Source organism: Achromobacter sp. UBA5777, from assembly GCF_002418565.1.
In the GTDB taxonomy this organism is placed as follows: Bacteria; Pseudomonadota; Gammaproteobacteria; order Burkholderiales; family Burkholderiaceae_B; genus Achromobacter; species Achromobacter animicus.
In genome coordinates, this window is record NZ_DIEJ01000255.1 from 1 (window position 1) to 53309 (window position 53309).

The window sequence follows — 53309 nt, forward strand, 5'->3', positions numbered from 1 at the left end:
GCGCCCTGGGCGCCACCGACGTGGTCGACATGCCAGCCGCCGTGCAGGCGCGCTCTGCCGCCTTCATCATCACCGCGGCGGAAGGCGGCGCGCTGCACCGCCGCCGGCTCGTCACGCATTACGACTACTACGAACCGCACTCGCGCGACCGCCTGGTCGCCGGCAGCCTCGTCCCCGCGGCCTGGGTGCAGCAGGCGCAGCGCGTTCGCCACCGCGCCTACCTCGAGGCGCTGGCCCTTTTCGACCAATACGACGTGCTGATCGCCCCCGCCACGCCCGTCAGCGCCACGCCCATCGGCGCGGACTGGCTGACACTCGCGGGCAAGCAACTGCCCGCCCGCGCCAGCATGGGGCTATTGACGCAACCCATTTCCGCCATCGGTCTGCCGGTTTGCACGGCGCCCACGTGGCCGGAACTGGACGAAGACGGCCACCTGCCGCTGGGCGTGCAGCTGATCGCCGCGCCCTGGCGCGAAGCCGATTGCCTGCGTGCGGCCCACACGCTGGAGCAGGCTGGCGCGGCACGCACACGGCCGGTCTGACGTTCCCTACACCGCAACGCCTGGAGCTTCGACATGGAATCCGCATTCGCCGCCATCGACATGCCGCGCACGCTGGCCGACTCCGCTTACACCACGCTCAAGCGTGACATCCTGGAGTTCCGGCTGGCGCCGGGCGACCGCTTTACCGAAACGGAGATCGCGGACCGGCTTCAGGTCAGCCGGACGCCGGTCCGTGAGGCGCTGTTCCGGCTAGAGCGCGAAGGCTATCTGGAGGTGCGGCAACGCAATGGATGGCTGGTCAAGCCGCTGGATTTTGAAACGCTGGATCATTTTTATGAGCTGCGCAGCGTGCTGGAAGCAGCAGCGGTTCATGCGCTGTGCACGCCCGGGCAATCGCCCGATCCGTTGCTGGCGCTGCGCCCGCTCGTGGAGACGTGGCTGGTGGATGAGAGCGAGCGATCCAGCGATTGCGAATGGCTGGCCGACCTGGACGAGCGCTTTCATATCGAATTGGTGGCGGCCGCCGGCAACCCGGAGATCGCGCGGGTGCATCGGGCTGCGACCGAGCGGATCCGCATCGTGCGCCGGCTAGACTTCACCCAGCCCGATCGCATCGGCACCACGTACCGGGAACATGCGGCGATCCTGTCCGCCGTACTGGCGCGCGATGGCGCGACCGCGGCGGCGCTGCTGCGCGCGCATATCAAGGACAGTCAGGAGGCCGTGCGCAAGATCACGTTGCACCGGCTCTACGCCACACGCCGCGCGAAGGCGGCGTGAAGGCGGGCGGCAGGGGGTCCCGCGAGGGGTTGCCAACATTCGGGCTTGGGGGCGCTCAGGCGTGCTGGCTTTCGGGCTTTCGCGCTTTTGGCGCTTCTGGGTTTTCGGGCCGCTCGTCGGGCGGCCCCCACCCCGGCCCGGTTCAGCTGGCGCGCAACCAGCGGTGCAACACGCGCGTGATGACTGGAATGCAGACGAACACCATGATGGGCGTCAATATCACGCTCGTGATCAACACGCGCCAGAACACCGGCAGGATGCTCAAGTGCTCGCTCACCAGCACCGAGAACACCAGCAGCACGGGAAAGTAGGCCAGCCAGATGCTGACCGCCTGCTTCCAGCGCGGCGGCGTGCTGGCCTTCGGCGCAAACCAACCGGCCGTGCCGCTCACCCGATGCTCGTGACTCGCCCGCACCAGCGTTGCGCCGCGCTCCAGCCACATACGGCGTGGCAACGATTTTTCCCACCGGTTCAAACTGGCCTCGTCGGTAAAGCGCAGCACGATCTGATACTCATCGCCGCCTTCGGGCGGCTGCAGCACGCCAGATCCAAGGAACCCCGGAAAACCCGCCGCCAGGATTTCGCCCTGACGCATCCAGGACAGGAAATCGCTATAGCGCTCGGGCGCGATGTGGCGCGTCACCAGCATGGTGACCGGACCGGAAACGGCAGAATGAGACATGGCGGAACTCCTGGGCAGCGTGCAGCGTGTTATGCACGTTAACCCTAGCAATCCGTGTGCCAGCCTTGCGGCGCAGCATTTGCCCCTTGGCGGTGTCATTTAGCCAGATGGCCCGAGTAATTGCGCACCGCAACACACCCCATATTGGTGATAACCCCTACACGACGCACCAGTTCGGTGCGTATCGGAGATAAGCAGCAATGGACATCAACCTGCCCGACGTCTTGGCCGAAGTCACGGCCGCCGTTGAACGCTACGAAGCCGCACTGGTTTCCAACGACGTGCAAGTGCTCGACACCCTGTTCTGGAACAGCCCTCACACCCTGCGTTATGGCGCCGGCGAAAACCTCTATGGCTATAACGAGATCCGCGCCTTCCGCGCACAGCGTTCCCCGCAAGGCCTTGCCAGAGAAGTGCTGCGCACCGCCATCACCACTTATGGCCAGGACTTCGCCACCGCCAACCTGGAATTCCAACGTGAAGGCAGCTCGCGCATCGGGCGCCAAAGCCAGACCTGGATGCGCACGCCGCAGGGCTGGCGCGTAGTGGCGGCGCATGTCAGCTTGATGACCTGACGCGGTCGCGCGCCTTGGCGTGGCTCATCTCCAATCGCGCCATATGAATATGCGCAATCGGCATTGAGCCTGGCCCCGTGCAGGTCTACACTGGCTGTTCCTTTTTCCCTCGTTGGAGCACACGCTCATGAGCACATACAAGATTGCAGTCTTTGTCGGAAGCCTGCGTGCCGCCTCGATCAATCTGCGCCTGGCGCGTGCGCTGGAAAAGCTGGTTCCGGCCGACTTCAAGTTCGAGTATGTGAGCCTGGGCGACATCCCGCTCTATAACCAGGACAACGAAAACAACCTGCCCGCGCCCGCCGCCAAGCTCAAGCAGCAGATCGCCGACGCGCAAGGCATCCTCTTCGTCTCGCCCGAGCACAACCGCTCGGTGCCGGCCGCCATCAAGAACGGCATCGACTGGGGCTCGCGCCCGTGGGGCCAGAACTCCTGGCCCGGCAAGGCCGTGGGCATCGTGGGCGCGTCGCCCAGCGCCGCAGGCACCGCCATGATGCAGCAACACCTGCGCAACATCCTGGCCGCCGAAGGCGCCAACGCCCTCACCACGCCGGAAGTCTTCCTGCAGTATTCCGAAGGCCTGATCGACGACCAGTTCAACATTACCAACGAAGGCACCCGCAAATTCCTGCAGGGCTGGGTGGACCGCTACGTCGACTGGGTCAAGAAATTCAACACCTGATCTGCCGCCGACGCCGACCACGCGCAAAGCGTACCGGCGCCGATCGCCCGACCTACCTCCGGGCGATCAAGCCCCTCGATTCGTCGAGGGGTTTTTTTTGCTTTGGTATTCGGCACACGTTTGGTACCGCCGTCAGACTGTTCGATCTGGCCACGGCAACGTATGACTTTGAAAACGCTGAACAGCTGGTAGCGGGGCAGACTCCGCTGAGCGCCAATTTGGTTTCGCACAAAAGGGCGTCTGGTCTGCTCGAAGATCGGAGTGTCAAACGCAGCCGTCAAGAATGCCGACTCGAATCGGGACTTTCAGATCCCGTGACATGCATCGGTGGCGGCATTCCTTGGACCTTCATCACTCGGCACACCACGTACCAACACAGTGCGCAGAACATGTTGTAGGGGAAAAACACGAGCCACAGAGGCAAGAGCCAATTGCTCTTTCCTTGCATCTCATTGGGCTCCCCCGTGCGCCAAGGCAAGTAATGGCACAACGCTTCGGCGGGAGTCAGGCAGATGCGAACGTTCGGACTGTTCCACCAGCTAGATTTACCAGGTTCAGGCAGTTCATCTGGACCTTTATCCATGAAAATTCGAACGAACTCCCATACTTGTGCGACATATATCTCGAACGGCTCGGTCGGCTCATTGCTTTCGATCGAAACGAACAGTGAAACCGGCTTCGTTACAGCATTGCCAATACTGGTTGATTCGGCCTGCATTCTGATTATCAAAGAATGTACTACGACTACTGCCCTGCCGGTAAATTCCACCTCTGACTGATGACCGGCTGTCGCTGAACTCCAGTCGCCAGAAATTACCTGCCCGCGTTGTCTATAGTAGACCTTTTTACTAGACCGGTCAAATACGAAGTCGGATGAATTTTTTATCATCCGAACCCTCATCACCAGCACCAGAAGCATAAAGATCCAGACAGAGGCAACAGTAATCAGAAGACCGTAACTAAACCAGGCATATCCAAGCGCCGCCGCCATGAAATAGCACGCCGCCGCTACCCCGCACCCAATAACGGCCGACGCGTGCAGCTTTCCCATCATCGCGGAATCTGCTATCCATGGGTTGCGTATCCGCAAGAAGCCGCGGTCCATACTTACCAATTGGTCCCCAATTGCGGGAAGTTCACCCGCGCTATCCTTACTCAACCAAATCCAATCTATCGCCATAAGTAGTCCTCAATCCGTTAGCGGAAAGTTGGCTTCAGCAACTGCGGCTTCATCCAGCCCTTGGTTAGGTCGGTATTCAACTGCCAACGACATGTTGGCAAAACCCCCGCTTGTAATTTTGTAGTTCAACACCAATCCGGCGGAAGTCGCGAAGCACTCCGGATCCACACCAAAGACAGTAAGCAAAGGAAGTTCGAAAATTGCTCTTTGTGCGTTGCGGCTAGGGGACTCGACACTTCCAACCGAGCCTTCCCAAGTACTGAGCCCGAGGATAAACCCTGGTAGAAGTACGACGAACTCAATCTCATCTTCGGAAAACCAATTGTCTCGCCATCCGCTTCCCATGCCATTCAAACCTAGAGACTTGGCCTGATCCGAATCTAGCGCCACGGGCGCAAAAAATGCTTGATACCATGCCTTCATTTCGCTTTCCAGATCTACGTACCTGGGAAGCTTGCGATCTTTATCAAGCTCAAGATCATCCCGCTGCTCACCATCATTTTTCCGATTTCCAAACTGGCATCGCGCAGCCCAAAGTTCCATAGGTGAATGCAGTTCTGCAGCAGCTTTCGAATGAAGCCACATACCTCCTATCACAAAGGCCGTACCAGCAAGAATCACGGCGACCCCAATCCAGCCAGCAACCGGGACCGTCGCCGAAACTCCTGCGACCGGCAACGCTCTTAACAACGCCACTGCGAGTGCCTTCCGTCCCAGAATCGTCCCAGAGCCGAGTGCAATACTGCCCCCGCCAGCGTAAGTGAAGTATTCTGCTGTCTCGTTTCCGCCTTGGCCCAGACGAGCGCCCTTTAGTATGTCTGCTAGCAAACCTATAAAAATGGCAGGGCCACCGGCAACCCTCGAGTAGAGTTTGGACTGCACGATGTTCTTTATTGCCACCGAATATGCGAGGCCAGGAATTCTATATCCGAATCTTGCCATCACAGCGGAGTAAGCGGTTCGCGTGCTCATCGCTGCCGCACCTATGGAACTTATGACCCCCAGAAGCGCCGAAGCGAAATTCACAGCAGCTTCGTGCGAATATTTACTTTCCAGCGTCTTTAGCGCATATCCCATATTTATAACGTTGAAATAAACCATTCCATAGTTGAAGCCAGCTCCAAATGCGGTGGCGCTCAAGGACTTGAGCTTCGGTTTGACCGTGGAAGTCTGGGTTTGCTCGAGCAGTACCGTTCTATTTCCTTTAACTTTGACAGGACTGCTTGTACGTTCCACCTCGGCCATACCTTTATCCACCAATTCCTGCAATTCCTTGGAAAGCTCGTGTTTCTTAATCAGCTCATCCAGACTGCTATAGCGCCCCCCCATCAACCCAACCAATTTCTCTAGATTTGCCTCACGTGCAGCCGCGAGAACTTGCTGGCGCAGATTGCGGCTTGCGTCCCAGCGAGTTTTCCCCTTGAGCCGCTTTAGTACTACAGTGGTAACGGTCTGGGATGTCAAATCGGTGACGCCGTCGATGGCGGGAAATTTGAAGCCGAGCTCGGAGATGATGGAATCCGCGGCACCAAGTATGGATCCCACCGCATCCGCTTTATCTTTAAACGGATTAAATGCGGCCAATGAAACATAAACGGCGCTTTCAGGATCATCACACCACTTCTCGAGCCGGTCATATCGAGAGTCTCCATCCTCTTTAATGGCGAGCGATTGCGTCATGCTCTGCAGCATCAACGCGATAGACAACTCCAATGCTGCCGCAGACTGACGATTATTCCTGTCAAATGCTTGGAACGCTGCAGCCAAACTCTTCGGGTCGACCTTATGCTTCGATTCCGCGGTGGATATCCAGTAGTCATGATCTGAACTCGCCTGTTCCAATTCATGCATCATCACGCGCAGTTGCGCGTCTGCTTCTTTGCGTTGCCGTAAAAAGTTGAAATACCGCTCTTTATCTATTCTTTTAGCCAGGCGCGCCCCCGACGAAGACATTCTTTCTTCGGTTAAAACTTCGTATTCAAGCTCTTCTTGCGACGGTATCGACCGATTCGTCGGCTGATTCCGATGCCACTCGCCTCTTCTTGACGCAATGTTCGCTGGGTCGCCGCGGTCAGCGGGAAACATTGACTTCAAGGTACGAGTCAGCAGCAAGGCGGTCAGATTCTTGTGATGAAACTCTGAACTGGCCAGGTGGATTTGTTCGACGTCCAAGGTGAGACAGTCGGGTAGGTGATGCGGACTGGCGCCGTCTGCCCGCTGGCCAGGCCTGCGCTTTAGATCCGTGATCTGATGCTGATACGCAGCGGCGATCAAACCCAAATCAAGGCTGATCCCCTCGGCGTCATTGAGCGCGACCACCGCAGGGACGCGCGGTCGCGTGAAGCGGTAATGGTTGCCCTGAGCGACAAAGGTCGCGACCGACAGGTCATCCTCGCTGGCGTGGCAACTCCATTCAAGCGGCATGCGCTGCTCAAGGGGCTTGAAGTCTTCCACCCAATCCGTCAAAGCATCGGCCGGCAGTATGTGGGCTTGACCAGACGGTGATTTGACGCCGGAGGTCAGTTCGACCATGTCCAAGGATCGCATGTGAAGCTGGCGCGCTTCAGAGTCTTTGGCAATCCTGGCAGTCATGGCATTCGTCCAAAGATGTGTGCTGTAGCCGATCCACACCTCTTTGGCGGTGTCCGGGCTGGTGTCTGCCCACACCCAGCCCATGCGCGCTCCCGTCCTGTACTTGTTTTTCTTGTCGTAGTCCTCCAGATCTGTGTACGTCAGTTCCTGATAATGGCCCTCACCGTCGTACTCATGGATAACGAGCTTTTCGCCCTTCGGACCCTTCATGAACACGTAGACGTATCCCGGACGAAGCGCGCGCAAGGTATAGGAGGAAAGCTGCAGACGCTGGAAACCGGCTTCCAGATTGAAGCCGGACTTGGCGTACCGATACACGGCAGATCCATCCGCATTCGGGACGACCGCATATCGAATAGGGAGAATGGGGATGCGCGGGCAGCAGGCCGGCGCCGACGTTGCGCCGCCGGCCGTTGTCTTGGACATAGGTGGATTCCTTTGCGTGCCGACCTATCTCCACCGTCGGGGAGGATCAAGGCCGCCAATAGGAACGCGTCCACCGCAAATAGTCGGGAGGGACGCGCGTGGAGTGCGCTTGCATTACCCCATACCTACCCACTATCGGACATCAAACAAAATCTATTTTTCGTGGCGAACAGTCTGAATGTTCGGAAGCTCGCGAGACCGCAAGCCGTGATGACATTTCGTCAACCCCAAACGAGCTAGAACCGGCGTTGCACCACACCGCCCCGGTAGTTCCGGACCGAGCCTCCGCAGGTTCTTCCGGTCGGCCGCACTTATCCCCTTCAACTGTGGAGAAAGGTGAGGACAGCCTTGGGGCAGGTGCAAAATTCCCTGTCGCACCAAGCACTTGCAGAGTGCGATCAATAAATGCGCAATCATCCTTATGGGCGATTTCCGGCGGAGTTATCCCCGTTTTTGGGCGCGAGGCGCGGCGGAAATCTCGATCACGCACCCCAATGTGGATTTGTCCCCGCCTTCTGTGGAAAAGCATGAGGACAGTATGCGCACAGGTTGAAAATCCTCTTGCATATCAACGCCCTGCAGGGCGTGGTCACGAAAGGCCCAAACGCAGTTTGTTTGGGCCTGTGTTGTCCCCGCCAAATGTGGATAAGCCTGAGGACAGCCTAGGGGGAGTCTGCAAAAAGCCTTGCAGGTCAGGGACTTGCAGGTCGCGAGCAAGAAAAGCTCACTAGGCAACCGAGATGCGGGCCGCATCGTGAATGACAGGCCTCTTGCAAAAAGCAGACAGGCTTGTCCCCATGGAATGTGGACAAGCCTCTGAACAGTCGCACAACAAGTACAGAAAGCCGTTATGTGACAGTCACTTGCAAGGTGCGGTCAAAGAATGACCAACACCGGGATCAGGAATCGCCTTCAAGGCGCATGCCAATCTTCAATCCCACCTGCCAATGCGCCACCTTGCCGTCCTTGATGTGACCGCGCACTTCAGTCACTTCAAACCAATCCAGGTTGCGCAAGGTTTCGGACGCGCGCTCAATGGCTTTCGCGATCGCATCGTCGGAGGAAATGGTGGATGAGCCCACCAACTCGATCTGCTTATACACATGATTCGACATAGCTCGTCTCCGCTGTGAGGTGAGTCGTGAATCGTCGGTGCTTGGGCCGTGTTCCGGCGCTTACGACCGGCAATCCATTCGAACACACAGGATACCTGCGCAGCGATAGAGTGGTGTTACGAGTTCCGTCGCGCGGTCTCGACCGGCGACCGAATCGCTTTTGCAACGCGAAGCAAAGGAGATCACCATGCCTGAACGAAAGACCATCGAACGCGCCAAGCGCGACAAGCGCGAAGGCAAGTCCGCATCGACGCAGGCCGGCGAATTTGTGCGCGAGGAAATCGACAACGTGCGCGAAGGCAAGCATGGCGTGCGGTCCAGCAAGCAGGCCATCGCGATCGGACTGTCCAAGGCGCGCCGCGCAGGTGTGAAGCTGGGCACGCCCAAAAAGGCCAGCGCCGAAACCAAACGCAAGGCAGAGCAGGACACGCGCGCGGCACACGACGGCCATGCGAAGTCGAGTACGCGCTCCAAGGCGGCGACCAAAGCTCTGAAGAAGGAAAGCACCAAGCCCGCGTCGAAATCGGCGCTGTCACGCAATGCGACCAAGACGGCGAGCAAGCGCACGGCTGCGGACCGCTCGGCCGCGGCGCGCAAGGCAGCGGCGACCAAGGGTGCGGCTGGCCGCTCGGCCGCGGCCAAGAAGGCGGCGCGCACGCGTGCGGCGAACAAGCAGGCAGCGGGCGGGCATCACGCGGCACATTGATTTGGTTAACTGCTGCGGCGTATCCCTGCCGCAGCGCCCCATCAACGCGCAGCTAACCGGCCTCGAACGCCTTGAAGCGCTCCTGCAAGAACTCCCGCAGCCGCCGCACTGCAGGGGATAGGAGCATGCGGTGCACGCACAGCAGGTACAGCGGCGACGGTTCGCTGACGTAGCCGGCCAGCAGCTCGACAAGCCGGCCCTCACGCAGATCCGTCAGCACGTCGTAGCGTGATTTGTACGCCACGCCGTGCCCGGCCAGCGCCCAACGCCGCACGAGATCGCCGTCGTCGCCGACGCGGTCACCCTTGACAGGAATAGTGAGACTGGTGCCGTCGTGCTCGAACGTCCAGCGGTCATGCAGGGTTTCGCCGAGCACGAACGACAAGCAGTTGTGCCGCCGCAGATCCGCCGGCGTTTGCGGCACGCCATGCCGCGCCAGATAGGCGGGCGCGGCGCACACCACGCGCCGGTTGTGTTCGGCAAGCGGCAGCGCGACAAGGCTTGAGTCGTTCGGCGTGCCGTAACGCACGGCGATGTCGACTGGCTGCCGGTACAGGTCCGCCAGCCGGTCGCTGATACGCAACTGGAAATTGACACGGGGATGCTGACGCTGAAACTCGTCCAGCCACGGCAGCAGTACGTGGCGACCAAGGTCGGAAGGAATCGACACCGACAAGGTGCCGGCGATGTCCGTCTTGTCGCGCGCCATGGCGTTCTTGCCGGCCTCGAGCGTGGAAATCGCCGACCGCGCGTACTCCAGATAGCGCTCGCCGTCGCTGGTCAGGCGCAGGCTGCGCGTGGACCGCACAAAGAGCCGCGTTTCAAGTTCCTGCTCCAGCCGCTTGAGCGCGGCACTGGCCACCGCCGGCGTCAGGTCGAGCTCGCGCGCGGCGGCGGAAAAGCTGCCCAGATCTGTCGCGGCGACAAAAATCTTCAAATCCTCGAATCGGACCAAAGCCGCCTCATTTTCAAAAATTTATTGAAACTGCCTGCGATGCTAGCCGGTTTTTCATCGCTGCGGTGTGGGTAATCATGCATTCATTCCCCGACACGCAAGGAGTCACTGCATGAAAATCGAACTGAAGGGCAAGAAGGCATTGGTCACCGGATCGTCCGGTGGCATCGGCCTGGCCATCGCCACCGGATTGGCGCAGGCCGGCGCGCAGGTCGTCCTGCATGGTCGCAATGCGAGCAAGCTGGCGCAGGCCGCGCAGACCATTTCACAGCAGGTGGCAGGCGCGCAGGTCACCACCGTGCAGGCGGACCTGGCCACCGCAGACGGCGCGGCGTCGGTCAGCGCCGCGCATCCCGACGTCGACATCCTGGTCAACAACGCCGGCACATTCACACCCAAATCCTTCACCGAAATCACCGACGACGACTGGCAGGCCATGATGGACACCAACGTCATGAGCGGCATCCGCCTGTCGCGCTACTACCTGCCGCGGATGCTGGCAGCCAACTGGGGCCGAATCGTCTTCATTTCCAGCGAATCCGCCGTGCAGATTCCCGCCGAGATGATCCATTACGGCGTCAGCAAGACGGCCCAGCTGGCCGTGTCGCGCGGCCTGGCCGAGCTGACTGCGGGCACCAATGTCACCGTCAACGCCGTGCTGCCGGGCCCGACGCGTTCCGAAGGCGTCTCCGACTTCTTCGCGGAAATGGCCAAGGAGCAAGGCGTTTCGCAGGAACAGATGGAGCAGGACTTCATCGCCCAGCACCGCCCGACATCGCTGCTGCGCCGCCTTGCCACGGTGGAAGAAGTGGCGAACATGGTCGTCTACACCTGCTCGACGCAGGCGTCAGCCACCAACGGCGCGGCCCTGCGCGTGGACGGCGGCGTCGTCCGCTCCATCATTTGATCCCTTGAATCACCAGAATCCCATCATGAAAGCCATTGCCTACTTCAAGAACCTGCCCGCCGACAACGCCGACGCGCTGCAAGACATCACCGTCCCCGAACCCGTGCCGGGCGACTACGACCTGCTGGTGGACGTGCACGCCATCTCGGTCAACCCCGTCGACGTGAAGATCCGCGCCAACCGCAAGCCGCAGGAAGGAAAGCCGGAAATTATCGGCTGGGACGCCGCAGGCGTGGTGCGCGCGGTCGGCGCCCGGACCAGCCTCTTCAAGCCCGGCGACCGCGTCTGGTATGCGGGCGCCCTGACCCGCCCGGGCGCCAACAGCGAACGCCACATCGTGGACGAGCGCATCGTCGGCCACATGCCCAAGAGCCTGGACTTTGCACAGGCCGCCGCCCTGCCCCTGACCACCATCACCGCGTGGGAATTGCTGTTCGACCGCCTGCGCGTGCTGGACAACGCCGCGCCCAGCCAGCGCAGCCTGCTCGTCATCGGAGCTGCTGGTGGAGTTGGCTCGATCCTCGTGCAGTTGGCGCGTCAGCTCACTGGCGTGACGGTAATCGGCACCGCGTCCCGTCCAGAAACCCAAGCCTGGGTGCGCGAACTGGGCGCGCATCACGTCATCGATCACACGCGGCCGCTGACCGAGGAGCTCAAGCGCATCGGCTTTGAAAACGTCAGCTATATCGCGGGCCTGACGCATACGGACAAACACTTCGCGCAGATGGCCGAGGCGATTGCGCCGCAGGGCAAGATCGCGCTGATCGACGACCCGGCCGCCGTGGACGTCCGGCTGCTCAAGGGCAAATCGGCCTCGCTGCATTGGGAATTCATGTTTGCGCGGCCGCTGCACAACACGCCCGATCTCATCGCCCAGCACGAGCTGCTGAACCAGGCCGCCCGTCTGATCGACAATGGCACGCTGCGCACGACACTGGGCGAGCACTACGGCAAGATCAACGCCGAAAACCTGCGGCGCGCGCATGCCTTCATCGAAAGCGGCAAGGCGCGCGGCAAGATCGTGCTGGAGGGGTTCTAGATACGCGGCGATCCCGTGCGGGATCGCGTGCGCAAGGGCGCGGGGCGCGACCAGGCCTGTCAGGCCCGGCCTTCGCGCTTGGCGCGTGCGTGGGGGTCGTTGATTTCGGCTTCCAGCTCGGCAATCAGCCACTGGAACCAGCCGTTTTCCGTGCGGGCGTAGACGGCGGCCGCCGGCGTCTTGCCTTCGCGCCAACCCGTCTGATGCGCGTCCATCCAGGCGGACAGGCTCTTGTGCGGCGCCAGCAGGCCGGACAGCCACGACCACACGTAATCGGGCACGTTGCGACGAAAGCCCTTGGCGCTGGCGTAGATGGTCGGCTCCAGCGGCAGGTTGCCCGCACGAGCCAGCTTGGCCTGCGTCCGGCGCAGCGTCTCGACAGCGGCCTGCAATTGTTCGGTGCTGAGCTTTTTCACGTAACGACTCCTGATTCTTGATTTGAGCGGATTATCGCCGCTGGGTGCGGCGGTTACCAAGCTGCCATTTACTTTTTGCGAGCCGGCGCAAGGCCTAGCAGCAGCGTGGCGGCAAACCGCTCGCCCGGTTCCAGCACCTGCATGCCGGTGCGGGTCTCGCCCGCCGCCGCAAGGTTGAACGCGTCGGCCACATTGGTGACCGGTTCCACACAAAGGAAATCCGCGCCCGGGGCCGTGTACACCACCAGATGCGCGAATGCCGGGTCGGCATGCAGCGCCAGTTCGTGACCCTCGGGCCAGTGCAGCGTCGCCCGGCCCTGCCACTGCGACAGGTACGTGTCGCAGCCCTCGGCGGACTGGCGCAATTCGCGCACCGTCGTCGTCTTGCTGCCGGTGGGCAGCCCATTCTCATCCGACGGCCAGATGCGTCGGGCGTGCAGCGCCACGCGCTCGGCTGTGAAATACGGATGGATGCCCATGCCGCATGGCATTGGGGTGTCGCCCTGATTGGTGATGGACAGCTCCAGGCTGAGCCCGCGGCTGTCCAGCCGCCAGCGCTGCACGCACTCGAAAGGCCACGGCCAGCCCAGTACACCGGCTGGTTGGTCGAGCACGAGGTCGACGCTGTCGGGAGTCAGATTGCGAACTTGCCAGGATTCGAACAACCCGGCGCCGTGAATCGCCTGCGGCCGGTTCGGCACGGACTGGAGTGCGTATCGGGCGCCATTGAACGTGAAGACGCCCTCGCGGATGCGGTTGGAATATGGTGCGAGCGGATAGGATCCTGCACGCGGCCATTTGCCGGCGGGCCATTCGGTGGCGGTCAGGGGCACGATCCAGTCATGAGCGCCGGTGGATAGACGCGTCAGCCGCCCGCCCCCGCCTGGTGCGAATTCGGCTTGATGGTCGCCACTGGAAATGGAAACGCGCTCGGTGGCGTCCAGGACGGCGGGAACGGCAATGTCGGGCATGGGGGTGAAACTCCTGCGGCGTCCACGTGCGCCGCGAGGGGGGATTGTGCATGGCGGAGAGATGCGGGTGCAAGTTGGCGGGGTCGTGACGCCGGCCGCTAGTCTCTGGCGGACCACCACAGCCATGCCGCCGCGGCAAAGGCTGCCCAGGCCGCAACGATCAATATCGCGCCGAGGACGCTCCGGGGCTTTGCACCCCTTTTTCGCATCCATTCATCAGCTTGCTGGCGGCAATCCGAAATGACATCCGAAGGAAGGAGTTTGATGGTCAGCCAGATCAGGACGGGGAGCAGCAGGACGTCGTCAACGTATCCCAGCACCGGGATGAAATCCGGAAGCAGGTCGATCGGGCTCAAGGCGTAAGCCACGACCAGCACGCCAAGCGCCTTCGCGTACCAGGGCGTTCGCGGGTCCTTGCCGGCAAACCATAGCGTGACGCCGTCACGCTTGATTCGTTTGGCCCAGGTCTTCAACTTTTCGCTTGTGGTCACGGATGGGCAGACCGTCTAGATAAGGCGCCAATTGTATTAGTCGGCATGCGGATCGGCGGGGCTTGCCAACGGTAAGGGGCGCTGCAGATCACGGCGCGGCCGCTGGCTCGTCTAACGCTTGAATGTGTCTGACACTGGACGGAAATGTTTAAAAAGTCGCTTGTCAGATGCTGAGCCAAGTCGCCAGCGGCGACAACGACAGCAGCACACCAGCCCACGCTACCTTGCTGCCATCTCGGTGTATGGCATAGACGCCGGAAGCCACGCCGGGAAGCCCGGGGATCAATTCGAAGATGATGTACGGCCAGAGTCCCTCGTGCATCACCACCCACCAGTGCAACCAGGCAGTAGCAATACCGCAAATCAGCGCAAGGATGCTGTAGAAGGACCAACCCAAATCGCGCAGCATGCTGATTCCCTTCTGCTGGTTAATGCTGTTGCCTCGCTTGGTTAGCGAGCAATCGTACCCGAACAGCGCAAACGCATCCGCGAAGGTGATCGCATCTGCAAGCGTATCGGCTAGATCGCCCGGCATGGTTGTGAACGTACGCTCGATCTCAATCTGGCCCCTCATTGCCCGATGGAGTTCGACGGTGTCAAAAATCGAGGGATTTCTGTTCCATCCACCGTGCACACGAACCGCCCGCCCATCCGAAAAATCGCAACCCGCCGCCAAATCGTCCCGCCCCAGCTCAGCAGCACCTTCCCCGCCCCGATACAATCACGGGCATGAATTCTGCACTGCAAAACACCGCCGCCGACGCCCACGCGGGCCATACTCCCATGATGCATCGGGGTGTCCCATAGCCACTTTTCCATCCATCGGTGAAAAACTACGCCAAAACCTACGCTCCACTGTTACGGACCGGCCTCACTCGTACCCTGTCGGCACGAGCATCACCCAAAAAACAACGGTTTTTCTCCTCCTTTTGGACGACTAAGAACGCCCCTAAAGATGGCTTTCGTATGGTAAATTTACGTACAACATCTTCCTTCCTAGGAGCTTTACATGTCCACTACGGAAAAAATGAAGATCACGGTCAGCCTTCCTAGCACGACCGTCGACGAAATCAAAAAATTGGCGAGCAAGCTGGGCATAAGCGGCAGCGAAGTCCTTCGCCGCGCCGTAAGCACAGAGCTATTTTTCGACGACATCGAGGAGAAGCATGGAAAGGTCCTCGTTGAGCTTCCAGATCAGCCCACCCGGCAAATTGTGAGACGGTGACAAAGGAACAAAATTGGGTTCTCCAGACACTGTCGTAGGCGCCCTAGGCGGCAAGCCCAACGTAACCAATCTTGATCTCGACGCTGAACTGCCCGGTACTGATGACCCCCACGCTTCGACGCTCGTATCGAAACCATACGATCCTCTTCCGCACGAGGACGAGGCTCGCCGGACTATTGCCTATCTTCTAATCTGGCTGCTCATCGGCATCTGCATCGCGACGTTCGCGACCCTTTGGGCCAAGGCTTTGCCAGTCGCCGATCTGGTTAGGATCTTGGAGATCCTACTAGGCCCCATCGTTGCACTCGTCTCGGCTGCCACTGGTTTTTACTATGGCACGAAAGCAACCAATCGCCATCCCAAATGATGAACATAGACGAAGAACAAGCCCGCCGCTCCCGGTACTTCGAAGTGAGCAAAGTTTTCACGCCGACAGCGCCTGTTGACGAGCGGGACCTATTCGCCGGCCGCTTGGAACAGTTGGGCAAGGTGATCGATGCCGTGCACCAAAAAGGGCAGCACGCGATAATTTATGGTGAAAGAGGGGTCGGTAAGACGTCGCTCGTAAACGTCCTTGCCGACTTTCTGCCAGAATCGGGTGAGAGAATCGTCGTGACACCCCGGGTGAATTGTGACGGTGCCGACACCTTTCAGTCACTCTTTGAAAAGGCGCTTCGAGAGATAAAGCTGGCCGAGTTGGTCAACCAAGCAGGGTTCACGGCAGATCCACGTAAAAGAGAAATTGATGGTCTCAGTTTTGTTGATGGCCCGATATCTCCGGACAATGTTCGACGCGCCCTTGCCGAACTTGGCAAACAGGTTCAGACAATCATCATTTTCGATGAGTTTGATAGGCTGAACGAACGCACTAAGCGCGCTGTCGCAGACGCAATAAAGGCGCTGTCAGACCATGGGGTCGATACGACTCTCATCCTAGTCGGCGTAGCCGATACCGTTGGGGACCTAATCAAAGAGCACGCATCTATTGAACGGGCGATGGCTCAAATCCCAATGCCGCGCATGTCTGAAGACGAAATCGTCGAACTGATTAAACGGGGAATGAAACGCCTCCACATCAGGACGACCGACGCCGGGATCAATGCGATCAAAAACCTGTCTCAGGGGCTTCCTCACTATGCGCATCTGCTATGTTTGCATGCAGCTCGCACAGCCATTCAACGAGAGACTGACTGTGTGGATTCGAGCGAGGTGACGGAGGCGGTCGATGAGGCTATAAGCGGTGCTCAGCAGTCTATCCTAAGCGCTTATCACGTCTCGACGATGAGCCCGAGAAAAGACAACTTGTTTGCTGATGTGCTCCTAGCATGCGCAATGTCGCCGACTGATCCGTTGGGATACTTCGCTGCTCAGGACGTCCGCGCACCGATGCAAGAGATAACGGGCAAAGCGTATCAGATTCCGAGCTTCTCTCAACATCTCAACGAATTCTGCGAAGAGAAGCGTGGTCCGATCTTGAAGAAGATTGGCACATCGCGCCGTTTTCGCTTCCGTTTTATTAATCCCCTGATGCAACCGTACGTCATCATGAACGGAGTGAAAGCAGGAAAAATCCCTTTGACTGGAATGCCTATCGCAGGACGAACCTGAGCGCGCTGGCGCCGTTCGGACCAGCTCATGTGCAGCCATTATCAGACCCTGAAAGACGCCGAGCTGCTGCTGAAAAAGTTCGGAGTGACCCGGCCCGGCGTCCTCGGCAAGTACGACATGTGGCCGCGGTATCAAGGCATCTTCGTCCGCCGGCCACCGGAGCATGACGCTGGCGACGAGGCGGTGCCGAGCCTGGAGGCCGTCACCGGCCGCTGGGGCCTGATCTCGGGATCCACCCGGCCGGATGTGCTGGCCGGCGCGGAGAAGCTGTCCACCTTCAACGCCCGCGACGACCGGGTTGCCAACGCTTTCACCTTCCGGAACGCCTGGCGCCGGGCGCAGCACTGCATCATCCCTGCCGATGCCATCTTCGAACCTGACTGGCGATCCGGCAAAGCAGTGGCCACGCGCTTCACGCGGGCCGACGGCGCGCCGCTGGGCGTTGCCGGCCTCTGGGATCGCTACCGCGACGCGGCGGGCCAGTGGCGGGAGAGCTATACGATGCTCACTATCAACGCGGATCAGGATCCCCTCTTCCGCGACTATCACCAACCGAACAAAGAGAAGCGCATGGTGGTGATCCTTCCCGAGGGCGCATATGATGAATGGCTGACCGCCAGCGCCGATCAAAGCCGCGACTTCCTCGTACCCTTCCCCTCCGACAAGCTGGTCGCCACGCCTCTGACCTGACCCCAATTCTGCTGCAATATACTGTATATCCATACAGCTCTATCGCAGCAGAACCATGCTTTGCTCCGTCGTCCGAACCCACTATCTCGGCCAGAAGCGGCGGGACAACGACCCCGCCCCAGCCGTCATCGGCACCGTGCGGATGTACTCCATCACACGCGAGGACATGCGCCGCCAAGTCCGGGTGATGACCATGGACGGCTTGGCGAAGTTCGGCGCGACCGCCAAAGGCCCCATTCCCGATCTGCTCGAGCCCGAGCTACTGACGTTCTGTTCTGAACGCGGCATGATGGTCTGCGGCTTCGAAGAGGTCGACGGCCGCCGCTACTACCAAGGGTGGTGGATGCAATGGGTGTCATCGTAATAAGCCATGCGACTAACGATGCCCCACGAAATTCGGCTGCGATCCTTTACCTATATGGGATGCCCTACACTTTGCCGATCCGTTAAACAGGACAGTAAATATGCAGCCAGACAAAAAGGAAATCACGCAAGCGCTGAGCCTCGAAGACGCACGGGACATTGTTACCACTTGGGCAGTTGAACACTCGGTGCGGCCAGCGCACGCTGCTGGGGTTATAGAAGCGTGGTACGCCGGCGGGGCGCGGTATCGCGACCAGAAGTCGCTTATTGAGGCGACGTCCGCATTTCACAACAACGCGCGCAACGTTAATTCGGTATTTCAGGACCTCTCTAAGCGGGAACGCGAGCGGCACTCAGCTTGGAGCCTAGAAGGCGTCAAACACATCGCCATCGCCAGCGTGACCGGCATAGCGGGTAGCGCCACCCTCATAGCCAGCAACTTCAAAAACCATTGGACTATTGCGGCGATGATTTGCTTCTCATTGGGCCTAGCGCTGACGATTTTGGGGCTGTTCATCATTGCGGCCAACTTCCAGGATAGTTCCAAAGCACACGACGAAATGGCCAGCGATGCAGAGAGGGCTCGCACTTATGACGAACTAATTGCGCGGCTGGGCGAACATAAGGCCAGACCTCAGCGCCCACATCCGAACCTAGGCGCTGCGTTGCTCATGCTCGCGTTGTTCGCCCTCCCCGCAGGCCTCTACTGCATTTACAAGGGAGTGTGATGGCGGCAGAGACTTTGCCAACTGGACCGATTCGCCCGTTGTGCAACTGCACACTATTCGATCAGCGGCTCGTGTCCCCTTTACAGAGATGGTAGTCCCGCTTGACGACCTCATCGAAACCTTGCTTGGCAGGCCTCCAACTGCGCGGTCACTTGCTGAATTCCAGCCCGGAGGGTGAAATAATCCGATCGAGCAGCAGGATCAAGTTCGGGGCGGGTTCCATGACCCACGCCGGCGGCGCCTCGGGCCTCGGACACTCGCCCGCTGGTGGCAGGGCAGGTGGCATTGACTTGCAGCCGCCGGCGGCCAGCATCAACGTCAGCCCGCAGGCCTTCATCTTCAGTTTTTGCACTGCGTAGCCCTCCATAGGCGGCCCATTCGGCCTTTGCGTTCCGTTCGTTGATCTCGCTGACTTCGGCATACCGCCGCTGCAGTATTTCCCGCGCGTAGCGCTGGGATTCGGCCCCACGGTCGGCCTGGTCGGCGCGAATGCCGGCAATCTGTGCGCCGTAGCGCCAGCCCTGCGCCGTCCAAGCCGCGCCGCCAGCCAGCACCGCGCCGGTCAGCGCCGCCGCGGTGTAGCCCTTCCACCCCATCATTGCTGCAAGCAAACCCACGTGTCGGCCTCCCTTCGCGTAACCAGGCCCGGCAACGTGACCAAGGCGCCGTCCTGGCGGCCCTTGACCCAGCGGGTCAGCTCCGCGCACCCACCGACGTAATCGCGCGCGTTGAACTTGCGCCGCATGGTCGAGGAGGCGAGGTTGCCGGCGCCCAAGTTGTAGGTGAAGTCGATCAACGCAGCGCGCTGCCAGTCGTTCAGCGGCACCGTGATTAGGCGGCGCACCGCGGCGTCCGCCTTGGCCAGGTCAGCATCGCGCCAGGCGTCGCACTCGGCATTCGAATAGATCCGCTTCGGGTCGATGTCGGATCCCGTATGACCATCGCAGACGGTCAGCACGCCGACGGGGTCGATGTAGGGTTTGCCGCGCACCGTGCCCGGCTCGAAATGCGCGACCAGCACGCCCGCGATGGCGATCGCGCCGGCGCTGCTCGCCGCCAGCAGCTTCCGTTTCAGACTGCCCAAAATCATTTAATTCCCCTCCATGCCGAATAGGCGGTGATGATTGCCGTGCCCAAGCCCACGATGTAGGCCAAGGGCTTTGCCACTCTGCCGAGTCCCTGCAGCACCTTGAACCCACCAGACAGCGCCTGGAACGTGTCAACGATGTCCTGTGTGTTCTGCCGGATCGTCTCGATCGAGGATGTGTTCCGGGCGGTTGCTTCTGCATTGCTTGCCATGTCCTGCTCCATCTGCACGACGCGAGCGTGCAGCGACTTTATGAAGGCGTCCGACAGATGTTCGTCAGCCATGGGACTTCCTTTGAAGCGACAACATCACGTCTCCTTGAGACGAAAAAATGCCCGCACATGACGGGCTGAATATGAATACGATGGGTGGCGGCTATTGCCACCCTGTCACGTCAATCACGGCAATGTCGTTCTCCTCCGCATCACTCACGAAGCGCGTGTTGAAGAGCGGGGCCCATCCGTAGAATGCGCCCACCTGATCCTGCATCTTGGAATAGACGCCGGTGCTGCGCGCTGCGTAGTTCTCACCCCAAAGTACAGAACTCCAGCCGCCCCCAGGCACGGGATAGCACTGATACCCGCGCCGGTTGAAAGACGGACAGTAGGCCCATTTGCGCGCTGGCAGGCCGCCGACCTCCATGCCGTCGATGTAGCCGCTCCCCGTGCCGTCCGAGTTCCAATATCGGGGGATGCGCAGGTTGCCGTAAACGTTCATCGGCCTGGCCGTACTCATGAAGATGTGCCGGCCGTCCTGCGCCCATATGTCCATCGGGCCGCCTGTGACCCATGGCCAATCGAATATGTAGTATTCGACGGCCACCCCCACAAACGTTACGGTGAACGTGCCGTTCCCGTTGTTCAGCAGGCTCCGCATTGTTGCGAAGCCGCCCCCGGTGGGCACGAAGAAAACCACAGGCCGTACAGCAGCGAACGAAAACGCACCGCTGGCAGTGCCCATGTACCGCAGGAACATGTTGACGTTGCGACTATCGCAAAGCAGGTTTCCGGCTTGATCCCACAACTCGAATGCAGCATCCGCCATCACTTCACCCCCCACAGCACCAGCATGTTTGCCCGCTGCGTGTTGGGCTCCGTGATAAACGACCAGGAGATAACCGCGCCGCTTCGCTTGATCGTCGGATAGTTGGTCCCACCGCTTGCCGCGGTAGCCAGAAACCACGAGTTTGCAGTGTCAGCGAGCTGCGGAATGCTCACGCTCCCGCTGCTCGTGCCCGTGTAAAACTCGCCAAGCTGGCGGGCAATCCGCATCCCTGCGCTGAACAGCAGGACCCCAGAGGGGGACCACAATTCAAGGGGCATGACTGCCATGTCTACGACCCTCCAAACCGCGCGCCGAGGACGCCATTGGGGTAGTAGTACCGCATGCCCCGGTTGTTGATCTCCGTCCGCGATCCGTCCGCCTCGGTGCCGTTGAACGACATAAGGCCAGAGCGCATGTTCAGGTTAAACACCGGCACACCGCTGGGATTGAGAGCATCGGAGCTGAGGTTGTCCTTGAGGTTGAGGGCCCCAATAGTGGCGCGGCCGATGATCGCCTCGTTCATAAACACCTGCCCGCCCTGCACCACAAAAGGCGCTTTCACGGATCCGGTGGATTCGTCCAGGATGGCCACGCGCGCCGCAGCCAGCAGAATCTGCGACGTGATGACGCCCTGGTTGTTCTCGACGCCCACGCCGATGCCGGCGAGGTACGGCACACCGCCCACCGTGAGCTGGGTTTTGATGGTGTACATGGCCGCCAGGGAATTTACGATGGCGTCGATCTGAACCTGAGCATCGCCGGCTTCGTCAATCCGATCCAGCAGCGCCTGGGCGAGCTGGGTTTCGGTGATCTGGCCGGTGAGATATTCCAGGATCTCGTCCGCGCTGTTGCTGGACGTGCCAATGACGCCCGGGTTGCCCACGGGGAAAAAATCCCCTGGGATGCCGGTGCGATCCACCAGCCTGGCCCAAAAATACAGGCGCTTGCCGGCGGACAGGCCCATCAGGTCATGGGTGTTTTGCGGGAACGCGAACTCGCCCATCTTGATCGCGCTGCCCTGGTTCTGCGATTCGGAATACCAGATTTCCGTCCGCTCGATGATGTAGTTGCCGGCCGGAAAGCCCCAATTGAGCCGGATGCCGAACACCATCCCTTGAGCGGTCAGGTGCGTCACCTGCGGCGGCGGCAGGACGTTGCCCTCCAAGTCGGTGGACGCGGACATTCCCCATGCCGAAGGGATGTTCGCTGCGTTGATGGCGCGCACCCGAGCGAGGTATCGGCCGGTGCTGATGCCCCGGATCTCAACGGACGCGGACGCCGTGCGCCCCGCCTCAATCCAGTCCGAACTGTTACGCCGCCACTGGACTTGATACTCCACCGCGTCCTGCACCTTGTCCCAGGTGATGAGGGCATTGTGGGTTGCTATCGTCTGATCCAGCGTCGAATAGGATGACAACGCCACGTTTTGCGGCGCCGGCATGACCATGGGCGGTATGACCGTGATCGGCGGATTCTCCAGACGCGTGCCATAGTCCACGGCTTCGTACTTGCCCGGGACGTGTTGCACGGCCGTGATCGTGGCATTGAGGACGTTTTCCCGCGTGATGCTCACGACTCGGAAAAGCTGGGTTGAAAGCTCCTCGGACTCGATGGTCCACACTGCCTCAGCCTCCGGGACCTCGGTAAAGGGCTGGGTGACTGTGATTTCCAGGGTTGCGCCCTGGATCCCGATCATGTCTGCGGTGATCTCGGTACTATCGGCAGTCCATATCGTCTGGTCTGCCGTAATCATCGTGCCCACCGCGCCCTGGATGATCCTGGTTTGCGTGAGCCCGTTGGGCATGTTCAGGATCAGGCGATCTCCGGACCGCACGCCCACGGCCAGATCCACCACAATAGTTGTGGCAGTTGCAGAATGAATCCGACCGCCGATACGGCGCCCGGCGCGGTTCTTGTCCGCGATGCGGATGACAGAGCCAGGTTTCACGACGGCCTGCTCCAGCCCCACGCCGAACGTCACGCCCTGCGTCTCGCGCTGCGACGAGACGAGAGCCCACTTTCCGGCGCGCACGGCTTGGCCGCGGGACGTGCAGCCGAACGCCGTCATCTGGTACATGCGAACGCCATAGCGGGAAATTGCATCCCGGTCTTCTACCGCCTCCATCTTGGCGATGCCCTGATTGCTGCTGTCGTTCCAGGACACCTGCACCACCGTATACCGGGTTCGGCGCGGGCTGCCGGCGTAGCCGAACCGACCATCCAGCACATTCGCATTGGTGAAGTTGTAGACGGGGTCCGAAGGAATGTCGGCGGACGCGGCAATGGAGCCATTCATCTCGTAGACGATTCCGCGGAACACGCTGGCCAGATCCGACATTACGCGGTAGGCGTCCGCCGCCTGCTGGATGTAGACGTTGCAGGTAAACCGAGGCTCCATGCCGCCGAAGCCGTCGGGCACCTGTTCATCGCAATATTGGGAGACAGGGTAGAGCTGCCATTTGGCCATGGACAGCCGCGCTGGATCCAAGAACGCCCCGGCGCCATAGCGCTGATTCGTCACCATGTCATACCAGATCCACACGGGGTTATTGGTCCACGCCTGCTTAAACGTCCCATCCCACACGCCGGTATAGGTCCGCGTCTCCGGATCGTAGTTGCTGGGCACTGCGATGATGCGGCCGCGGAATCGGTACGCGCGTGTCGGAATCGCCGAAAACTGGCTGGCATCAATTTGGATGCCAACCGCGGCGGACATCGGCATGCGCAACTTCGCATCCAGCACGTTGGTGATGGATTGGATCCAGGTAGCGTTTGTTAGCGTATCCGTGGCGGAGTCGATGGAGAGCCGGCGCACGCGAACAACCCACCCCGTCTGCGCGCCCTGCGGCAAGTCAATGCGGTGGGTCCTCGCGTAGGTCTGCGTCGTCTTCCCATCGAATGCCGAAACGACAACCTCCTGGAACGGCCCGCCATCGGTCTGCAGGTCAATGGCGTAATCCACGCGCGCTCCCCCGCGGTCCCCATTGCCGGTATCCACCTGGAGGAGCCCCCTCACTTCCAGCGTGATGCGGATGGCCGACAGCGTTCGATCCGTAACCGTCTGGACCCAGGGGACGCCATACTTGAGTTCGACGCCCAGGCCGGTAGTGCTCTCTGCGGCCGGGAAACCCTGGATGTAGTCCTGCGCCTGCATGCCGTTTCGAAAATCCACGCGGACGCCCTGGAAGTTGAGCGAACCGTCTTCGTTCTCTATGGGCGTTCCATCCAGGTAGATACTGCGCAGGATGGAGTTCAGACCCGTCACAGGGCCCACGATGGGCCCTTCGCTGATCAGGTCCAGGACCTTGGCGTAAGAGATGCTGTGCAGGCTGTCAGGAGCCTCCACGGGAGAGCGAGCGCCGCCCCCGCCCTTGCCGCCCTTGCGGCCGACAATCGTGATCCCGCCTTGGCGCGCAATGTGGCGCATGGGCCCATCAATAGAAAACCCGCCGGCTTCGGCGGGTGAAAGTAGACGTTGCATTGTTGCCTCTACGCTTGGTCTTCGGCATAGATGCCGGCGGAAACTACCGCGCTCCCTGCCCAGCATTCACCGTAATGGAGAGGTACGCAGTTCCCTTGCGCGGTGGTGTTGACCGCGCCATTGAAGTTGTAGGACGCGCCGTTGTTGGGACTATCCTTGGTCGAAAGCCCGGTCTGCGTGGGGCTCAGCATCTGGATAGCCCCACCCAACCCAATGACGGCGCCCATTTTCATAAGCGAAGTCCCGAACGCGGCCATCGTGCCCGAACTGAGTACGTTAATCACTGCGCCAACTGCCACCATGGCCGCGCCTAAGATGGTCTGAAACACGCCCCCGCGCTTCGCCCCCTGAATGACAGGCGCGAATCGGATTTCTTCACCGTCAGCGGGCGCGTGCTGCAGATCCTGCTCCGCGATGTTGCGTCGCCCCAGAAACACCGCATATCGAACGCCACGGCTGCCGGAGGAGATCATCTCCGTTTCGAATCCCGGAAGGATCGCGCAGAGAGCCTGGACAGCCTCAGCCGCACTTCGCACGGCAAGGCGGTGGACCCGACCGAATCGCGTGCCCAGCAGGCCGTACAGCCGAATGGTGCGGAGCTGGTTATCCATTCGACGCCTCCCGATGTCGCAACACCAGGCGCGTGATCTCCTGCCAGTAGCCGCCATACACCTCGCGAGTGGACAGCCGGCCGTAAAGGTGATGGAGCATGGTCCCCTGCATAGGGAACAGGTCCGGACGCTCGGAAAGCCGGCCGTCACCCAGGTAGACGGCGCCGTGGTTGGTGCGCTTGGCCAAGTGGTTCATCAGGATCACGTCCCCACGTTGCACGGTTTCTCCAGCGGCCAACGGTCGGAAGCCTGCTGCGGCGAAGTTGTCCAGGTAGACCTCCTCATCGCCCTCCCACCAGCCGTCAGCGCGGTGGAAATCAGGAATGGATATCCCCATCTCCCGCGCGTGAAAGTCGCGGATCACGCTGTAGCAGTCCAAAACGCCGTGATGGAATGTGCGTCCCAGCAGCGGCGCTTGATAGCCCGTAGGGGAAAACGCCTCGATGGCAAGCGCTTGGGGCGCGTCCTGACCAATGTCCTTGCGCACCTCGACGATGTACCAGGGCATCGCCCCTACCCGCTCGGCCATGGCCTCGCAGGCCACCAGATCCGCCTCCGATGGCGAGGCCGTGTTATCCGGGTGCGAATGGACAAAGGCCACTACTGCGCCCATATCCTCGGCCGCGGCCCAATCCTCGGGGCGCGTTACGAAGCCGGCCTCCGGCGCATCGGCCACGTTCCGGCCGCGTGCATAGATTTCGCGGCCGTCGGAATCGGACACGACGAAGCCAACACATTCCGCGGGATACGCCTCCTCGGCGTGGCGGCGCATGGCTGCGAAAGTTGCTTTCTTCATGCTATCGAACCCGATCAGCAGCGGGGAACCCGCCAAAGTTGATGACAGCCGCCACCGGCTCCACGCCCTGCTCTGCCCCGAAACGAAGCTGACACGAGCGCACCAGACCGGCGCAGTTGTCCTGGTCTGGGCTGGATACGGGCCGGTCTTGGCCGTCGAAATATGCGGACCCCGTGTACTGGCAGTACGGGCCGCGATAGCCACCTATCCATTTCCACGGGCAGATGGTCGCCACGATCTGGCGCCCTGGTAGCTGGCGCCCATCGAACGCCAGGCCCGTCGCAAGCTCGAACTCAACCACCTCGGGCGTTTCGTTCAGCTTCTGTTCGACCAGCCAAACCTCAAGCGGCAACTCCTCGCCGGGGTCATAGTTAGGGTTGCCGTCCGGAAAGTTCGCGGGGTCAAGATACTTGGCGAGCGTCTCGCGCACGGTCAACACGCAGCCCACAAGATCGTCCATGGCGATACACAGCGAGGAGATCACGCCGGCGATCGGCTCGCCGTTCTCATCCTCACCGATGTTGCCGACGGAGAGGGTTGGCGACGGCTGGGACGCTTCGCCCGTACGCTGAAAATCGCGGGCTTCCAACGCCCAGGGCGTGTACTCCTGTCCCTTCCAAAAGATCGGGCCGCTTTGGTTGTAGTTGTGAAAGCGAAGGACCGGCCCGCCCTGGTTGCTGGTGTCCAGCTCAAACAGGCGCACCGCATCCCCCGGCTCCAGTTTCTGGATGTCGGTGATGATGCTCACGAGGGGATTTCCTACAGATGGTTGCCCGGTCAGGCTTTGATGCTGCCGGCGAGAATGAACAGCGCGTCCAGGTCCGCCGACGTGAGGCGGAGACTGTCCGCCACCGCCTGGAGCATTTCGCTGTCGCGGTGGAACTCTTGAAGATCGTCCCAGGCGCGCCGGTATATCGCGGGCGTTTCCGGGCTAGAAATCACGCCCTCCGCCGCCTCGAAAAGCGATCCACCTCCGTGGGGCGTCTGCCACATGGCCTCTCGGCCTTGAAAGCGGCTGACCACCTGCGGGACGTATGGCGCGGTCGGCTCCGGCGGGGGCAATTCCGCCGCAATAAGCGTCACTGGCACGTCTAAAACCTCGCCGTGCGCGGTAGTGAAAACCAGCGCGCCGCCGGAGTCGGCAACCAGAACATCGTCATCAAATTGCCAGTATTGTCCGGTTTCCGTGTCTTTGAAGGTTTGCATTATCGATACTCCGTCCACGAGGAAATGCTCGCGGAAGACGCCGCGCAAATATACGTTGCCCCCGCTGGGATGATGAGCGTCAGGCCCACCGCTGCACCTGATGTTGGGTGCGTAGACATGCCGCAAAAAGCCCCGTTTACGTTGGCCGAGAGGTTCCCAAATGCCGCCGTCAGGTCGCCTCTGATATACGCGATGATGGGGCGCCCCGTGGTGTTCGTGTAATTGACACCTGAAGCGCGCGACGCGAGAACGTTTTGCAAGGTCTGACCCACGCCAAGGGTCTGCGCCATCTGACCCGTAAGCGTCGAAATCTGACCGGCCATCGTCGTGCTGTCAGCTTGTCGCGCTACCTCTTGCCACGTCCCCCAGGTCGCCGACGTACCAAAGCGAACGCGAACAAATCGACGGATCACGCCGCCGGTGCCGTTGCGCGTCGTGTATGTCTGCGTGATTTGCAGATTTCCGGTGCCGACGGCCTCTACCTGCAACGTTCCGGCCAGCAACACCGGCCAGTTAAGCGCGGCGGTAGCCTGCGCGTCCGAATTGAGAAAGTAGAAGCCCGGGAAAACGGCCGTGTTTGCGTCCGTCCCGGCGGCAAGCGGTTCACAAAAGGCATGCTGATGCGCCAGTCGGACATTCCCGTCCAGCGTGGCCAAACCGCCGGCTGCGCCTAGCAACGACGAGCGCAAAAACTCCTCCCAGGCGGACCAAACGCCACCCACCAGAGAGCGGAAAAATTGCCGGTTCCCGTTGCTGCCGATATACACCTGATTGACGTTCGTACCGGCAGCAGCACCGGCGGCCGCTTCGCAGTACACCAGCAGCCAACCGGAGTTTGCAATGGGGAAATTCGTACCGCCGGCGGCCGTGGATGACGCTGAGATGGCCCACATCCCCCGGTTGGCGTAGTTGTTCAAGTTCGCGCCGGCTTCTACACGGCCCAGGTAGGGCAGAGAGTTGCCGGCGGTGTGGACCTCTTGCCACGGCGACCATGAAGTATTGATTGCCATCCGCCAGTATTGGCGCGCGCCGGCCGTGGGGGAAACTGGGCCCGTAGAGGCGACCGTGTACCGTTGAACGGTCTGCCCGGACACTCCGGTCCCCTCTACCGAAAGAATCCCGCCAGTTGCCTGCGGATAGTTGGTGCCCGCCTGCGCGCCGGCGGTGGATGCCTGGCGATAGCTGCCGGGCAGTTGATAGTTGTTCAGATCATGGGCAGTTGCGGGCAGCGTCTGCACCGCCGGAGCCTGACCAGGCAGGAGGCGGCCATCAGCGCCCAGCGTGGCAAAGCCGCTTGCCGCGCCGAGCGCGTTGGCAATGGTGTCCATGTTCTTGTTGTGCTTGGCGAACGCATCGCGGGCCGGATCTCCAGTGCCGTCGTTGGGCGCTGCGCCAATGTTGATTTTCACAAGCGAATCCACGGTTCCCCCTACGGTTTAAATACTTGCTGGAAGGTGGCGGACACTCGGTAAACGTCCCCGCCTATGTGGGCCAGGTTGAAACTCGGCGCCTCATACAGGCCTTCTTCGCCGAGGGGCGGAGTCCAGAAGAACGATCGAACGCCGGCATGCCTGCGCAAAAATGTGGCCACGGCTCGCATTTCCTGCCTGCTGCCTGCGAACGTGAGCGGCCAGGACTGGACCTCAGTGTTGATGCCGTCGCCGACCACCTGGCGATAGCCGTCTCCGAACTGCGCGGTCAGCCGTCTGAATGTGACGCTGCCGGTAGGCTCGCCCGTGGCCCGCCATGAAAATCGTTCAGTCATCAGGACCTCCCATTCCTGGCGTTCCAAGCCGCACCACCCTGCCGATGTGAGCGATCCACGACACGTTGCGCGACTACTTCCATCTGTCTGAGCATGTCGCGCCCGAGGGCATCGTCATGGCCGGACTCGCGTGACTCGCGCCCGCCGTCGCTAAAAATCACTTGGTTGGTGATCTGGTAATTGGCCCCGGCCCCAGCAGAGCCGCCAGTCGCGCTGTTCTTCAGAGGCGTGACGTAGCCGCCGTTCTCACCGCTCATCAGGTACGTTTGGCCTCCTTCGGTGTACAACTCGGGACCCAACTCCCTGACGCGGTAGAGCGAATTTGCTGCCGTTGGACCGCCAGAAGCGCGACCACCAGACAGGTTCCAGCCCGTCATGCCGTCTGTGTTGCCCACAGCCGCCATTCCGGTGCCCTGGTAGCTTGCCCCGGCCGATATGCCGCTGGTCGCCGCTCCTGCAAGCAATCCAGCGAAATTGCCTACCATCCCGACGATCGCCTGGCGCGCCGCAATCCTGGCCAAGTCGGCAATTACGGAAGTGGCGAAGTCCTTGAACGAAAGCTTCCCGGTCGTCACGAAACGGACGATTGCGTCCTCCATGCCTTGGAAGGCGTTGGAAAACAACGCTTTCGTCTGCGCAGCCACGTTGGCCGCCGAGTCTTGGTAGTTCTCGAGAGCGGAAGTGGCGCCGTTCTTCCAATTGCCCTGCGCATCGCGCACCTCGTCGAAATACTGCTGCTGCATCGACAGGCGAAGATTCAGGTGTTCCTGCAGGAGCGCTGTTTGGCTCTGGTAGGTTTCCTGTGAGATCTGACCGGACGCCATCGAGCGGTCAAACTGCGCCTGCTGGCGCTGATAGTCCCGCAAGATCACCTGGCGGGCACGAAGCTCCTCCTGCGCGAGGTCACCCAGCCCCACCCCAGCCACCTGGTCCGCATACTGCTGCTGCTCCAGGTCTCGGGTCGCGGCCAGGCTGGCGCGCAGAGCTTCGACTTTTGCAGTCTCCTGCTTGGTGCGCAGTTCCTTCTCTGCGGCCACATTCAGATCAAGTTGGCGGCGCAGCAGATCCTGCTGAGCGAGCAGACTCTTTTGATCCGCTGTCAGGACCTTCTTGTCCTTCAGATCTGCGATCTGCTGCTCGAACTCGGCACGCTTCTGGCCCCAGGTGGCAAGTTTCCCCTCGCTGGTGATTTGGGCCTGAAGGGAGGCTTCAGCCTCGCGGTACTGCTGCAAGAGCTTGGTCGCGGCGTCCTCCGTGTACGCCTTGACCGCCGGGTCCTTGTACTTGTCGTTGATCTGATCAATCAGCTTCTTCTGCGTTTCAAGGGACGCGCCGGTGATATCGGCGTCCTTCTTGACCTGGGCAATCTCGCGCTCGCGCTTTTGCTGATTGGTCTCGGTCTCCTTTGCTAGGGCAGACAGACGGGCCGCGGCGGCGATCTTCTCGGCCTCCTGGCGTTTCTGCCAGCCCACAACTGCGGCCTGGTCGGCCTGATCCTGAAGCGCTGCAGCCTCTGCGATCAGCCGATTTTGGCCCCGCTCGAGCGGCTTCGCCCGACGCCGCGCCGCACGTCCGCCATCTCCAACGAATGCCTTGGTTTCGTCGTCTTGAGGAGCCGCGTTATCGCGAAGCTGCTTCAGCTCCGCGTTGACGGTCCTGAGCTGTGCCGTGATCTGGTCGAAGGTCGGCGCCCGGCCGAAACTCTTCATGGCCTCCCACGCGCTGCTGGCCCCCTGCGTGACTGCGTTCCACGCCGTTTCAAGCGTGCCAAGGCTCTCCCGTACTTCTTCGGCCTGCTGCTTAACGGCGTCCGCATAGGTCCGCTGCGCCAGCGCGGCGGCTTCCTGGGTACGTCCTTGGCGCTCCAGGCTGGCGATCTGCTGATAGACCTCCAGCGTCAGAAAATGCTGCTGCTCGTTCAGCGCGGCGATCGCCTCGGCGGGCTTGCCGCGGAGCGTTTCAAACTCCTGCACCGTGTCGGCAAGGGCCTTGCCCGTGACACGGTTCATCGCGACAGCCGCCTCACCGACCGCCTCGATATTCTGTCCGGCAATCTTGCCAGAGCCGGCGATCAGATTGAGCGCGTCCACCGCCTTGCCGCGAGCCCCAGCCACATCGGCGATACGCGTGGCGAGGTTCGACATGCCCGCCGCAGTTTGGCCTACCGCGTTACCTGTCAGGATCAGCGTCTTGGTGAACTCGGGCTGCTCGCCTTTGCTCGCGACGACAGCGGAGGTAAAGAGCGCCACAGCGCCGGCTGCGACCGTCCACGGGTTCACCAAACCCATGATCGTGGAGCCCAAGGCACGCGCCGCAGGCACGATGCCACCGAACATATCCTTCAACTGGCCGCCCTGCTGGAGCAACACCGTGAGGGGCTGCTGGCCGCCCTGCAAAGAAACCACAATGTCCGTGAGCTGCGCCGGCACGCCGCGAAGCGCTGCAGCCTGCTGTGCGGCGCTCACCCCGTACTGATTCATCTGCTTGGTTGCGCCGGCTGCGGCCGCCCCCGTCGCCGACAGCTTGGTCTTGAGTTCGTCCAGAATCGACGTGGGCACGCCGCGCAGGGCAGCGTTGTAAAGGATCTGCTCCTTCCTCGTCATGCCGATGGTGTTGGCCTGGTTCACCAGGGCGTCAACGCGGCGGCGCTCAGCGGCTGCCAGCTTTGTATAGTCCGCCTGCGCGGACTGAGACATGTCGCTGGTTCCCCGCTTGGCCGACGCAATCGCGGCGTCGAACTGCGAGGTATCGACGACGATATCTAGTCGCGCGGTGCCAATGCTTTCCTGTGCCATGTTCAACTCTTATGGAAGATTTCCAGGGCCGCCCGCTCGATGATCCGAAGAACGTCCATGATTTCCTGCTGCTCCGCCCTGGGAAGCTCTTGACGGTCCAGGTCGTGATACAGGACCCCGTAATCCAGCCCTATCGGCCCTCCCGCCCCCACACGCCACTGCGTGTAGTTGCGCGTGAACAGGTTGAACGCCGGCACGTGCTCCGGCCAGAGTTCGGCGCAAGGCCGGGGAAAGTCGCTGAGCTTTAACCCGGCCTTCGCTAACGTTGCGGCTGATGGCGGCTCCCAAAGGAACGCCGCCACAGCCTCCGTCAGTTTTTTTTGCGCTCGACCCGGATGGCGTCGTTGAAAGCGCTCGCGATCGCCAGATCGGCGCCGGGCTGATGCTCGCAGAGCAAGTCGATCGACTCCTCGCTCACCGGCATGTCAGCGTCCCACTTCTCGATCAGCAGGAGCAACAGGTCGGCGGTCGTGATTTCACCGGCAGCCAACTGCTGCATCAACGCGTCGTACTCTTTGCCGGTCTTGTGGCGGTACGTGACGTTCAGTTGCTGCTCGCGCCCCTGGCCGATGATGGTGATGCTGGCGTCGATGGTGGGGTTGGATTTGATCTTGAACGTCATTACGCGGCCTCGTAGCGGATGGGATCGGCGATGAGGGAGAAGACCGCCGTGTTCTGCAGGTTCTCGTTCACTTGCCCGACGGGGACCTTGTTGAACGAGGGATAGGCGTAGTAGAAGAGCGTCGAGCCGTTGGGCAGCACGCCGCGCACGACGACGGGCTCGCGCAGGCGGTCAGCCTCGATCAGCGCCGCATACCAAGGCTTGTCCGGGTCGTAGTCCAGCGAGACCGTCATGGTCATCGCGTTCTTGAAGGTCGGCTTCTGGCGCTGGCGGCTGGTCGGATCTTCGACGTACTGATAGTTGAAGAACTGCTGGTCGCCGCCGGCCATCACCACGTCGCGCACCTGGTCCAGATCTACCCAGGAACTGACTTCCTGATAGGAGCCAGCGCCCCCGCCTGCCGGGAACAGGACGGTGCTCGTGGTGTCCACGCCTTCCAGCTCGAAGCTGTCGGCGTCTGCGTTGGCGCTGCGCGCCACGGTCTCGCTCAGATTGGTCCACGCCGATTTCAGAACCAGGATGGAGCCGTCTTCCGGCGGGGCAACCGCGGAGGCAACAGCCGGATTTGCATTGGAGATGGCCGAGATGGCGGCGGCCGCGGCGAGCGCCGTCGAGATGGAATACCGCGTGCCGTTGATGAAGATGGAAGACATTTGTGTTCCTCAAATGAAAAAACCCGGCGCGCGGCCGGGTTCGATGTAGAAGCGGGGGGAAAGGTCAGGAGGGAAGGAACCAGATACCGAAGTCCTGGCGGGTGCCGTACTTCTTGATGGCCTCTTCGTAGAGGCTGATGGGCGAGCCATACGGCTCAACAGCAGGAAAGTCGCTTTCACACAAGGCGGTGCCAATCTGGTCCGCGATGTCACTTGCCTGCGCCCGCGTGGCGGCCCACACGAACACCTGCACGCGCTGATGCCGCTTCTCGCGGCGCTTGCGCTCCACGTACCACTGTTCTTGCCCGCCGGCGCCTTGGTAGACGATGAGCGGGAACACTGGCTTGTCGGGCGTGACATCCGCATAGACCCGATCCTCGACCAGCACGCCAAGCAGAGCTTTCAACTGCGCCTCAAGCGTCATCACTCACCTCCTGCCCCGCGAGAAGCGCGGGCAAGCGTTGCCGCCCCCGCTGAATCATTGCTGCCTGCGCGCGTGCCGACGCGGCCTCATACGCCGGCCGCAGGAACGGATAGGCAGGCACCCACTTTGGCGTTGCAAGCTTGCGCCGTTTGTCAGTGACATAGCTGCCGTCTGGCTTGCGAACCACGGCATAGATCTGCCAGTGTCCGAACTCCACCAAGTGGCCGTGCGGTGCCTTACGCTTGTTCCAGGTGACGGCGTACTGGACTTCCTGCTCTGTCGAGTACCGCTCCCGGAAGGCAAGGTAGATGGCGGCGCCCAGAACCCCGTTATGCGTGTTCACCCGCGCTTTGGCCTCATCCCGAAGCACCTCACCGCCCGCAACGGCCATAGAGCGCGCCAGGCTGACCCGGGCGGGTCCTAACAGCCGATCCAAGCCCGCAGACCAGCCGGAGGTGTCAAACGTCGCCTGCAGCCCCTTAGCCATCGCCGCCACCCTGTTCGCAGATCACGTCCGTCCATTCACGGCCCGCCAGATCCATACGAACGTTCTTGATGTCGAATGGGTCGCCAACCGGGACGCCGTCTTCGAGCTCGAGCAGGCGCATGCCCTGGTCAAGCCCGCGGCGAAAGCGGATACGAAAGCTGTAGGCGTTGATCGACGCCCCCACGTTCTCCTGGTTGCGCGTGATGGAACCCATCCCGGTCTGGCCGCGAGGGTCGGCCCACACGGTGGCCACTTCCACCCATGCGCCATTTGGCTGGCCCGCTTCATCCGTCCCGGTCTCGCGGCGTTCGATTCGCACGAGGCGGCGCAGGCTTCCAGCAGCGATGCTCATACGCCCAACCCCACTCGGTTAGGCTGCAGGAGCGCCTGGGCGCCGACCGGCAGCGTGCGAGAGTCGGGGCCTTCCTCGCGGTTTCGGTACAGGCTGCCGGCGATCAACAGCACGGCGGCACGGATTGCAGGGGTCACCACCATCGGATCGTCGCCCGCAGTTCCCGTCAGGACTGCCGCAGCCAGCGCGTCCGCAGTCGGGTACACGCGGCGATTCAGATACGCCTGCGCGTTCTCTTCCGCCGTCGATCCGTAGACCTCGAGCAGAGGATCATCCGTGGAGTCCGCGCGGCAGTGCGAGCGCAGCAGTTCGATGGTGACCAGTTCCATTCATGCCCCCGTGGACGAGATGGCCGCTTGGATCGCCTCCAGGACCGACTTGCGCGCCTTGCCGGACTGCTCAGCAGCCAGAAGGGACGGCAGCAGGGCCGGATCAGCGATTTCGGCGAGTGCCCCGATGATCTCGGGCGCGTTCTGCGACAACAAGGCAGTGTGATCTGCTGCCGGCGGTGCGCCCGCCCCCTTGTTCTCCGGCGGCGGGTTCATCTTGTTCTGCGGCGCCGGCGCGGCCTTGTCTCCCACCTCGGCGATCAGGCCGAGCCGAAGCAGTTCTCGCGCTCGTTCGCCCGACACATCGATCGGGCGCCCGCGTCGCTGGTATTCGCTCCCGTTGAGGAAGCCTTTGCGTGCGATAAACGACATGACTTTCTCCTGTTGAGCGGGCCGCGGCTGAGCCCGGCCCGCTCATCTGCTGGCGCCGCCTTACGGCGTGGTGTCGGCAAACTCGCCGTGGACGAACGACTCGGGGCGGTACACCGCCATCGCCAGGCGTTCCTCGGCGCGGATCGTCACCATGTTCTTGCGGAAGTTGTCGCTGTCTTCCGTCGACACTTCCACGGCGGCGTCTTCACGGTCGAACACCTGGGCGGCGATGTTGAAGGCCCCGACCAGAAATTCGCCTTCCGGCACCGCCGTGGTGTCAACCACAGGCAGCTTCCACATGCGCGGCATTCCGCCTTCCACGACGTTGACCCAGATGTATCGGCCTTGCTCGTCCTTCTGGAGTTCGATGTCGGCCCAGTCCACCGGGTTCAGCACGATGCCGCTCGCGCGGTATTCAGCCACGCGCACCTGCAGAATCGCGCGTCGCAGCAGGTCGATCTTCGTGTCGCCGGCCTGGCGCAGCGCTTCGTTGAAGGGCGTGGCCTGGGGAATCAGCCCCAGCAGGTTCTGTCCCGTGCCATCGCCGGCCAGGATTTGGTTTTCCTCCACGTACTTCAGCCCGAAGATCGCGCGACCGTTGATGTAGCTCTGCAACAGCGGGATGTCTGCAAGGACCTGCTTGGAAGCCAGGAACCAGTGAGCGATCGTGCGAACGGGGGTCTGCTTCAGTTCGAACGACAGGTCCGATTGAGGCTTGAGCGCCGTTTCTGCAACCGGCGCCGCCATGTTCTGGAAACCCGATTCCTGGACGAACTCGACCGAGTTCGAGCTGGTCCGTCCCGGCATGATCAGGTCGCGGATCGTGAACGGGCGGTCGGGGCCCGAAAGAATCCCGGGCAAGCGCGTGGGCTGGATGGCTACGCCGACGCCCCCGGTGCCGGTGGTCGAGCTGGTGATGCTGGTGACCGCCTTGACGTTCATGCGGGCAATGCCGCGACCCTTCGCGGCCAGGCCGGTGAAGTCGTCGGACTCGGTGAACTGCTCGCCGATGGACTTCTGAGCCTGGTCGTCATTGGCAGCGCCCCGGCGGGCGAGCTTCTGTTCGACCTCGACGAGGCGTTCCGTCAGAGCGATACCGCTCTTGGACAGCGTTTCCAGGATGCCCTTGGTGTCGTCCAAGACCTTGCCGTGTTCCTTGATTTCGGACGAAGCCTTTTCGGCGAACGCTTTGATTTCATCGTCGCGATCGTTCAGCGCCTTGACCAGGCTCTTCAGTTCGAGGGTGTCGTCCAGACGCCCCGCGTTCTCGGCCGACTTACGGCCGAACTCGTGCTTTTGTGCCAGATTGGTATAGCGGCCCATTTGATTACCTTTAAAAAGTCGGGAGTTGAAGCCGGCCGATCTGCTTGATCAGTCCAGCGGTTGCTTCTTTCGCCTCGCCCCCGGACTCGCTCCGGTCAAGCAGGTGTTTCAGTCCACGGTTGGCGATCACCGCAGACTGAGATTTCGAGAAGCCTGCCTCGCGCAGGAACCGCTCAAAATCCGGAAGGTCCGGCATGCCCCCGTGGGCGATCCGGGCCTTGATTGCGTCAACGCGTGCCTCCTCGTTCGCGGGCGCGGTCACGATGGAGATTTCCACCAGATCCAGGCGCTTGAGCGTGCGGATGCGCGTCTTTTCGTCGTAGCTGTCCTCGCGCACGTAGTAGCCGATGGACAGCCCCGTGATTGCGCGCGTCTTCATGCCGCGGTATGCGGTCTTGGCGTAGGTAGCGTCATCGAGCCAAAGCTGGCCGGTGCCGTGCAGCCCGTGATCGTCTTCCTTCAACTGGTCGATGTCCCAGTTGCCGATGGGTTCGCCGCTGCGGTGCTGCCACAGCACCGGAAACGTTCGCCCCTTCGCGCGCGTTTGCTCGATGCTGTCCGCGAACGCGCCCGGGGCGACCACCTCGTTGTACGAATCGACGACGCCAAAGACCGAGCCATAGCCAGAAAAAAGGCCGTCATCCTGGACGGCCTTTACGTCGTAATCGAACGAGCGGATGTGCATCGCTGCGTCTTTGCGCTTCATGTCTTGTCCTCAAATGTCGGAAGGCCCAGCCAGGCGGAGAACGCGGACTTGGCTTGTTCCGCGCCGGCTGTCTCGCCGAGCTTGTCGATCGGCAGCAAGTTGGATTGCACGGTCAACACATCGGCATTGCCGCCGCGCGCCGGCAGGTTCTCCTTTAGCCGGCAGTCATCGCGCGTGTAGATGCCGTTCTGCGTCATGACGGAATAGAACGCCGCGCGCGCCGCACTGTCGGCCCGCAGCAGGCCTTCGACGTTGAACTTGGCGAAGTACTGCGGCCGTTCTGCCGGCGCCAGCAAGGATTTGCGGATGGACTGCTCGATGCGCGTCAGCCAAGGCCGGAGCGAGAACGACAGGAACGCGATCATCTGTTGTTCGATCCCCGTTCCCCAGCTACTTGATTTCTCGGTGTGCCCGACCATCCAGGGCGGCACGCGGAACCAGCGGCAGATCTCCTCGACGTTGAACGCGCGGGTGGCGAGCAGTTGCGCATCCTCGGGGTTCATGGGCACCTGCTGGTACTTCATGCCAGCCTCGAGCACCATCGTTTTGCCCGAGTTCATCGCGCCGGCGAACTTGGCCGACAGGCTGTCGCCCAGCTGTGTGCGCTGGTCCGGGTTCAGGATCTTGTCCGTGGATAGGACGCCCCCCACATTCAACCCATTGGCGAAAATCTTGGCGCTTGCCTCGTCTGCCGCCAGGGATGCCCCGATCACGTTGGCGCCGTACCGGATCGTGGACATACCCAGCAAGCCGTCCAGGCTGAAGGCGGCGATATGCCACATTCGCTCCTCGGGAATCACCCGATGCGTGCCGTCTATGTCGTTGTACCGGTACTCGATCGATCCATCGGCCAGCCGCCGGACCTGCATCCGCCACGGATAGAGCAGATCGATTGCAATGACCCGCCCCTTGCTCATTCGCTTCTCGGCGAAGGAGTTGCCCCACAGCAGTAAGCAAGCAACCAGCACTTCCCAGAACTGCACCGAAGTCATGTCGGCGTTGGGCTGGTGGCGCAAAAGCGCATACAGCTCCATGTTCGTCGCCTCAACCGCTTCGCGCCCTTCCCTGCGGTACAAATCGAATGGCAGCGTCGCGATCGTCTCCGCCAGTAGCCTGACGCAGCTCCAAACGGCCGACAGCGTCAGCGCCGACTGAGCCGTCACCGCCTTGCCGCTGGCAGATCCTCCGCCGCCCCATGCGGCCCAGAATGAAGTGTCCGTCAGTCCAAACTTGCGTCCGATCCAGTCGCTTACGCTCGATTTCACGCCGTCCGGCGCCGCCGACCTGACGGCCGGAGCAATGCTGCGGGCCAAAACCTTCGAAAACGAGCTATTGGCCATGCGTCACCCCTCGGATGCCGCGAAGCAGGTAGATCGCGACAACAAAAGTCACGACCGCCCCACTGATGAGGCACCAACCAGGGCCGGCCAGCAGGTATACACCGCCGGCGAGCATGGCAACGCCTGCCAGGAGCAAGAGCACCAGCAGAATGATTGCTGCCTTCATAGATTTATCCGATAACGATAGGGTTTGCGAAGAACCCGTCCAGGCTCTGAAGCCCTCGTGGCTCCGGGTTGAGCGCCAGAAGAAACACGGCATCAAAGAGCGCCATGAGCGGGTCGATTTTTGCGGTGCCGGAGACCTGCTTGTTGATGGCGAGCGCGTTGCCCTGCTGGACGGTCTTCGCATTGCCAACGCACCAAGCCATCAGCGGGCGTCCCCCGTGCAGCATTTCCCGCCCCGCGACCTTGCGCTCAGTTGTCTTGATCGCGCCGTTCAGGCGCCAGCCTTGCGAAATGGCGGTGATCTCTTCCAGTGTGAAATCCCGGCCGGGGCTGGTCAGCTCGTCCACGATGTCGCCGATTCCAGATCCGTCCACGCCGATGCACAGCTTTTCCGGAAGAAGACCGCGATCGCGCACGCGACAAACGATGTCAGCCACTTCGGCAACGTCGTCACCGGGCCGCTCGACAATCCGCAGGTCACCCTGTTTCTCGAAGTCCTGCAGCGCTGGCGCAATCTCGGCTCTGCGTTCGAGGACAATCTTGTGCGCCCAGGCGCGCCCCCAGTGCAGCCAGCGGCGCGTACCCATTTCGCGACCGACCAAGGCGAATCCCAGCAGATCGTCCAAGCCGCCGCCGTCGATGCCGACCACGACCACTTCACAGCGGTCGAGAAACTCATCCAGGTCTGCCAAGGCTGGATCACCTTGAGCCAGCCAAAAGTCGGCGCCGGCCCAGCGGTCTGATCGTAAGTTCAGCCCGATCTGCACATTCAGGTGCTTAGCCAGAAACTTCTGGCTGGACCCGTCGGTTTTGCCGAGGTTCTTCTTAAGTTCGTCTTGCAACCACTCGGCGCTGACAGAGCGACCAAGGTTCGGGTTGGTGATGTAGAAGTTCTCCGGTAGCTGGTATGCCTTCGCCGTTACCATTTCATCCGGGAATTCGTACAGAACCCCCAGCGTCTTCCGATCCTCGATCTTCCCGTCGCGAACATCGCGCCAGTAGTCGAGTTTCTCCTTGAACACCCCCGCAGGCGGATCATCGCTCTGCGTGGTCAGGTAGATCACCCATCCCTCATCGCGGGAGACCTGGCCGCCCAACGCCTCCATGAACATCGCCGCGGCATTCGCTCGCTTGCCGAACACCCACAGCTCGTCCACCAGCACGCGGCCGGACTTCTTGCCCGATACCGTGTCGGTGTCCGCAGCAACGACCTTCAGGCTGTTGCGCGTCACGCGGTGCGTAATGGTTCGGATGTGTTCCTGGATGTGGAACATATCCGACAGCTCTTCATCCGCGCGAATCATGCTCGCTGCGGGCTTAAAGCTGTTGTCGGCGACCTCTTTTGTCGGGGCCAGGATCAGGTGTTCCTCTTCCTCGCGCCAGCACATCACAAGAGCCGTCAGCATGATGCCGGCTGCAATGGTGGACTTCGTATTCTTTTTGCTGATGAGCAGTCCGTACTCGCGGATCAACTGCTTCCCCGTTGCCGCCTCATACCCGCCAAAGATGGCGCGCACAAAGGCAAACACCCATTCTTCGCTGCACTCGCCGAAAGTGGGTTTCCCGGGTAGGTCGACAACGCGCAACTGCTTAAAGATGTTCAGGGCGTATTCGGCCTGGTCTGCAAAGATCGGCGCCGGAATGATCGATCGGCGCTCGCGCAAGCGTGCTGCCCAATCCGGGCATGCGGTTGTCCAGGACATGGCTTAACCCTTCCCAACCACGCGCAAATGGGTGGGCGGTGGCGGCGGTGCAAATCGTCCGCCGCTTGCCGCCTTGTCCGCTGCTTGTTTCCTCGCGTCCTTTTTTCCTTGTTCCCCCATCTTTCCATGTACGTATGGAACCCACGCCTTTGCGGCCTCTACGCGCAGCTTCATGTCCTGCGCGGGATCGTTTGCGACTGCCTTGAGGAACTCCAGGGGATCGGAGTACAGCTTGCCCAGATCCGGGAGCGAAACCTCCTTTCCTGCGGCTGCGGCCTCGTCCTTCAGTTTGTTAACTTGGTTAACACGGCCCAGCGCTTCCTGGACGTCCTTGTCTTTCATCAGCCGGGACGCTGCAACGGCCGCCCCTTTTTCGCTGTAGCCCGCATGGATAGCGGCTTTAGCACCGGACAGGCCCGACTGCAACGCCTGCACAAAGCGGCGCTTTTTGTCGGTTAATGCCATTAACAATCTCGGTTAACAAATCCGGTTAAGGGGAAATTTTCTGCGCATGAGGGAACAGGTGGTTTCCGGAAGGCGATCGCGCCAGACTTTCGACCCGCCCCCCCAGCCTGACGCCCGCGCTGCCCCGCGCCGATGACCCAGAGACCCACGCACAGGCCCCACAGGACGCGACGGCGCAGCCGCTGACCCTTCGGCACAGCTTCGCGGCAGCGGCTACCTACGGCCTGCTGCTGACGTGTGCGGACAGGCCGCGCCTGAACCCCCGCTCGACCATGACCATGTTCGGCGGTACGCCGGTCAGGCGTGCCGCGACAAAGACCCAGGCCAGATACCAGCGGGCCCACCACGCGACGCGAATGGAAAGCTTGACAGTGATCTGTGCCATTTACGTCCGGTTCCTGTATCCCATGTCCTGCCGCGTCTTGACGTCGTGGCATCCGACCTTGCGACCGTGCGCATCTCGCGAGACGCACAGCACCTGCGAGTTCTCGTCGGTATCTGCGCCGTCATCGTTCAGGCTAACCTTGTGGTCCAGCTCGAAACCTTCGGGATACACGGTCAGCGCGCCGCAGTGGGCGCAATGTGGGTCAGCAGACCAGACACGCAACCGGCGTTCTTGCAGCTTGCGGCCCGTCATGCGCTTGGCGCTAGGCGTAGGCGCAGCGGCCAGCCTGGAACCGGCCATTGCAAGGCGCGGCTTGATTGTCGTGAGCTTCATGCCAATTCCCTATGTGATCTTTCCGGGTGCTATCTACTGCACACCGCCCGGCGGCGATGACCGAATCCCACACGCCATGCCCAGCGTGCGGCCCTCGATAGCGAGAGGGGAGTACGATAAGGGCCTGCGAAAACGGTTAAGACTCCCCGCCGCCCTTCAAACGCGTGATGCGGGTCATTTATCTGGTGAGTTGTAGAAGGGAGATCACCGCAATGCGTATCCTGATCGTGGACGACGCCACCGTATCTGCGGAGCTGACCGCCGAATGTTTGATGACGGAACCGGGTGTTTCGGTCCAGATTGCAGGCGACGGTGCAACTGCACTACGCACCATGGCCGAGTTCCAGCCCGACGCCGTTCTGCTCGATGTTGATCTGCCCGACGCGTCGGGTCTCGACCTTGCACCGCAGCTCAAGACAATGAACGAGGGCCGCGCCCCACGGATCATCATTTTCAGCGGCAGCGTGCGCAAATCTGCCCACCATTTTCTGCCGGACGGTGTTGACGCTTGGCTGACAAAACCCGCGCACCTGAGCACTCTACTCGAGTGCATTTTCAGAAAAGCGCGGTCTAAGAAGGATAAAGAGCGCGATTGACGGCGGGTTAATTTGTTTCAATTGAGACTTAGGTTATTAGCGGTAGCGCGCGTACTGTGAAGCGGTGGCATTTGCCACAACGACCCCCAGCACAAGCACAGTCCGATCACTATAAAAACTGCCGGACTCCCTCCGCTGCTGACACCCTGGAACCTGAATGCCTTTCCCCTTTATCAATCAACTCGTCACAAGTTTGCACCAAATAGCCGAGGGACGTTTTTCGCAGAAGGGCGCCGAACTACCGGTCCTAAAGCCATCCCGCACCGCTCAGTCCTTCGTATCGCCCGAGAATGCGACCATCGTGATTGAAGACCCTTGGACCCCAGACAACTATCACTATGCGGGTTAGTGCGCAGCTCAGCCAGTCGATGGCCACGGCGGAAGCGTACGAGGTGAGCACTACGGTTTGATCGGAGTCCGAGTCATGCCACTTGACCACACCAAAAGCACCACTGAGCTAGTCGCAGTGGACCCCAACGGGGTTACATACATAATCCAACGCCGCCACCGGGCAGCTCCCAACAACGATGGGGCCTGGGCGAATTACTACTACTGCTTGCGCGACGGTCAGCCCGTCACGTGGCTCGGTGACAATAATTACCGATTGCCCGACGGAACCGCCATCCTCGCGGTTGAATGCCGTCTGCCGGATCTCGCACCTTTAAATTGAAGCGCTTGGAGCCCAGAGCGGCTGAGGCTCGGGAGCCAGTAGCTCCCTGTGCTCACACGACGATGACGCCAGAAAGATGTGGAGTGGCCTACTGCTTTCGGCAGGCACACTACTTGCCCTTACCTCTGCCATCGTCCGCATCCGGGCGAAACCAGGGAGCAAGGGCATGAAGGAATCGTCAGAGGGCAAAATCTGCCGCGTAGTTCGTACTGATGTGGGCAGGCTTGCCGGCGCGCCGGGCGCCGTCGTAATGCGCGTCGAACACTTGCCCTTAGCGGATGTCCCGCCCGGCGGAAAACCGAACGTGACGGTTTTCATCTTGGACCAGGAACAAGCCTCGACACTGGACGAGCAGCTAATGGATTCCTTCGCTTTGACCGCCACACGCTCACAATAGCGCTTCTGGGCGCGGGCAACAAAAAACCCGCCGGCTTTCGCATGGCGGGTCTCGGTGTACGCACTTATCGAAAGTGACTAAACTGGGCGAACTTTAGCAGAGAAAATTCAACCCTGCAAGAGGTTCAGTCACACAGCCCCTTTGCCGACAGCAGGTCGGCTGCGTACTCCATCGCCAGCGCTTCAACACCCTTCTCCCCCGCGCCGCGCTCGCCCCCCTTCTGCTTGGTTGTCCGCGTGCCATAGAGCCACAGCTTGATCTTGCCGTTGTGGTTCGTGGCAGTTGCGGCGCTCACGTTTGCGCGTTCTGCCGCCTCCGTCAGCTTTATATCCTTGCCGAAATAGCGCGCGACGATGGCGTCTCGTAGGACTCTCGGCGTGGGGTGCGCCGACAGAGCATCGCACGCCGCGGCGTCGGAAATCTCGCGCACCGCTGCCAGCCAGTCATGCCGGTCTACGGTTCCTTGGCAGCACTTGCAGCGATCGGACCGGGGCGCGAAGCGCGCAACGAGAATTGCACGGTAGAGGCGGGGCAGCTTTTCCAGCGCGCGGAAGATATACGCCGCTTGCCCCGCGCCGTCGGTGCCGCCTAGCCCTTTACCGACCGGACCGCCCTGCGTCTCAGCCATACGCGCCATCATGGGTTTGTCGTACACCTGATCCGTATGGTTGTAGGCGAACGTCAGCGCCGCGTGGGCCGTTTTGAAAAGTCGGCTCTGCTGCTCTTCATAGGTCGCAGTCGAGGGGACGCGAGAAAGGGTCAAGGTAGTCATCAGATAATCCCCGGGGAATAAGTCACTTTCGCGGGCAGCATTTCCCGCATCCATTGCATAGCTGCGTCCCATCCCAGGGTGACGGTGTGCCGCCCCCGGACGGGAAAAATCTTGGGGTTCACGTCGTGCGCGTCGACCATCACCATTTCGCCGCGCGCCCCCGTCTGCCTGTAGATCAGTACCGGCACGCCAGCCAGCCCCGCCTGTTCCACGGCCTGGCGCCACCAAGCGGACAGGCACAGCACATTCGCGTGCTTGCATTCGATGCTGATCCCGGCAAAGGCTGGCTCATCGGCCACCACGTCACTGTCACCAGCTTGGTTGCGCACGCGACGGCGCCAGGTCGTTCCGGTCGCGTCGGTCAGCAGGTTGGCAACCTTGCGCTCAAAGGCCGCGCCCTTGTTCCGTTGCATCGCACTCATGCCGCGCCCCCGGCGTCGATCGGCGCGCCCACTGCGGCCTGTGCCATGCCCAGCACCGCCAGGGATGGCACCCGCCCGCCCTTCCGCTGTGCTTCGGCCAGGATGCGCTTTGCCCAGCGGCGGGGATCGCGACCAGAATCGTTCAGGATTGCGCTCGCGCCCATTGCCTTCAGGGCCTTCGCTGCCTCTTCGGGCGTGGCGTGCGTGGCGCCCGGAGCAGGCAACGCGACGGCCGGCGCGGGGATGGCAGCCCAATCGCTGCGGCTCAGTTCCTCCGAAAGCGCCCGCTCCCAGCGGGACTGCATGACCGAGTAACCGCAGTTCAGCAGGTCATGCGAACCGACACGCACAGCGGCCCAGTAAACCGCCGGATGGGTCCATTGCCCCGTTTCGCCACGGCGGCGCGCGGTCATCCCTGCAACGGCGTCGTGAAAGGCGTTCTCCGGGATCAGCCCCGGCCGGCACGCGCGGATGAATTCACCAACGGCGGGCGGCCAGTCGGGGAACATGCGGCGGCACGTGCGCAGCCCTTCGGCCACTTCCTGCGGCGTGACGCGGTCTTCGTCCAGTGCCTCGGCCCACGCAGTCTTCCAGTTTTCGAAGCTCTGCATGTCGGGGAAGTCCTTCAGCCAGCGCCCCCCGTACGTGCCAGAGAGGCGATTCCACAGGTGGTCGATCAGCGAAATGCCTTCCAGCTTCGCCAGCGGCACGGCCCAGCCGGTTCGCTCACTCGTCGATTGTGCGACCGTCGTCATAGTCGGCGCCTCCATGGGTGCGATTGCGGTTTACGTAGTCGGTCGGGTTGAACTTGCCGGGACGCTGCGCGCCCCCAGCTGCGGTGCCACTCGGGGCGAACAGGCCTTGCCAGCTTTTGCCGATGGCGTGTTCGATGACAGCCTCCGGCTTGTGGCCCTGCTCGCGGAAGTTCGCCAAGTCCCTGACCTGCTGCCGGGCGGCTTCCTCGGTCAACGGCTTGCGGAGTTGCACACGGTGCCGCACCCAGCGCCCCCACAGTTCCGCATCCAGCCACACCGGAAGTTCCACGGTCAGCGGGTCGAACCCCCGCGATCGCTTGCGCGCGCCTTTGGGTTTATTGATGGTTCCTTGATGGTTCAATGACGGTTCGGGTGCAGCAGGTTCACCCCGTGACGTCGTCAGATTCACCCCGTCATGTCGTGAGCTGCACCCCGTTGCGTCGTCAGATTCACCCCGTTCGTTACGGGGTGCAGGAGGTTCGCCCCGTCGTTGATCGGCGGAATGTTCCACGCGGGGTGAAGCAGGTGCGCCCCGTGACAGATCCATGTCGTAGCAAACCGGCCGTTGATCCGCGCGTCGGATGTAGGCCGCCACCAGGTCCTGATTGCCGCGCTGGATGATCTGCAAGGCCTCCAGCTCACGCAGCTTGTTCTGCACCGTGCGGCTCGACAGCCCGGTATCCTCGGCCAGCGTCGCCACAGAGGGAAATGCGCCCTCACCCTTCGGCCCGGCGTAGTTCGCCAGGCACAGCAATACGTGGCGCGCCGTGGGATCTTTCACGATCCTCTGCGCAAGCGCCCATGTCATGCCCTGAACGCTCATGACTGTTCTCCATACGAAAGTTGATACCCGCGCTCTGCCTCTTCGGGCCACTTGCCCATAGCGATGATTCGCAAGCGCGTAAGGCGCAAGCCGGGAATGAAATAGGTGAGCTTCTGGGCCAGCGGTGCTGGCGATTGGTCTATGAACCAGTGGCAAGGGCCGCAGCCGAACGCAATGGCCCAGTCGTGCGCCTTGATGCCCTTCCCCTTGCCGTCGCGCAGCAGGTTGGAATGGCAAGCCACAGTGGTATCGGTGTCGCCCTGGCAGTACCTGGGCACGCGCAGCAAGCATTCCTCGCCCTTGGCAAGGTCCAGCAGCGCCTGATTGCGGTAGACGGTCTTGGGCGGCTTCTTGCCCTTCTTGCGCGCCTTCATGGCGGCACGTGGCGGCGCCATCGGCGTTGCGCGCATCATCGGCGCTCCACGTTTCAGCGGCGTCTTCTGCTTGAGGGGTGATCTGCGCATCAGCGACATGCCGCCCCCGTCTGCTTCTTGACCCGCCACCAGGCCGGAAACTTCCATCCGTTCATGTGGCGCTTGACCAACCCGGCCCGCGCGGCGTCGAACAGGAACGAATCCACGGCGCAAGCAGCGGCCTCGGCCCTCGTCGTGCTGGACCAGGGATCGACGGCTTTCATGGCGGGCCGCACGATGCCGCGCAGCGCTTCCAGATCCACCCGGCCGCGCGTGTCGATGATGGCTTGTTTGACCTGTTCCACCGCCTCGGGCGGGACGCGGTAGCCGCGGAACATATGCAGGCAGTCAGCCATAGATGCCGCTCCACTTCACGAACGGCTTGCGCACCGCCTCATGGAACACACTGGCCGCCTGGGCGTTGTGGTCCAACTGGGCGCGGCTGGTGATCCCGCAGATGTCGCGGACGTACTGCGCCGCATGCTGGCTCGCCGACACGCCATCAGGGGCGGCGCCGATGCGGGACACAACCCACCGCTGGAACTTCGCGCCGTTGCACATCATTGCGGCCGCGCGCGACAGCGCCGCCCCCTTGCGCTCCGTGGACGGCACACGAGGCCGCACGGGTACACCGGATGTTCCTCGCTGCATCATTGCTCGGCCATCCCGCTAAGGCGGCGCGCCACGCCTGCGACCGCTTCCATCAGGGCGCGGCCGGCAGCATCCACGCGCTGCATTTCCTGCTCGTCAACGCCGCCATCAGCGAGGGCGTCATACACCTCATGACCGAACTTGCCATGCGCAATCATCAGCGCCGCGACCTGCTCCAGCACCGACATGTCGCTCTCGCCGCAAGACTCGGGCGCCTTGACCAGCAGATAGCCGTTGCCATGTGCGAAGGCCGCCAGGATGCGCACATCCCCCGTCATTCGCACAATGCGGTCGGCCTCGGCCAGCGTCAGGTGATGCGTGGTGTTGTTGGGGTTGACCTTGTTGCGCAGCACGGCAGGCGACATGCCGATGACCGCCCCCAGCGCCTCGCTGCCGCCCTTGTAGTCATGCACCGTCAAATCGGCCGCAGTGGTGATGTTCATATGTGAATTTCCTGAACGTATCTATTGCTGAGCAGCGGCCTTACGATGCGCTGCATGGAGAAACGAAATGCGCCCTACACGTCCAGCGGCCCAACCTGGATCCGATCGTCAGCTTCGGCTAGCTCGGCTTGATCGGGTGTGTCGGAGGGCGCTGGCTCCGCCGGTACGTTGAAGAACCACGCCGCCTCCTCCGCCGTGGGGCGGCGGGCCGCAAGGCGGGCTCCAAAAGTCATTGGAATTACGCTAGGCATGGGAGATCTCCCTGAGGGGCGGCGGCGAGAAGAGATCAGGCCGAAGCGCGCGAAGGTATTGCCTGCGGGCTTTCGGGATGCCCACTTTCCGCCACTGAGATACCGCCTGCGGCTCGCATTCACACACCTTCGCTAAGGCGACGGTTCCACCAAAGGCGTCAATAATTCTGTTGTCTGGGTGTCGATGGTCCATAAGGCGTATGGAACCATACTTACATCTGTTAAGGCAAGCATTCTTACACGCAAGTATGGAAGAATCCTTACATGAACACTTTCGGTGATCGGCTCAAATTCGCCTTGAAACTGCGTGGAGTAACCGCAGCCGCGTTGGCTCGCCACCTCGGCGTGGCGCCGCAGGCGATCTACCAGGTGCAGTCAGGAAAGTCAGGCGCGATGAACGCTTCGAACGCGGCCGCTGCCGCGGAATTCTTGCGCGTGCCTATTCGTTGGTTGACTGACGGGGAGGGGCCGGCCCCATCGGACGCTGCGTCGACGCCCCCCCACGTGCCAGCACCGGAAAGCGTGCAACAAAAGCCCTTTGACGCGAACGTCGTGCCCGCCCCTATTGGAAGCCGACGGATCCCATTGCTGAATTACGTGCAGGCTGGCGAGCTGACAGAAATCGGAGCGTCATTCTCTGGCGAAGCGATGGAGTACCTTTTGACCGACTTGCGCCTGTCGGACCATTCGTTTGCTCTTGAGATCCAGGGCGACTCAATGTCGCCGGAATTCCGCCCCGGTGACCGAATCATCGTAGACCGCGAAATCTGCCCTCGGCCAGGGGATTTTGTCGTCGCGCGCAATGGCGGGTTTGAGGCGACCTTCAAAAAGTATCGCCCCCGCGGCATAAGCCCAACGGGGGGCGATGTGTTCGAACTAGTCCCATTGAACGACGACTACCCTACCCTTTATAGCGATCGGCAGCCGCTCATTGTCATCGGGACCATGGTAGAACACCGGAAGTACTATCGCCGGTGAACGAGGAGCCGTGCGAATTAGAGTTCTGAACCGCAAAGCTGGAAGACCCTTTTCATGGCTTTATCTGCTCCGGTGATGGGTATCTCGGATTCAGTCACTGCGAACTCATAGCTGTACTGCTGGATCAGAAGACGCTCCCCTCCGACAAGGCTCCGCGCGAAAGCCTGCGCCTTGGCCTCGTCAAACTCCACAGCTCCATTCTTCACATACTCCCACTTGGCGTCTTGCTTCGGGTGCTTGTCCAGCCTATACACGAAGGGGCGTGTACGACCGCGCGTCTCCCCTTGGAAAGGGCCGTGAAACTGGATATAGACTCCGTGTCCAGCTTCGTCGCACTTCACAATCACGTACACGGGGCGCCCGTCGAGGCTTTTCGCGGCAGCAATCCCCCTCTTCGTGTCATCCATCTTGTTGACCATTTCGGTCACTTCCCACGCGCCGAACTTCTCTTTCACCTCGGCCCCATTTACTACGAACCCGATGCACAGGGCGCCGACGCCGGCGAGCACTTTAGCCTTCACTTCATCCTCCTTCATCTAAATATCTGGTACGACCTTGTAACAGATCGGAAGTCGGCTTTCAAAAGCGCTTGAGCTATCCGGAGCAGAAAACGCGCGCTCCGTCATGAAAGAATACTTGACACTCTCCCGGCTGAATGTAATCATGCTTCCATATCGCTCTTTAACAACCGAGGCCGCCCGCCCCCGAGAGGGAGGACGGACGAAACAGGACAACCAACTAGGCGCCAGCGCGCCCCCGGTCCCTGTGTGCTTGGGCTTCCGCGCCCCAGCAACGCCCAGCCGGGCGTGGCGACGATAACCCCGGCATGAATTCCGATTCCGCTGAAAAGCGGGTTTCGGCCAGCGCTGCGAGTCAGCGCTTACCGAAGCACTCCCCCATCCAGCGCATGCCCGCGCAAAGGAATCCCATGGAACTGAAAGTCAGTATCGACCTGGAAGCAGTTGTCGCCCAGGCAGTCGCTCCTGAAAAGCTCCAGCCCATTCTGGACAAGCACATCACCGAAGCAATCACCAGCGCCATCAGAGACGCAACAGGCTATCGCAGCAAGTTCAGAGAGGCCGTTGAAGCGCAGTTGGTCGAGGCGATGCCTCACGGGCTCCGTCTCGATGACGTGGCGAAGTTCCAGCATGTGCTGAACGCGGCGCTGCAATCTGCTGTACACGGGCAAAACTCAGAAGCTGTGTGCGCAGCCCTCGCCGAAGCAGCGAAAGCCGCCCTTCCGGAAGTGCCTCCCGTCGTCAAGATGTCGGAACTGATGACCGCCGCACGCGAAGGCATGCTGTATTCCGATGAGCGGAAGGCCTTTTACGCCCATTTCGAACAATCAAGTTCCGGTGGCGGCTGGCTGTACCTGGACGAAAACGAAAAGCCCGGCAAGGGCTACGGCCTTGACGGTGGGAAGTACAGCGCGAAGTACCACCTCGCGTTTCAAAAGGACGGCAGCGTCTATGCCTTGCGACTCGGCGAGCAACAGATCACACCAGCGAGCCGGCCGGACGTCATCAGCTATTTCGACGCAATGCTCATGTCGATGTACGTCGGCCGCACCCGCCTGGAACTGGACATGTCCCCCGATGATGTGGAGTCGGCAGCTTCCGAGCAGTACGACGACTGATCCCGAACCCGAGGAAACGACCATGATCGACCTGAAGCCCTTCTGCGGGCGCGACGATCCCCGCGAGTTCTTGAATCATCCGTGGCAGGAAGATGGCGCGACGTATGCGTCCAATGGCCATATCGGGATTCAAGTTGACGTAGTTCAGCCCGATGCCCCCGCAGTCAGCGCGACGATGGCGGGCCGGATTCAAAAGCTGCTCGCGGAAGCCCGCGCCAACACCATCCCGCTCGATATCAAATTCCCCGACGTAGCGCCGAAACCTTGCCCGCGCTGTGAGGGCAGAGGATTCGTGATTGCAGTCGAATGCGATGAGTGCGAGGGCGATGGATGGTTTGAGCATGGGTCGCACAACTACGACTGCAAGGAGTGCAACGCCTCGGGTGAGATTGTGCAGCCTGCGGGCCGGGCCGATCCGAAGGCCGAAGAATGCTGGTCCTGCGACGGGAACGGCACCGTCAGCACCCATGTGCATCTACACGCGAACGGGATCACGTACGGCTTTCAAGAGAAGTACCTGCGCCGAATCGCGACGTTGCCCGCCGTTCGCTTGTTCGTAAGCTCCGACAACTCGGCAGCCGCCCGGTTTGACTTTGAGGGCGGCAGCGGCGTGCTAATGCCGGTTCGGGTCTGACAGCTCCGGCTCATGCCCCGCGTGCGGGGTATCGGCAGGCGCTGTTGCCTGGACACCATGGAGGCACCATGTTCGGCGGTAACGATCCCGAAAACACCATCTTCAATCCGAAGCGCAGGCGAGGCCTCGGCCCCGGCTAGACCGCATCGCGTCAATCCCTGAGTTCACGGGCGCAGAGAGCCGGGCGATATCGGCGTGGGTCAAAAGTTGCCCAATGGCTGGAGGAGCACCCACCATCTTTACGCCAGGAGACGGCGCCAAAAGTACAAGCGGCAGTACCTAACCTGCGCCGGGTAAGAGCGCAGGACCATCAAGCAAGACGCCCGACGGCGCCAAACGGTCTTGGAAAGGGTTCATGCCCCCGACCCAGTTTGCGGGCGTCTCCCTTGATGGTGAATGCCATCAACCACCCCACACCCAATCCACGGAGCAATGCCATGCTCGAAGCACTCGTACGCTTCATCGAAGAACTGATCGACGTCTTCAATTTTGGTAGTTCGATCAACAAGTAGTTCTGGGTCGGCCAAAGTCAAAGGGCCGAATCCCTTGTTTCAAAGGATTCGGCCCCACTTGCTAGGTGCCAGCACGCTTGCCTTAGGGCAAGCCAGCCAGTTCTTAAATCGGTTTGATCATTGTCGCCTGAGGACCTTTCTGTCCTTGGCCGGCGACGAACGACACACGCTGGTTCTCTTCGAGAGATTTGTGCCCGCTGCCCTGAATCTCAGAGTAGTGAGCGAAGAGGTCCTTTCCGCCCAGCTCCGGCATGATAAAGCCGAAGCCCTTGTCGTTGTTGAACCACTTCACAATACCAGTTTCAATCTTCAATGTAAGTCCTAGATTTTCCAGGGAAAAGTATCCCTGCACCCACTATGGGTGATTGACGGCCACAAAGATATCGCCGTTTCAAAATGACACATACGCGGACGGGGGCATGGATAGCGATTCGCCCCCCCCGCGCGCCTACTGTCCCGCGCACACAGCTGACCACCGCGCAACTCTGCGCAGACCCCCATGACCATGACTGAAACCCTCGCCTGGGGCCTGGGCCTGCTCGCGTTCGCGCGGCTGGTACTGGCGCCCCTCGGCGACTACCTCTCCCGCCGCTATGTCGCGGCAGACCCCTGGAACCCGACATGAACACCATCAGCGCAAGCGCGCCGCCGGTGCGCCACCGTCACCCCATCACGATCAAGCAGGCGGCCCGCAAGCTGGGCGCCCTGATCGCTCCCCGCGACCACGCCGGCAAGGGCAACTGGAACGACGACGCGGATATCCCGCTGTGGGCATGGCCCGCCAGCCTGGCGCTGGCCGCGTTCTTTTTCTTCTTCCCGCAGATCCTGGGCTGGCTGCTGCGGAGCTTCCTATGAACGGCATCCAGTTCATCGTTCGGGACAGCAGCGGCTGGACGCCGCAAATCGCGCCCCCGCAGAGTCGCCTCGTATGGAAAGACCCCACGCCCAAACCGCTATCTCGTCGGGAAGTGGCGTTCATCCGCAAGGCGCAAGGCTCGCTGCCAAGCAGCGACCTGGCGGCATGCTTCGGCGTCAGCACCCAGGCCATCCGAAACATCTGGAAGCGCCGCACCCACACCGGCAAACGGCCCGGCCCTCCGAAAAAGAAAGCCAGCGCGCCAGCAACACGCCTCAAACCCAGCAAAGGAGTTAATCACCCATGTGGTTCAGAAATCTGAAGGTCTACCGGTTGTCCGCCCCTCTCGCGGACTACGCGGAAATGCTGCAGGCGGGCCTGAAGCGCCACGCGTTCGAGTCCGGCAACAACCTTGAAATGCAGTCCATCGGATGGATAGCGCCACGCGAAGGCGGCGAACTTGCCCATCCCGTGGCAGGCCGATTCCTGCTCAGCCTGCGCGCTGAGAAGAAGCTGTTGCCCGGCACCGTGATCAACCAAGTAGCCAAGGCCCGCGCCCAGGAAATCGAAGAGCAGCAAGGCTACAAGCCGGGCCGCAAGCAGATGAAGGAAATCAAGGAACGCGCCATGGATGAACTCCTGCCGCGCGCCTTCAGCATCTACCGTGATACCCGCGTGTGGATCGATCCGGTGGGCCGCTGGCTGGTGATCGACACCGCCTCATCGGCCAAGGCAGACGAAGTGATCGGCCTGCTGGCGAAGACGGTCGATCCCTTCCCGCTGGAAAACCTGTACGTCGCGCAGTCGCCCGCCTCCGCCATGACGGGTTGGCTGGCCGAGGACGAAGCGCCCAGCAACTTCACCATCGACCAGGACACCGAGCTGCGCTCGTCCGGGCTGAGCGGCGCGGCCGTCCGCTACGTCAAGCATTCGATTGACGCTGACGACGTGCGCCGGCACATCCAGTCCGGCAAGCAATGCACCCGCCTCGCCATGACCTGGGCCGACCGCATTTCGTTCGTTCTGACCGAAAGCCTCGATATCCGCCGTGTCTCGCCACTGGACGTGCTGAAGGAAGGCGCGGACTACTCGCAGAACGATGACGAGAAGTTCGACTCGGACATGGTTCTCATGACGGGCGAACTCGCCAAAATGCTTGCCGAGCTGGTGGAAGCGCTCGGCGGCGAGAAGAAATTCTGATTCCTGGAGACCCCATGACCGAATCCACCGCCCCCGTTTCCTTCCGGCAGAAAATCCTCTCCAAGGAAATCAAGCGCGCCCACGCCATGCAAGCCCGCTATGAGGATCTGCACGTCGAACCCGGCTTCAACCTGCGCACCCCTCTCGATCTGCTGGATGGAGAGGAACGCGAGCGCGCTGAGGCCGACGACGAAGCCCTGTATCAGCACATAATGGCGGGCG

The 53309-nt window shown here is 61.4% G+C and carries 71 protein-coding genes (1 of these 71 running past the window's edge); 23 read left to right on the plus strand and 48 right to left on the minus strand.

All coding sequences use genetic code 11. The annotated features are described in order from the left end of the window. Both B3446_RS21660 and B3446_RS21665 read left to right on the plus strand, forming a co-directional pair. On the plus strand, nucleotides 1–542 hold a 542-nt coding region (locus tag B3446_RS21660), incomplete at its 5' end, for an amidase family protein (protein WP_291384886.1). Between the two features lie 33 nt (nucleotides 543–575). Beyond that, nucleotides 576–1283 carry a GntR family transcriptional regulator gene (locus tag B3446_RS21665; RefSeq protein ID WP_291384888.1) on the plus strand — a complete coding sequence of 236 codons (708 nt, stop codon included), beginning with the start codon at nucleotides 576–578 and terminating at the stop codon, nucleotides 1281–1283. Between the two features lie 142 nt (nucleotides 1284–1425). Here B3446_RS21665 and B3446_RS21670 read toward each other — a convergent pair whose 3' ends face one another. Continuing rightward, nucleotides 1426–1965: an antibiotic biosynthesis monooxygenase gene (locus tag B3446_RS21670; protein ID WP_191579228.1), complete on the minus strand. Its 540-nt coding sequence runs from the start codon at nucleotides 1963–1965 to the stop codon at nucleotides 1426–1428. Between the two features lie 200 nt (nucleotides 1966–2165). Here B3446_RS21670 and hpxZ point away from each other — a divergent pair, with 200 nt between their 5' ends. Next, on the plus strand, nucleotides 2166–2540 hold the full coding sequence (gene hpxZ, locus B3446_RS21675; RefSeq protein WP_291384890.1) for an oxalurate catabolism protein HpxZ: 375 nt from the start codon (nucleotides 2166–2168) through the stop codon (nucleotides 2538–2540). Between the two features lie 127 nt (nucleotides 2541–2667). Beyond that, nucleotides 2668–3222, plus strand: a complete 555-nt coding sequence (locus B3446_RS21680; protein ID WP_291384891.1) for an NADPH-dependent FMN reductase — start codon at nucleotides 2668–2670, stop codon at nucleotides 3220–3222. Nucleotides 3223–3499: 277 nt separating this feature from the next. On the opposite strand, the gene B3446_RS21685 is transcribed toward B3446_RS21680, so the two are convergent. From B3446_RS21685 to B3446_RS21695, 3 genes are all read right to left on the minus strand, one after another. Next, nucleotides 3500–4276 (minus strand): DUF6708 domain-containing protein, encoded by a 777-nt coding sequence (locus B3446_RS21685; RefSeq protein WP_291384893.1) that lies wholly within the window; start codon nucleotides 4274–4276, stop codon nucleotides 3500–3502. A gap of 135 nt (nucleotides 4277–4411) precedes the next feature. Next, the gene (locus B3446_RS21690) at nucleotides 4412–7420 is read right to left on the minus strand and encodes a T6SS effector BTH_I2691 family protein (protein WP_291384895.1); all 3009 of its coding nucleotides are present in this window, start codon (nucleotides 7418–7420) and stop codon (nucleotides 4412–4414) included. Nucleotides 7421–8319: 899 nt separating this feature from the next. Further along, nucleotides 8320–8535: a dodecin gene (locus B3446_RS21695; protein WP_191579225.1), complete on the minus strand. Its 216-nt coding sequence runs from the start codon at nucleotides 8533–8535 to the stop codon at nucleotides 8320–8322. Between the two features lie 187 nt (nucleotides 8536–8722). On the opposite strand from B3446_RS21695, the gene B3446_RS21700 reads away from it, so the two are divergent. Continuing rightward, nucleotides 8723–9241: a DUF6496 domain-containing protein gene (locus B3446_RS21700; RefSeq protein ID WP_175138624.1), complete on the plus strand. Its 519-nt coding sequence runs from the start codon at nucleotides 8723–8725 to the stop codon at nucleotides 9239–9241. Nucleotides 9242–9293: 52 nt separating this feature from the next. Here B3446_RS21700 and B3446_RS21705 read toward each other — a convergent pair whose 3' ends face one another. Continuing rightward, nucleotides 9294–10196: a LysR family transcriptional regulator gene (locus tag B3446_RS21705; RefSeq protein WP_291384898.1), complete on the minus strand. Its 903-nt coding sequence runs from the start codon at nucleotides 10194–10196 to the stop codon at nucleotides 9294–9296. 112 nt (nucleotides 10197–10308) lie between these two features. Here B3446_RS21705 and B3446_RS21710 point away from each other — a divergent pair, with 112 nt between their 5' ends. Beyond that, nucleotides 10309–11103 (plus strand): SDR family NAD(P)-dependent oxidoreductase, encoded by a 795-nt coding sequence (locus B3446_RS21710; protein ID WP_291384900.1) that lies wholly within the window; start codon nucleotides 10309–10311, stop codon nucleotides 11101–11103. Nucleotides 11104–11128: 25 nt separating this feature from the next. Then, a complete protein-coding gene (locus B3446_RS21715) occupies nucleotides 11129–12142 on the plus strand; it encodes a zinc-binding alcohol dehydrogenase family protein (RefSeq protein WP_291384901.1) in 1014 nt (337 codons plus the stop codon). Nucleotides 12143–12201: 59 nt separating this feature from the next. On the opposite strand, the gene B3446_RS21720 is transcribed toward B3446_RS21715, so the two are convergent. The 4 genes from B3446_RS21720 to B3446_RS21735 all read right to left on the minus strand — a co-directional run bounded on the left by B3446_RS21720 (nucleotide 12202) and on the right by B3446_RS21735 (nucleotide 14555). Beyond that, complete coding sequence (locus tag B3446_RS21720) at nucleotides 12202–12558, minus strand: hypothetical protein (RefSeq protein ID WP_175124275.1); 357 nt, start codon at nucleotides 12556–12558, stop codon at nucleotides 12202–12204. 68 nt (nucleotides 12559–12626) lie between these two features. Then, complete coding sequence (locus B3446_RS21725) at nucleotides 12627–13529, minus strand: aldose 1-epimerase (protein ID WP_291384904.1); 903 nt, start codon at nucleotides 13527–13529, stop codon at nucleotides 12627–12629. Between the two features lie 98 nt (nucleotides 13530–13627). After that, nucleotides 13628–14020, minus strand: coding sequence for a YkvA family protein (locus B3446_RS21730; protein ID WP_291384931.1), 393 nt, complete (start codon nucleotides 14018–14020; stop codon nucleotides 13628–13630). A gap of 163 nt (nucleotides 14021–14183) precedes the next feature. Continuing rightward, complete coding sequence (locus B3446_RS21735) at nucleotides 14184–14555, minus strand: hypothetical protein (RefSeq protein WP_291384933.1); 372 nt, start codon at nucleotides 14553–14555, stop codon at nucleotides 14184–14186. A 474-nt stretch (nucleotides 14556–15029) separates the two neighbouring features. On the opposite strand from B3446_RS21735, the gene B3446_RS21740 reads away from it, so the two are divergent. The 6 genes from B3446_RS21740 (at nucleotide 15030) to B3446_RS21765 (ending at nucleotide 18634) form a co-directional block, all read left to right on the plus strand. Continuing rightward, nucleotides 15030–15245, plus strand: a complete 216-nt coding sequence (locus B3446_RS21740) for a ribbon-helix-helix protein, CopG family (protein ID WP_291384935.1) — start codon at nucleotides 15030–15032, stop codon at nucleotides 15243–15245. Between the two features lie 13 nt (nucleotides 15246–15258). Next, nucleotides 15259–15612: a hypothetical protein gene (locus B3446_RS21745; protein ID WP_291384937.1), complete on the plus strand. Its 354-nt coding sequence runs from the start codon at nucleotides 15259–15261 to the stop codon at nucleotides 15610–15612. Continuing rightward, on the plus strand, nucleotides 15609–16853 hold the full coding sequence (locus B3446_RS21750; protein WP_291384939.1) for an ATP-binding protein: 1245 nt from the start codon (nucleotides 15609–15611) through the stop codon (nucleotides 16851–16853). The genes B3446_RS21745 and B3446_RS21750 overlap by 4 nt, the downstream gene beginning before the upstream one ends. Before the next feature lie 27 nt (nucleotides 16854–16880). Then, the gene (locus B3446_RS21755; protein ID WP_291384941.1) at nucleotides 16881–17543 is read left to right on the plus strand and encodes an SOS response-associated peptidase; all 663 of its coding nucleotides are present in this window, start codon (nucleotides 16881–16883) and stop codon (nucleotides 17541–17543) included. Between the two features lie 55 nt (nucleotides 17544–17598). After that, nucleotides 17599–17907 carry a hypothetical protein gene (locus B3446_RS21760; protein ID WP_291384943.1) on the plus strand — a complete coding sequence of 103 codons (309 nt, stop codon included), beginning with the start codon at nucleotides 17599–17601 and terminating at the stop codon, nucleotides 17905–17907. Nucleotides 17908–18007: 100 nt separating this feature from the next. Continuing rightward, complete coding sequence (locus B3446_RS21765) at nucleotides 18008–18634, plus strand: hypothetical protein (protein ID WP_291384944.1); 627 nt, start codon at nucleotides 18008–18010, stop codon at nucleotides 18632–18634. A gap of 110 nt (nucleotides 18635–18744) precedes the next feature. Here the strand turns inward: B3446_RS21765 and B3446_RS21770 are convergent, their stop codons facing one another. The 29 genes from B3446_RS21770 to B3446_RS21910 form a co-directional block, all read right to left on the minus strand. Further along, nucleotides 18745–19251: a lysis system i-spanin subunit Rz gene (locus tag B3446_RS21770; RefSeq protein WP_291384946.1), complete on the minus strand. Its 507-nt coding sequence runs from the start codon at nucleotides 19249–19251 to the stop codon at nucleotides 18745–18747. Beyond that, nucleotides 19230–19724, minus strand: a complete 495-nt coding sequence (locus tag B3446_RS21775) for a lysozyme (RefSeq protein WP_291384948.1) — start codon at nucleotides 19722–19724, stop codon at nucleotides 19230–19232. Before B3446_RS21775 ends, B3446_RS21770 begins: the two co-directional genes overlap by 22 nt. Then, complete coding sequence (locus B3446_RS21780; protein ID WP_175122336.1) at nucleotides 19721–20005, minus strand: hypothetical protein; 285 nt, start codon at nucleotides 20003–20005, stop codon at nucleotides 19721–19723. Before B3446_RS21780 ends, B3446_RS21775 begins: the two co-directional genes overlap by 4 nt. A 91-nt stretch (nucleotides 20006–20096) precedes the next feature. Beyond that, nucleotides 20097–20765, minus strand: coding sequence for a hypothetical protein (locus B3446_RS21785; protein WP_291384950.1), 669 nt, complete (start codon nucleotides 20763–20765; stop codon nucleotides 20097–20099). Beyond that, on the minus strand, nucleotides 20765–21052 hold the full coding sequence (locus B3446_RS21790) for a hypothetical protein (RefSeq protein WP_291384952.1): 288 nt from the start codon (nucleotides 21050–21052) through the stop codon (nucleotides 20765–20767). The genes B3446_RS21785 and B3446_RS21790 overlap by 1 nt, the downstream gene beginning before the upstream one ends. Nucleotides 21053–21054: 2 nt before the next feature. Then, on the minus strand, nucleotides 21055–24246 hold the full coding sequence (locus B3446_RS21795; protein ID WP_291384953.1) for a host specificity protein J: 3192 nt from the start codon (nucleotides 24244–24246) through the stop codon (nucleotides 21055–21057). 8 nt (nucleotides 24247–24254) lie between these two features. Next, a complete protein-coding gene (locus B3446_RS21800; RefSeq protein WP_291384955.1) occupies nucleotides 24255–24857 on the minus strand; it encodes a tail assembly protein in 603 nt (200 codons plus the stop codon). Continuing rightward, the gene (locus tag B3446_RS21805) at nucleotides 24850–25653 is read right to left on the minus strand and encodes a C40 family peptidase (protein WP_191578573.1); all 804 of its coding nucleotides are present in this window, start codon (nucleotides 25651–25653) and stop codon (nucleotides 24850–24852) included. The genes B3446_RS21800 and B3446_RS21805 overlap by 8 nt, the downstream gene beginning before the upstream one ends. 1 nt (nucleotide 25654) lies before the next feature. Beyond that, a complete protein-coding gene (locus tag B3446_RS21810) occupies nucleotides 25655–26401 on the minus strand; it encodes a phage minor tail protein L (RefSeq protein ID WP_191578574.1) in 747 nt (248 codons plus the stop codon). 29 nt (nucleotides 26402–26430) lie between these two features. Then, a complete protein-coding gene (locus tag B3446_RS21815) occupies nucleotides 26431–26859 on the minus strand; it encodes a hypothetical protein (RefSeq protein ID WP_224776925.1) in 429 nt (142 codons plus the stop codon). Further along, complete coding sequence (locus B3446_RS21820; protein ID WP_291384959.1) at nucleotides 26859–28268, minus strand: pyocin knob domain-containing protein; 1410 nt, start codon at nucleotides 28266–28268, stop codon at nucleotides 26859–26861. Before B3446_RS21820 ends, B3446_RS21815 begins: the two co-directional genes overlap by 1 nt. Before the next feature lie 20 nt (nucleotides 28269–28288). Further along, the gene (locus tag B3446_RS21825) at nucleotides 28289–28624 is read right to left on the minus strand and encodes a phage tail protein (RefSeq protein WP_291384961.1); all 336 of its coding nucleotides are present in this window, start codon (nucleotides 28622–28624) and stop codon (nucleotides 28289–28291) included. Next, nucleotides 28624–31419 carry a phage tail tape measure protein gene (locus B3446_RS21830; RefSeq protein ID WP_291384963.1) on the minus strand — a complete coding sequence of 932 codons (2796 nt, stop codon included), beginning with the start codon at nucleotides 31417–31419 and terminating at the stop codon, nucleotides 28624–28626. The genes B3446_RS21825 and B3446_RS21830 overlap by 1 nt, the downstream gene beginning before the upstream one ends. Before the next feature lie 2 nt (nucleotides 31420–31421). Then, entirely contained in the window at nucleotides 31422–31721 is a 300-nt protein-coding gene (locus tag B3446_RS21835) for a DUF1799 domain-containing protein (RefSeq protein WP_291384965.1), read from the minus strand. An 8-nt stretch (nucleotides 31722–31729) separates the two neighbouring features. Beyond that, nucleotides 31730–32041, minus strand: coding sequence for a phage tail assembly chaperone (locus B3446_RS21840; RefSeq protein WP_291384967.1), 312 nt, complete (start codon nucleotides 32039–32041; stop codon nucleotides 31730–31732). Beyond that, nucleotides 32041–32694 (minus strand): phage tail protein, encoded by a 654-nt coding sequence (locus tag B3446_RS21845; RefSeq protein ID WP_291384969.1) that lies wholly within the window; start codon nucleotides 32692–32694, stop codon nucleotides 32041–32043. The genes B3446_RS21840 and B3446_RS21845 overlap by 1 nt, the downstream gene beginning before the upstream one ends. Before the next feature lie 64 nt (nucleotides 32695–32758). Further along, the gene (locus B3446_RS21850; protein WP_191578581.1) at nucleotides 32759–33118 is read right to left on the minus strand and encodes a DUF3168 domain-containing protein; all 360 of its coding nucleotides are present in this window, start codon (nucleotides 33116–33118) and stop codon (nucleotides 32759–32761) included. Next, a complete protein-coding gene (locus B3446_RS21855) occupies nucleotides 33108–33605 on the minus strand; it encodes an HK97 gp10 family phage protein (RefSeq protein WP_191578582.1) in 498 nt (165 codons plus the stop codon). The genes B3446_RS21850 and B3446_RS21855 overlap by 11 nt, the downstream gene beginning before the upstream one ends. Next, nucleotides 33598–33957 (minus strand): phage head closure protein, encoded by a 360-nt coding sequence (locus B3446_RS21860; protein WP_191578583.1) that lies wholly within the window; start codon nucleotides 33955–33957, stop codon nucleotides 33598–33600. Before B3446_RS21860 ends, B3446_RS21855 begins: the two co-directional genes overlap by 8 nt. Then, a complete protein-coding gene (locus tag B3446_RS21865) occupies nucleotides 33954–34286 on the minus strand; it encodes a head-tail connector protein (protein WP_191578584.1) in 333 nt (110 codons plus the stop codon). Before B3446_RS21865 ends, B3446_RS21860 begins: the two co-directional genes overlap by 4 nt. Next, nucleotides 34287–34658 carry a hypothetical protein gene (locus B3446_RS21870; protein WP_191578585.1) on the minus strand — a complete coding sequence of 124 codons (372 nt, stop codon included), beginning with the start codon at nucleotides 34656–34658 and terminating at the stop codon, nucleotides 34287–34289. Between the two features lie 60 nt (nucleotides 34659–34718). Continuing rightward, entirely contained in the window at nucleotides 34719–35981 is a 1263-nt protein-coding gene (locus B3446_RS21875) for a phage major capsid protein (protein WP_191578586.1), read from the minus strand. Nucleotides 35982–35991: 10 nt separating this feature from the next. Beyond that, nucleotides 35992–36687: an HK97 family phage prohead protease gene (locus B3446_RS21880; RefSeq protein ID WP_291384974.1), complete on the minus strand. Its 696-nt coding sequence runs from the start codon at nucleotides 36685–36687 to the stop codon at nucleotides 35992–35994. Beyond that, nucleotides 36684–38027: a phage portal protein gene (locus B3446_RS21885; protein WP_191578588.1), complete on the minus strand. Its 1344-nt coding sequence runs from the start codon at nucleotides 38025–38027 to the stop codon at nucleotides 36684–36686. Before B3446_RS21885 ends, B3446_RS21880 begins: the two co-directional genes overlap by 4 nt. Next, nucleotides 38017–38193, minus strand: coding sequence for a hypothetical protein (locus B3446_RS21890; RefSeq protein ID WP_191578589.1), 177 nt, complete (start codon nucleotides 38191–38193; stop codon nucleotides 38017–38019). Before B3446_RS21890 ends, B3446_RS21885 begins: the two co-directional genes overlap by 11 nt. A 4-nt stretch (nucleotides 38194–38197) precedes the next feature. Next, nucleotides 38198–39895 (minus strand): terminase large subunit, encoded by a 1698-nt coding sequence (locus tag B3446_RS21895; protein WP_291384978.1) that lies wholly within the window; start codon nucleotides 39893–39895, stop codon nucleotides 38198–38200. A 3-nt stretch (nucleotides 39896–39898) separates the two neighbouring features. Beyond that, the gene (locus tag B3446_RS21900) at nucleotides 39899–40360 is read right to left on the minus strand and encodes a terminase small subunit (RefSeq protein ID WP_191578591.1); all 462 of its coding nucleotides are present in this window, start codon (nucleotides 40358–40360) and stop codon (nucleotides 39899–39901) included. A 217-nt stretch (nucleotides 40361–40577) separates the two neighbouring features. Then, nucleotides 40578–40745: a hypothetical protein gene (locus B3446_RS21905; protein WP_191578592.1), complete on the minus strand. Its 168-nt coding sequence runs from the start codon at nucleotides 40743–40745 to the stop codon at nucleotides 40578–40580. Next, nucleotides 40746–41078 (minus strand): HNH endonuclease signature motif containing protein, encoded by a 333-nt coding sequence (locus B3446_RS21910; protein WP_191578593.1) that lies wholly within the window; start codon nucleotides 41076–41078, stop codon nucleotides 40746–40748. A 212-nt stretch (nucleotides 41079–41290) separates the two neighbouring features. On the opposite strand from B3446_RS21910, the gene B3446_RS21915 reads away from it, so the two are divergent. Together B3446_RS21915 and B3446_RS21920 are read left to right on the plus strand one after the other, a co-directional pair. After that, on the plus strand, nucleotides 41291–41674 hold the full coding sequence (locus B3446_RS21915; RefSeq protein ID WP_291384981.1) for a response regulator: 384 nt from the start codon (nucleotides 41291–41293) through the stop codon (nucleotides 41672–41674). An 836-nt stretch (nucleotides 41675–42510) separates the two neighbouring features. Then, a complete protein-coding gene (locus B3446_RS21920) occupies nucleotides 42511–42741 on the plus strand; it encodes a hypothetical protein (protein ID WP_224776926.1) in 231 nt (76 codons plus the stop codon). Between the two features lie 124 nt (nucleotides 42742–42865). Here B3446_RS21920 and B3446_RS21925 read toward each other — a convergent pair whose 3' ends face one another. Genes B3446_RS21925 through B3446_RS21960 form a run of 8 tightly spaced genes read right to left on the minus strand, consistent with a single transcriptional unit; the run spans nucleotide 42866 to nucleotide 47020 of the window. Next, nucleotides 42866–43513, minus strand: a complete 648-nt coding sequence (locus B3446_RS21925) for a hypothetical protein (RefSeq protein ID WP_191578595.1) — start codon at nucleotides 43511–43513, stop codon at nucleotides 42866–42868. Continuing rightward, nucleotides 43513–43935 carry a putative PDDEXK endonuclease gene (locus B3446_RS21930; RefSeq protein ID WP_224776927.1) on the minus strand — a complete coding sequence of 141 codons (423 nt, stop codon included), beginning with the start codon at nucleotides 43933–43935 and terminating at the stop codon, nucleotides 43513–43515. The genes B3446_RS21925 and B3446_RS21930 overlap by 1 nt, the downstream gene beginning before the upstream one ends. Then, nucleotides 43932–44690, minus strand: a complete 759-nt coding sequence (locus B3446_RS21935; protein ID WP_291384984.1) for a replication protein P — start codon at nucleotides 44688–44690, stop codon at nucleotides 43932–43934. Before B3446_RS21935 ends, B3446_RS21930 begins: the two co-directional genes overlap by 4 nt. Further along, complete coding sequence (locus tag B3446_RS21940) at nucleotides 44662–45513, minus strand: helix-turn-helix domain-containing protein (RefSeq protein WP_191578597.1); 852 nt, start codon at nucleotides 45511–45513, stop codon at nucleotides 44662–44664. The genes B3446_RS21935 and B3446_RS21940 overlap by 29 nt, the downstream gene beginning before the upstream one ends. After that, nucleotides 45510–45986, minus strand: a complete 477-nt coding sequence (locus tag B3446_RS21945; RefSeq protein WP_191578598.1) for a nuclease domain-containing protein — start codon at nucleotides 45984–45986, stop codon at nucleotides 45510–45512. The genes B3446_RS21940 and B3446_RS21945 overlap by 4 nt, the downstream gene beginning before the upstream one ends. Continuing rightward, nucleotides 45977–46282 carry a hypothetical protein gene (locus tag B3446_RS21950; protein WP_175137421.1) on the minus strand — a complete coding sequence of 102 codons (306 nt, stop codon included), beginning with the start codon at nucleotides 46280–46282 and terminating at the stop codon, nucleotides 45977–45979. Before B3446_RS21950 ends, B3446_RS21945 begins: the two co-directional genes overlap by 10 nt. Next, nucleotides 46275–46550, minus strand: coding sequence for a hypothetical protein (locus B3446_RS21955; protein ID WP_191578599.1), 276 nt, complete (start codon nucleotides 46548–46550; stop codon nucleotides 46275–46277). Before B3446_RS21955 ends, B3446_RS21950 begins: the two co-directional genes overlap by 8 nt. A gap of 26 nt (nucleotides 46551–46576) precedes the next feature. Further along, nucleotides 46577–47020, minus strand: coding sequence for a phage regulatory CII family protein (locus B3446_RS21960; RefSeq protein ID WP_191578600.1), 444 nt, complete (start codon nucleotides 47018–47020; stop codon nucleotides 46577–46579). 515 nt (nucleotides 47021–47535) lie between these two features. Here B3446_RS21960 and B3446_RS21965 point away from each other — a divergent pair. After that, on the plus strand, nucleotides 47536–48249 hold the full coding sequence (locus B3446_RS21965) for a S24 family peptidase (protein WP_291384987.1): 714 nt from the start codon (nucleotides 47536–47538) through the stop codon (nucleotides 48247–48249). A gap of 17 nt (nucleotides 48250–48266) precedes the next feature. Here B3446_RS21965 and B3446_RS21970 read toward each other — a convergent pair whose 3' ends face one another. Beyond that, nucleotides 48267–48785, minus strand: coding sequence for a hypothetical protein (locus B3446_RS21970; protein WP_291384988.1), 519 nt, complete (start codon nucleotides 48783–48785; stop codon nucleotides 48267–48269). A 290-nt stretch (nucleotides 48786–49075) separates the two neighbouring features. On the opposite strand from B3446_RS21970, the gene B3446_RS21975 reads away from it, so the two are divergent. Both B3446_RS21975 and B3446_RS21980 read left to right on the plus strand, forming a co-directional pair. Continuing rightward, complete coding sequence (locus tag B3446_RS21975; RefSeq protein WP_291384990.1) at nucleotides 49076–49885, plus strand: hypothetical protein; 810 nt, start codon at nucleotides 49076–49078, stop codon at nucleotides 49883–49885. A gap of 22 nt (nucleotides 49886–49907) precedes the next feature. Then, complete coding sequence (locus B3446_RS21980; protein WP_291384992.1) at nucleotides 49908–50519, plus strand: hypothetical protein; 612 nt, start codon at nucleotides 49908–49910, stop codon at nucleotides 50517–50519. Between the two features lie 615 nt (nucleotides 50520–51134). Here B3446_RS21980 and B3446_RS21985 read toward each other — a convergent pair. Then, nucleotides 51135–51344, minus strand: coding sequence for a cold-shock protein (locus tag B3446_RS21985; RefSeq protein WP_056323411.1), 210 nt, complete (start codon nucleotides 51342–51344; stop codon nucleotides 51135–51137). A 186-nt stretch (nucleotides 51345–51530) separates the two neighbouring features. Here B3446_RS21985 and B3446_RS21990 point away from each other — a divergent pair, with 186 nt between their 5' ends. The 5 genes in view from B3446_RS21990 to B3446_RS22010 are tightly spaced (at most 14 nt apart) and all read left to right on the plus strand, a layout consistent with a single transcriptional unit that may run on beyond the window. Further along, on the plus strand, nucleotides 51531–51656 hold the full coding sequence (locus tag B3446_RS21990) for a hypothetical protein (RefSeq protein WP_263597381.1): 126 nt from the start codon (nucleotides 51531–51533) through the stop codon (nucleotides 51654–51656). Then, on the plus strand, nucleotides 51653–51886 hold the full coding sequence (locus B3446_RS21995) for a hypothetical protein (protein WP_291384997.1): 234 nt from the start codon (nucleotides 51653–51655) through the stop codon (nucleotides 51884–51886). The genes B3446_RS21990 and B3446_RS21995 overlap by 4 nt, the downstream gene beginning before the upstream one ends. Continuing rightward, a complete protein-coding gene (locus B3446_RS22000) occupies nucleotides 51883–52209 on the plus strand; it encodes a hypothetical protein (RefSeq protein WP_291384999.1) in 327 nt (108 codons plus the stop codon). Before B3446_RS21995 ends, B3446_RS22000 begins: the two co-directional genes overlap by 4 nt. After that, nucleotides 52191–53087, plus strand: a complete 897-nt coding sequence (locus B3446_RS22005) for a recombination-associated protein RdgC (RefSeq protein ID WP_291385001.1) — start codon at nucleotides 52191–52193, stop codon at nucleotides 53085–53087. The genes B3446_RS22000 and B3446_RS22005 overlap by 19 nt, the downstream gene beginning before the upstream one ends. Nucleotides 53088–53101: 14 nt before the next feature. Then, nucleotides 53102–53309: the 5' portion of a ParB/RepB/Spo0J family partition protein gene (locus B3446_RS22010; RefSeq protein WP_291385003.1), read on the plus strand. The gene runs 791 nt beyond the window's last position; only the first 208 of its 999 coding nucleotides appear in the window; the start codon lies at nucleotides 53102–53104; its stop codon lies beyond the right edge, outside the window.

Coding starts and splice junctions, on each gene's coding strand:
- B3446_RS21980 (WP_291384992.1), top strand. CDS start 49,908: ATGATCGACCTGAAGCCCTTCTGCGGGCGCGACGATCCCCGCGAGTTC.
- B3446_RS21765 (WP_291384944.1), top strand. CDS start 18,008: ATGCAGCCAGACAAAAAGGAAATCACGCAAGCGCTGAGCCTCGAAGAC.
- B3446_RS21870 (WP_191578585.1), bottom strand. CDS start 34,658: ATGTCGTTTATCGCACGCAAAGGCTTCCTCAACGGGAGCGAATACCAG.
- B3446_RS21685 (WP_291384893.1), bottom strand. CDS start 4,276: ATGATGGGAAAGCTGCACGCGTCGGCCGTTATTGGGTGCGGGGTAGCG.
- B3446_RS21990 (WP_263597381.1), top strand. CDS start 51,531: ATGACCATGACTGAAACCCTCGCCTGGGGCCTGGGCCTGCTCGCGTTC.
- B3446_RS21975 (WP_291384990.1), top strand. CDS start 49,076: ATGAATTCCGATTCCGCTGAAAAGCGGGTTTCGGCCAGCGCTGCGAGT.
- B3446_RS21910 (WP_191578593.1), bottom strand. CDS start 41,078: ATGAAGCTCACGACAATCAAGCCGCGCCTTGCAATGGCCGGTTCCAGG.
- B3446_RS21875 (WP_191578586.1), bottom strand. CDS start 35,981: ATGGGCCGCTATACCAATCTGGCACAAAAGCACGAGTTCGGCCGTAAG.
- B3446_RS21840 (WP_291384967.1), bottom strand. CDS start 32,041: ATGACGTTCAAGATCAAATCCAACCCCACCATCGACGCCAGCATCACC.
- B3446_RS21935 (WP_291384984.1), bottom strand. CDS start 44,690: ATGACGACGGTCGCACAATCGACGAGTGAGCGAACCGGCTGGGCCGTG.
- B3446_RS21725 (WP_291384904.1), bottom strand. CDS start 13,529: ATGCCCGACATTGCCGTTCCCGCCGTCCTGGACGCCACCGAGCGCGTT.
- B3446_RS22000 (WP_291384999.1), top strand. CDS start 51,883: ATGAACGGCATCCAGTTCATCGTTCGGGACAGCAGCGGCTGGACGCCG.
- B3446_RS21950 (WP_175137421.1), bottom strand. CDS start 46,282: ATGGCTGACTGCCTGCATATGTTCCGCGGCTACCGCGTCCCGCCCGAG.
- B3446_RS21920 (WP_224776926.1), top strand. CDS start 42,511: ATGAAGGAATCGTCAGAGGGCAAAATCTGCCGCGTAGTTCGTACTGAT.
- B3446_RS21885 (WP_191578588.1), bottom strand. CDS start 38,027: ATGGCCAATAGCTCGTTTTCGAAGGTTTTGGCCCGCAGCATTGCTCCG.
- hpxZ (WP_291384890.1), top strand. CDS start 2,166: ATGGACATCAACCTGCCCGACGTCTTGGCCGAAGTCACGGCCGCCGTT.
- B3446_RS21805 (WP_191578573.1), bottom strand. CDS start 25,653: ATGAAGAAAGCAACTTTCGCAGCCATGCGCCGCCACGCCGAGGAGGCG.
- B3446_RS21900 (WP_191578591.1), bottom strand. CDS start 40,360: ATGGCATTAACCGACAAAAAGCGCCGCTTTGTGCAGGCGTTGCAGTCG.
- B3446_RS21865 (WP_191578584.1), bottom strand. CDS start 34,286: ATGGAACTGGTCACCATCGAACTGCTGCGCTCGCACTGCCGCGCGGAC.
- B3446_RS21680 (WP_291384891.1), top strand. CDS start 2,668: ATGAGCACATACAAGATTGCAGTCTTTGTCGGAAGCCTGCGTGCCGCC.
- B3446_RS21665 (WP_291384888.1), top strand. CDS start 576: ATGGAATCCGCATTCGCCGCCATCGACATGCCGCGCACGCTGGCCGAC.
- B3446_RS21845 (WP_291384969.1), bottom strand. CDS start 32,694: ATGTCTTCCATCTTCATCAACGGCACGCGGTATTCCATCTCGACGGCG.
- B3446_RS21780 (WP_175122336.1), bottom strand. CDS start 20,005: ATGGCTGACGAACATCTGTCGGACGCCTTCATAAAGTCGCTGCACGCT.
- B3446_RS21915 (WP_291384981.1), top strand. CDS start 41,291: ATGCGTATCCTGATCGTGGACGACGCCACCGTATCTGCGGAGCTGACC.
- B3446_RS21755 (WP_291384941.1), top strand. CDS start 16,881: ATGTGCAGCCATTATCAGACCCTGAAAGACGCCGAGCTGCTGCTGAAA.
- B3446_RS21905 (WP_191578592.1), bottom strand. CDS start 40,745: ATGGCACAGATCACTGTCAAGCTTTCCATTCGCGTCGCGTGGTGGGCC.
- B3446_RS21695 (WP_191579225.1), bottom strand. CDS start 8,535: ATGTCGAATCATGTGTATAAGCAGATCGAGTTGGTGGGCTCATCCACC.
- B3446_RS21945 (WP_191578598.1), bottom strand. CDS start 45,986: ATGTCGCTGATGCGCAGATCACCCCTCAAGCAGAAGACGCCGCTGAAA.
- B3446_RS21800 (WP_291384955.1), bottom strand. CDS start 24,857: ATGGATAACCAGCTCCGCACCATTCGGCTGTACGGCCTGCTGGGCACG.
- B3446_RS21740 (WP_291384935.1), top strand. CDS start 15,030: ATGTCCACTACGGAAAAAATGAAGATCACGGTCAGCCTTCCTAGCACG.
- B3446_RS21795 (WP_291384953.1), bottom strand. CDS start 24,246: ATGCAACGTCTACTTTCACCCGCCGAAGCCGGCGGGTTTTCTATTGAT.
- B3446_RS21925 (WP_191578595.1), bottom strand. CDS start 43,513: ATGACTACCTTGACCCTTTCTCGCGTCCCCTCGACTGCGACCTATGAA.
- B3446_RS21710 (WP_291384900.1), top strand. CDS start 10,309: ATGAAAATCGAACTGAAGGGCAAGAAGGCATTGGTCACCGGATCGTCC.
- B3446_RS21850 (WP_191578581.1), bottom strand. CDS start 33,118: ATGACGCTTGAGGCGCAGTTGAAAGCTCTGCTTGGCGTGCTGGTCGAG.
- B3446_RS21700 (WP_175138624.1), top strand. CDS start 8,723: ATGCCTGAACGAAAGACCATCGAACGCGCCAAGCGCGACAAGCGCGAA.
- B3446_RS21775 (WP_291384948.1), bottom strand. CDS start 19,724: ATGATTTTGGGCAGTCTGAAACGGAAGCTGCTGGCGGCGAGCAGCGCC.
- B3446_RS21890 (WP_191578589.1), bottom strand. CDS start 38,193: ATGAAGGCAGCAATCATTCTGCTGGTGCTCTTGCTCCTGGCAGGCGTT.
- B3446_RS21785 (WP_291384950.1), bottom strand. CDS start 20,765: ATGGCGGATGCTGCATTCGAGTTGTGGGATCAAGCCGGAAACCTGCTT.
- B3446_RS21930 (WP_224776927.1), bottom strand. CDS start 43,935: ATGAGTGCGATGCAACGGAACAAGGGCGCGGCCTTTGAGCGCAAGGTT.
- B3446_RS21940 (WP_191578597.1), bottom strand. CDS start 45,513: ATGAGCGTTCAGGGCATGACATGGGCGCTTGCGCAGAGGATCGTGAAA.
- B3446_RS21830 (WP_291384963.1), bottom strand. CDS start 31,419: ATGGCACAGGAAAGCATTGGCACCGCGCGACTAGATATCGTCGTCGAT.
- B3446_RS21970 (WP_291384988.1), bottom strand. CDS start 48,785: ATGAAGGAGGATGAAGTGAAGGCTAAAGTGCTCGCCGGCGTCGGCGCC.
- B3446_RS21880 (WP_291384974.1), bottom strand. CDS start 36,687: ATGAAGCGCAAAGACGCAGCGATGCACATCCGCTCGTTCGATTACGAC.
- B3446_RS21960 (WP_191578600.1), bottom strand. CDS start 47,020: ATGAACATCACCACTGCGGCCGATTTGACGGTGCATGACTACAAGGGC.
- B3446_RS21860 (WP_191578583.1), bottom strand. CDS start 33,957: ATGAGCATCGCTGCTGGAAGCCTGCGCCGCCTCGTGCGAATCGAACGC.
- B3446_RS21825 (WP_291384961.1), bottom strand. CDS start 28,624: ATGACTGAACGATTTTCATGGCGGGCCACGGGCGAGCCTACCGGCAGC.
- B3446_RS21790 (WP_291384952.1), bottom strand. CDS start 21,052: ATGGCAGTCATGCCCCTTGAATTGTGGTCCCCCTCTGGGGTCCTGCTG.
- B3446_RS21690 (WP_291384895.1), bottom strand. CDS start 7,420: ATGTCCAAGACAACGGCCGGCGGCGCAACGTCGGCGCCGGCCTGCTGC.
- B3446_RS22005 (WP_291385001.1), top strand. CDS start 52,191: ATGTGGTTCAGAAATCTGAAGGTCTACCGGTTGTCCGCCCCTCTCGCG.
- B3446_RS21855 (WP_191578582.1), bottom strand. CDS start 33,605: ATGGCTAAGGGGCTGCAGGCGACGTTTGACACCTCCGGCTGGTCTGCG.
- B3446_RS21750 (WP_291384939.1), top strand. CDS start 15,609: ATGATGAACATAGACGAAGAACAAGCCCGCCGCTCCCGGTACTTCGAA.
- B3446_RS21965 (WP_291384987.1), top strand. CDS start 47,536: ATGAACACTTTCGGTGATCGGCTCAAATTCGCCTTGAAACTGCGTGGA.
- B3446_RS21995 (WP_291384997.1), top strand. CDS start 51,653: ATGAACACCATCAGCGCAAGCGCGCCGCCGGTGCGCCACCGTCACCCC.
- B3446_RS21895 (WP_291384978.1), bottom strand. CDS start 39,895: ATGTCCTGGACAACCGCATGCCCGGATTGGGCAGCACGCTTGCGCGAG.
- B3446_RS21670 (WP_191579228.1), bottom strand. CDS start 1,965: ATGTCTCATTCTGCCGTTTCCGGTCCGGTCACCATGCTGGTGACGCGC.
- B3446_RS21760 (WP_291384943.1), top strand. CDS start 17,599: ATGCTTTGCTCCGTCGTCCGAACCCACTATCTCGGCCAGAAGCGGCGG.
- B3446_RS21715 (WP_291384901.1), top strand. CDS start 11,129: ATGAAAGCCATTGCCTACTTCAAGAACCTGCCCGCCGACAACGCCGAC.
- B3446_RS21735 (WP_291384933.1), bottom strand. CDS start 14,555: ATGCCGGGCGATCTAGCCGATACGCTTGCAGATGCGATCACCTTCGCG.
- B3446_RS21815 (WP_224776925.1), bottom strand. CDS start 26,859: ATGCAAACCTTCAAAGACACGGAAACCGGACAATACTGGCAATTTGAT.